The organism is Embleya sp. NPDC005971, from assembly GCF_040629175.1.
GTDB lineage: Bacteria > Actinomycetota > Actinomycetes > Streptomycetales > Streptomycetaceae > Embleya.
On the sequence record NZ_JBEXUX010000001.1, the window covers coordinates 172,053 to 228,583 of the forward strand.

The window sequence follows — 56,531 nt, forward strand, 5'->3', positions numbered from 1 at the left end:
TACGCGGGGTCGACGAACTTCGAGGTGTTCCTGGCCTCGTTGAACGGATACGCGCTGACCGCGAGCGTGGCGGGCTGGTTGGACGCGAAGCCGTGCGTGCCGGTCCACAGGGCCGGCATCGTCTGCGCGATCAACCGGGCCTGGAACTTGGCCGGATCCAGCGGTTCGAGGGTGGTCTGGACACCGACCCGGGCCAGATCGAACTGCACCATCTGGGCCACCGCCGGAGCCGTGCTCAAGAACGCCATCGGCAGGTCGAGGCCGCCGCCGTGGCCCGCCTCGGCCAACAGCGCCTTGGCCCGGGCCGGGTCGTGCGGGTAACGATTCGCGTCCGCGTCGGTGTATACCGGCGAGGACTTGGGCCACGGCGCGGCCGAGGCGAGCCCGTAGCCGCCCAGCGCCTGCTTGACGATCCGGTCCCGGTCGACCGCGAAGGACAGTGCCTGGCGCACCCGCTGGTCGTCCAGCGGGGCGACCGAGGTGTTCACCCCGAGGTAGATGTTGCCCGAACCCTGGTCGTATTCGCGCAGATCGAGCGCCTTGTCGTCGCGCAACGGCACGATGTCGCGCCCACCGAGGCCGGCGGCCAGATGGCTCTGGCCGCTGCGCAGCGAGGCGATCAGCGCGTCCGGCTGCGGGACCACCCGGATCTCCACCGCGTCCAGGTAGGGCCGCTCGGGCACCCAATACCTCGGATTGCGGTCCAGCACCAGCGAGGTGCCCGGAGTCCAGGTCTTCCACACGAAGGGGCCGGTGCCGACCACGTTCCGGCCCAGCACCGCGTCCTCGACCGACTCCTTGGCGGAGATCACCATGAACTCGAACAGGTCGAAGATGTTGGCCACGGGATGGGCCAGCCGCAGCGTGATGCGATGCGGCGAGGCGATGTCGAAGCCGGTGACCGCCAGCGCGGTGGCCCGCAACTGGGCGCTGCGCTGCGGGTTCTGCAGGTTCTGCACCGCGAACACCACGTCCTCGGCGGTGAACGGGCGCCCGTTGTGGAAGACGACGTCCTCGCGCAGGGTAAGCGTGATCGCCTTGCCATCCGGCGCGATCTGCCATCCGGTGGCCAGTTCGGGTTGTGGATCGAGCCCGCCGGGGGCGTAGTGGGTCAGGGTGTTGAAGACCAGCCGATGAATGCTGAACATCGGGCCCTGGGTGAACAACAGGGCCGGGGTCAGATCGGCGAGGGTGGCCACTCTGAGTGTGCCGCCGCGCCTGGGTCTGCCCGCCGCCCCGGCCGGCGCGGTCTTGTCCCGGTCCACCGCCGAGCGGCAGCCGGCGAGGCCCAGCAGGGCGGCGCCCGTACCGATTCCCTGGACGAGCCGGCGACGGCTCAACATGTCAACGAAGGTGGGTGAAACGGACATTCTGACTCCTGGAAGGCAGGTTTGCGCGCACGCCGAATCGCGGCCGGTTCGCACGCGAACGGCATCGGGGCGTGGCGAGGGAGACCGTCGGCGGACCCGGGCAGGGGTCGGCCGCACGCGGTCGGGTGCGACGCACGGTCGGGGGAGAGCCGGGAAAAGTGCCCGCGCGGTGCCGAGCGGGATCAGGTGCGCGTGGGCGCGCCGATCGTGGGGGTCACGCGCGGTTCGGGGGTGGTCCTACCGGGAGTGTGGAACTCCGGTCAGCGGACGGGCCGGACGGCACAGATCGCGCTGGCCTGTCGACGAAGGTCGACATGGCGGCGCGTCACGAGGCCGACGTCACGGTGGTTCACGAAATGGAGAGTTGCAGCCGGCTGCTGCGGTGGTCAACGAACAATCCGCCCGCGTCTCACATCTCGGACGGTGCTGTCACGAAATCGATCAATTCCTCCACCTTTCCCAGCAGCGCCGGCTCCAGGTCGCGGTACGAATCCACCGCCGCGAGGATCCGACGCCAGGCCCGCGGCGGGTCCACCGGCCAGCCGAGCGCCGTGCAGACCCCTTCCTTCCAGGGCACTTCGCGCGGTACGTCCGGCCAGGCCGCGATGCCCACCGACGCCGGCCGGACCGCCTGCCACACGTCGATATAGGGGTGTCCCACCACGAGCACCTGATCGCCGGTCACCCGCGCGGCGATCCGGCTCTCCTTCGAACCGGGCACCAGGTGGTCCACCAACACGCCCAGCCGCCGACCCGGGCCCGGCGCGAACTCGCGCACCACCGCCGGGAGATCGTCGATGCCTTCCAGATACTCCACGACCACGCCCTCGATCCGCAGGTCGTCGCCCCACACCCGCTCGACCAACTCGGCGTCGTGCCGACCCTCCACATAGATCCGACCGGCCCGCGCCACCCTGGCCCGAGCGCCACGCACCGCCACCGAACCGGACGCGGTCCGCCCGGGGGGGCGCGCCGGGCCCGGCGCCCGCGGGCGGACCAGGGTGACCACCTCGCCGTCGATCAGGAAGGCGCGCGGATCCAGCGGGAAGACCCGGAGCCGGCCGTGCCGATCCTCCAGCGTGACGGTGAACCCCTCGGGCGTCTTCTCCACCCGGACCACCGCGCCGCAAAAGCCGGTCGAGGCCTCCTCCACCACCAGATCGCGTTCGGCCTCGACCTCGGGGACGGGCTTGTCCTTCTTCCATCCCGGGATCAGCGACTCGGGTCCATAGCTGCGCATGGCAGTGACGCTAGTCGGGTGACGGTACGTCAGTCCGGTACGACGCGCCCGGCGGCGACCTCGGCCAGCCAACGGTTCTGCCGAACCACGAACTCCTCGTCCACCACCGCACCGTGTCCGGGCAGCCAGACACTCGCGTCCAGCGCACGCACCCGGGCCAGCGAATCGCTCCACTCGGCGGCGAACGCGTCCGAGCCGAACAGCGGCGGCCCGCTCTCCTCCACCATGTCGCCGGCGATCAGCACCCCGCAGTCGGGCACGTGGACGACCACATCGTGGTCGGTGTGTCCACGGCCCGGCGCGTACAAGACCACCTCACGCCCGCCCAGGTCCACCGTGACCGGCTGCTCCCGGGCCACCAGGCGGGTCGGCGGCACGATCCGCGCGGCATTCATCAGGCCAGGGTCGAAGCCGTACGAGATGCCGCTCGCGCGACCGGCGTCGCCGCGCCGCTCCAGATACTCCGGCAGCTCCGCGTGGCCCCAGATCTCGGCGTCCGGGAAGGTCCGCAGCACCTCGTCGTTGCCGAAGCAGTGATCGAAGTGACCGTGTGTGTTCACCACCGCGACCACCCGGTCGGGCAGCCCGTGCGTGGGCAGCTCCCGGGCGAGTGAGGCCAACAGCTCTGCCGCCTCGCGGTCGTGCGATCCGGTGTCCACGAGCAGGATCCCGTCCCGGCCCGTGACGACCGCCACATTCAGTTCCAGGCCGGGCAGCCGGCGGCGCAGGACGCCCGGTGCGATCGGCTCCCAGGTGGCGTGTTTCGGCTGTTCGGCGCGTAGCATGCGTCAACCTTGGCACGGACGCAGGGGTACGGTCCGGATCGGGTGACCCGTACACTGGCACTCGGCGGGACGGAGTGCCAACCAGCACGACGAATCGCCGCAGACGGGACACGGCAACGGGTGGAAGAACCGGTCAGGGAGGTGCGCACCATGCTCGACGATCGTAAGCAGGACGTGCTGCGCGCCATCGTGCAGGACTATGTGGCGACCCAGGAACCGGTGGGTTCCAAGGCGCTCGCGGACCGACACAACCTCGGGGTCTCCCCGGCCACCATTCGCAACGACATGGCCGCGCTGGAGGAGGAGGGCTACATCACGCAGCCCCACACCAGCGCCGGTCGCGTGCCCACGGACAAGGGCTACCGGCTGTTCGTCGACCGCCTCGCGGGTGTCAAGCCGCTGTCGGGCGCCGAGCGTCGGGCGATCCAGACCTTCCTGGCCGGCGCGGTGGACCTGGACGACGTGGTGGGCCGGACGGTGCGGCTGCTGGCGCAGCTCACCCATCAGGTCGCCGTCGTGCAGTACCCCTCGCTGACCCGCTCGACGATCCGGCACGTCGAACTGCTCACCCTCGCGCCCACCCGGGTGATGCTCGTGCTGATCACCAGCACGGGTCGGGTCGAGCAGCGGGTGATGGACACACCGGGCCCGGTCGGCGAGAACCTGCTCGCCGACGTCCGGGCGCGGCTGAACAGCCGGATCACCGGCAAGCGGTTCGCCGATGTGCCGTTGCTGATCCAGGATCTCGCCGAGCCGTTCACCGCCGAGGAACGGCCGATCGTGGCGGGCATCCTGGCCACCCTGCTCGACACCCTGGTCGAGCACAAGGAAGAGAAGGTCGTCCTGGCCGGGACGGCCAACCTGACCCGTTTCGGCATGGACTTCCCGAACACGATCCGCCCGGTCCTCGAAGCACTGGAGGAACACGTCGTGCTGCTGCGCCTGTTGGGCGAGGCGACCGACCCGGGCATGGTCGTGCGGATCGGACACGAGAACATGCACGAAGGACTGGCCGCGACCTCGGTGGTCGCCGTCGGATACGGCAGTGGGCAGGAAACGCTGGCGAAGCTCGGGGTGCTCGGGCCGACCCGGATGGACTACCCCGGAACGATGGGAGCGGTGCGCGCCGTGGCTCGGTACGTCGGACAGATTCTCGCGGAGTCGTAGAGTTGGCTACCGATTACTACGAGGTCCTCGGGGTACGGCGGGACGCCACCCCGGAGGAAATCAAGAAGGCCTTCCGCCGGCTTGCTCGGGAGCTGCACCCGGACGTCAATCCGGACCCGAAGACGCAGGACCGGTTCAAGGAGATCAACAACGCCTACGAGGTCCTCTCGGACCCGCAGAAGCGACAGATGTACGACCTCGGCGGCGACCCGCTGTCCTCCGGGGGCGGCGGGGGCGGCGGCTTCGGCCAGGCCGGCTTCGGCTTCAGCGACATCATGGACGCGTTCTTCGGCCAGGCCAGCCAGCGCGGACCGCGCTCGCGTACGCGCCGCGGCCAGGACGCGATGATCCGGATCGAGATCACCCTCGAAGAGGCCGCGTTCGGCACCACCCGGGAGATCCAGGTGGACACCGCCGTCACGTGCAACACGTGCAACGGCGAGGGCGCCGCCCCGGGTACCTCGGCACAGACCTGCGACATGTGTCGCGGGCGCGGCGAGGTCAGCCAGGTCACCAAGTCCTTCCTGGGCCAGGTCATGACGTCGCGGCCGTGTCCGCAGTGTCAGGGCTTCGGCACCGTGGTCCCGCACCCGTGCCCCGAGTGCGCGGGCGACGGCCGGATCCGCGCGCGGCGCACGCTCACCGTCAAGATCCCGGCGGGCGTGGACAGCGGCACCCGGATCCAGCTCGCGGGCGAGGGCGAGGTCGGCCCCGGCGGCGGCCCGGCCGGCGACCTCTACGTGGAGATCGTCGAGGTCCCGCACACCACCTTCCAGCGGCGCGGCGACGACCTGCACTGCACGGTCACCATCCCGATGACGGCGGCGTCGCTGGGCACCAAGGTGCCGTTGCAGACGCTGGACGGCACCGAGGAGATCGACATCCGCCCGGGCACCCAGTCGGGCCAGTCGATCCCGCTGCACGGACGCGGCATCACCCACCTGCGCGGCGGCGGTCGGGGCGACCTGATCGTGCACGTCGAGGTGCAGACGCCGAACAAGCTCGACCCCGAGCAGGAGGAGCTGCTGCGGCGGCTCGCCAAGCTGCGCGGCGAGGAACGGCCCTCCGGCCAGTTCACGCCGGGCCAGCAGGGCCTGTTCTCCCGGCTCAAGGACGCGTTCAACGGCCGATGAGGCCGGCTGCGGCGCGCGCGGGTGTTCTACGCGCGCGCCGCGTCGTCGTAGCGCGCCGGACGGGCCGAAATCGCCCGATCCGGCGCTCGGTCGCGCATCCGCCCCGGACGGTGGCGCGAGTTCGGGTCGAGGACACGCCCTAGGCTTGGTCGGGTGACGCGAGCCGAGCCGTCCTTGAGCGAACGGGGAGCATGATGCCGACGACCACCGACCCGACCCGGCTGACCGCGCTGCCGATCGTGCAGGCGCCGATGGCGGGGGCGGCCGGATCCGCGCTCGCGGCCGAGGTCGCGCGCGCGGGCGGGCTCGGCTTCCTGGCCGCCGGGTATCGCTCGGCCGACGCGCTGGCCGCCGAGATCGGGGAACTGCGCGCGTTGATCGGCGACGCGCCGTTCGGGGTGAACGCGTTCATGCCGCACCCCGCGCCCACCCGGGCCCAGGACGAGCGCACCCGGCGCTACGCGACCTCGCTGGCCCGGGCCGCCGCACACTACGGAGGCACCGTCGGCACGCCCGCCCCCGGCTCGGAGCGGGACGACTGGGACGCCAAGCTCGCGCTGCTGCTCGCCCACCCCGTCCCGGTGGTGAGCTTCACCTTCGGCCTGCCCGACCTCGACGCGATCGGCGCGTTGCGCGCCGCCGGCACGTCGACCGTGGCCACCGTGACCACGCCCGAGGAGGCCCGCCTCGCGAGCGCCGCCGGGGTCGACGCGCTGTGCGTGCAGGGCATCGAGGCCGGCGGCCACCAGGGCGGCTTCGCCAACCCGGACGCCCCCGCCCCGTACGGCCTGCTCACGCTGCTCACCCTGATCGCCGCCGAGACCGAGCTGCCGCTGATCGCCGCCGGCGGCCTGATGACCGGCCGCCAGATCGAGGCGGTGCGGCTCGCCGGCGCGAGTGCCGCCCAACTGGGCACCGCCTTCCTGCGCTGCCCGGAAGCCGTCGCGCCCGCCGCGCACAAGGCCGCGCTGGCCGACCCGGCCTTCGATCGCAGCGTGCTCACCCGCGCCTTCTCCGGCCGCTGGGCCAGGGGACTGCACAACGGCTTCGTGGCCCGCCACGAGGCCGAGGCCCCCGGCGTCTACCCCTACGTCCATCACCTGGTCTCGCCGATCCGCAAGGCCGCCGCCGCCCGGGGCGAGGCCGACGGCCTGGCCCTGTGGGCCGGTCAGGGCTGGCGCCTCGCCCGCGAGGAGCCGGCCGCCGAAGTGATCGGCCGGCTCGTCGACGAGATGGCCGCCACCCGAAAGGCAGCCGCTTGAGCGCCCCCGTCTTCCTCGCCCCCGGCGACGCCATCCGGCACGGCCGGCAGGTCGTCCTGGACGGTGTCGAGGGCCGGCACGCCGTCACGGTGCGCCGCCTCGTCGCCGGTGAGCCGATCGTCCTGGCCGACGGCGCCGGACTGGCCGTGCACGGCACGGTCAACCGCACCGAGGGCAAGGACACGCTGTACGTCGACGTCGACTCGCGCACCGAGGAACCCGCCCCCACCCCCCGGATCGTGGTGGTCCAGGCACTGCCCAAGGGCGACCGCGGCGAACTCGCGGTGGAGACGATGACCGAGGTCGGCGTCGATGTGATCGTGCCCTGGGCCGCCGCCCGCTGCATCACCCAGTGGAAGGGCGAACGCGGCGCGAAGGCACTGGCCAAGTGGCGCTCGACCGCCCGCGAGGCGGGCAAGCAGGCCCGCCGGCTGCACCTGCCCGAGGTGACCGAGCCGATGAGCACGCGTGGGGTGGCCGCCCTGCTGGGCGAGGCCGCGTTCGCGGGCGTCCTGCACGAGGACGCCGAGGCGCCGATCGCGACCGCCGGCACGCCGACCGAGGGCGACCTGGTCCTGGTGGTCGGCCCCGAGGGCGGGGTGTCCCCGGACGAACTGGCCGCGTTCGCCGCCGCCGGCGCGAGCGCGTACCGCCTGGGCCCGACCGTGTTGCGTACTTCCACGGCCGGCGTCTCGGCCGCGTCCGTGTTGTTGGCCCGCTCCGGCCGCTGGGGCTGAAGCGGCGGACGGGACACCTGACTACGATCGGGGGCGACCGCCGTGATCGACTCGGACCCGATGGAGGCACCCATGGCTGCGGGGGAACCCCAGGCCGACTGCCTGTTCTGCAAGATCCTCGCCGGCGACGTCCCGGCCACGATCGTCCGCGAGACCAAGGACGTGGTGGCCTTTCGGGACATCAACCCGCAGGCGCCCACCCACGTCCTGGTCATCCCGCGTGCGCACTACGCCAACGCGGGCGAACTGGGCGCCCAGGCACCCGAATTGGCAGGCACCCTGCTCGCCGAGGCGGCGGCCGTCGCGGCCGCCGAGGACCTTGCCGAGGCGGGCTACCGGATAGTCTTCAACACCGGCGCCGGCGCCGGCCAGACCGTCTTCCACGTGCACGCGCATCTGCTCGGCGGTCGTGGGCTGAGCTGGCCTCCCGGTTAGTCGTCGAGTGTCCACCAGGGAATTCGTCGTTCTCGGCACCGCGAGCCAGGCCCCGACACGACAGCGCAACCACAACGGCTACCTGCTGCGTTGGGACGGCGAAGGGCTGCTGTTCGACCCCGGGGAGGGCACCCAACGGCAGATGGCGCACGCCGGGGTGGCCGCGCACGACATCACCCGGATCTGCGTGACGCACTTCCACGGTGACCACTGCCTCGGCCTCCCCGGCGTGATCCAACGCATGTCGCTGGACCGGATCACGCACCCGGTGACCGCGCACTACCCGGCGAGCGGACAACACTGGTTCGACCGACTGCACCACGCGACCGCGTTCCACGAGAGCGCCGTGCTGATCGAGCACCCGCTGGCGGGCGAGCACGTCGAACTGCCCGCCGGGCCCTTCACGCTGGAGGCCCGCCGGCTCTCCCATCCGGTCGAGTCGTACGGCTACCGCGTGGTCGAGCCGGACGGCCGCCGGATGGTGCCCGAGCGGCTTGCCGCGCACGGCATATCCGGCCCGGACGTCGGTCGGATCCAGCGCGAGGGCCGCGTCGGCGAGGTCACCCTCGAACAGGTCAGCGTGCCGCGCCCGGGCCAGCGGTTCGCCTTCGTGATGGACACCCGGATGTGTGCGGGCGCGGTCGAGCTGGCGCGCGACGCGGACCTGCTCGTGTGCGAGTCCACCTTCGCCGACGCCGATGCCGAGCTCGCCCGCGAGGTCGGCCACCTCACCGCGCGCGACGCGGCGGTCATCGCCGCCGAGGCGGGGGCGCGTCGGCTGGTGCTGACCCACTTCTCGCAGCGCTACTCCGACGTGACGCCGCTCCTGGAGCAGGCCCGGGAGGTTTTTCCGGACACCGTCGCGGCGCACGACCTGGACCGGATCGACGTGCCCAGGCGGCGGCAGCCGGCGGAATAAACCCCGGGGTCCGCCGGGACCGGAGAGCTACCATTGAGCAACATCGAACCGCTTCCCGAGCACGGAAATGAGGCGTGATCAGGCCGCCAAGGCCGCCCATGGCTCCCACGACGAACGCGCGAGGCGCGAGCTCCGAGAACACCGCGCGCGAGAGCACGCGCGAAACTCCGACCGCGCAGGCCCAGGCGAAGATCACGATCCCCGCCAAGCACCCCATGGTGGCGCTCCTCGGGTCCGGCGACTCGTTCCTGCGAGTGGTCGAGCAGGGGTTCCCCGCCGCGGACATCCATGTCCGCGGCAACGAGGTCACCGTCTCCGGCACCGAGGCCGACGTGGCCCTGATCCGCCGGCTCTTCGACGAACTGCTGGTCATCGTGCGCACCGGCCAGCCGCTCAACGAGGAGGCGGTCGAGCGCTCGGTGGCGATGGTCCGCTCCGGCGACGGGCACGGCCCCGCCGAGGTGATGACCCTCAACATCCTGTCCAACCGCGGCCGCACGATCCGTCCCAAGACGCTCAACCAGAAGAGCTACGTGGACGCGATCGACGAACACACCATCGTGTTCGGCCTGGGCCCGGCGGGCACCGGCAAGACCTACCTGGCGATGGCCAAGGCGGTCCAGGCCCTGCAGTCCAAGCAGGTCACCCGGATCATCCTGACCCGCCCGGCGGTCGAGGCCGGCGAGCGCCTCGGCTTCCTGCCCGGCACCCTCTACGAGAAGATCGACCCCTACCTGCGCCCGCTCTACGACGCGCTGCACGACATGATCGACCCCGACTCGATCCCCCGCCTGATGGCGGCCGGCACCATCGAGGTCGCCCCCCTCGCGTACATGCGTGGAAGGACGCTCAACGACGCCTTCATCATCCTGGACGAGGCGCAGAACACCTCGGCCGAGCAGATGAAGATGTTCCTGACCCGACTCGGGTTCGGATCGCGGATCGTGGTGACCGGCGACACCACGCAGGTGGACCTGCCCGGGGGCACCCAGTCCGGGTTGCGCGTGGTGCAGGAGATCCTGCGTGGCGTGGACGACATCGCGTTCTGCCACCTCACCAGCGAGGATGTGGTGCGACACAAGCTGGTCGGCCGGATCGTGGACGCGTACGCGCGCTACGACATCCGGGTCGAGGCGGACGGCCGTGCGAACGGCAGCGGCGCCAAGGGTGACCTGCCCGCGACGCGTGGTCGGCGACCGGGCGATCGCAACGGGCGGGGCAAGCACACAGTGAACATGCAAACAGTGGAACGGGAAGTGAACTGAAGGCCATGTCCATCGACATCGCCAACGAGTCCGGCACGGGGGTGGACGAACACGCGATCGTGGACGTCGCCCGGTGGACGCTGGACCGTATGCGCATCCATCCACTGGCGGAACTGTCCGTGGTCATCGTGGACGAACCCGCGATGGAACAACTGCACATCCAATGGATGGACCTGCCCGGTCCGACCGACGTGATGTCCTTCCCGATGGACGAACTGCGTCCCGGCAAGGCCGACGAGGATCCCCCGCAGGGGCTGCTCGGCGACGTCGTGCTGTGTCCGACCGTCGCACAGCGCCAGGGCGCGGCGGCCGGCCACTCCATGGACGACGAACTGCACCTGCTGACCGTGCACGGCGTGTTGCACCTGCTCGGCTACGACCACGCCGAGCCGGACGAGGAGCGCGAGATGTTCGCGCTCCAGAAGGAGTTGCTCGAATCCTGGCGGGAGGCCCGTCGCGCCGCGGGAGACCGCGGATGATCCCGCCATCGGATCCATCCGCCCCGAGCCGGACCCGGCCTTGGGGCGGCAGTGCCCGCTGACAGCGTGCTGCAACTCGTGGTCGGCGCGATCGTCCTGGTGGTGGTGGCCGGCCTCTTCGCCTGTCTGGAGACCGCCCTCGCGCGGATCTCCCGGGTCCGCGCCGAGGAACTGGTTCGCGAGGAACGCCGGGGCGCCAAGCGCCTGTTGACGGTGGTTCAGGATCCCGCCCGCTATCTCAACCTGGCTCTGCTGGTGCGGGTCGCGTGCGAGCTGTCGGCGGCCGTCCTGGTCACCGTCGTATGCATGGACGACTTCGCCGAGACCTGGCAGGCGGTGCTGGCCACCATCGGCATCATGGTCGTGGTGTCCTACGTCGCGGTCGGGGTGTCCCCGCGCACCGTCGGCCGCCAGCACCCGGTCACCGTGGCGACCATCGGCGCACCCGTGCTGTTCGGACTCGCCCGCGTGCTCGGACCGCTGCCCAGGCTGCTGATCCTGCTCGGCAACGCGCTCACGCCCGGCAAGGGCTTTCGGGAGGGCCCGTTCGCGTCCGAGGCCGAACTGCGCGCGTTCGTGGACCTGGCCGAGAAGGACTCGTTGATCGAGGACGACGAGCGCGAGATGTTGCACTCGGTGCTGCAACTGGGCGACACCATCGTGCGCGAGGTGATGGTGCCCCGCCCGGACATGGTCTTCATCGAACGACACAAGACGTTGCGCCAGGCGATGTCGCTGGCGCTGCGCAGCGGTTACTCGCGGATCCCGGTGATCGGCGAGAACGAGGACGACGTGGTGGGCATCGTCTTCCTCAAGGACCTGGCCCGGCGCAGCACGATGGGCGATCCCGGCTGGGCCAAGGAGAGCGTCGACTCGATCATGCGCGCCGCGACCTTCGTGCCGGACAGCAAGCCGGCCGACGACCTGCTCCGCGAGATGCAGGCCGACCGCACGCACATGGTCGTGGTGGTCGACGAGTACGGCGGCACCGCCGGGCTGGTCACCATCGAGGACATCCTGGAGGAGATCGTCGGCGAGATCACCGACGAGTACGACACCGAGACCGCGCCGGTGGAGCAACTCGCCGACGGCACCTTCCGGGTCACCGCCCGGCTGCCCGTGGACGAGCTGGGCGAGTTGTTCGGCCTCGAACTCGACGACGAGGACGTGGAGACCGTCGGCGGTCTGCTCGCCAAGGCACTGGGCCGGGTGCCCATTCCGGGCGCGACCGCCGTGGTCGAGGGCCTGCGGCTGAGCGCGGAGAGCCCGTCGGGCCGGCGCAACCGGGTCGGCACGATCGTGGTCGGCCGGGTCGAGTCGGAGCACGACGAGCGATCGAGCGCCGCGGACACCCGCTCGGGGGCCGAGCGCAATCGATGACGGGCCGTCGGGTGGGCCGCCGCCTCGGGCGCGGCCCCGGACCGGCGGCGAGTTAGGGTGTGCGGCACCCGTACCGCGCCGAACAGGAGAGCCCCCGTGAGCGCCGAGACGCCCGAGTTCGCCGTCGACCCCGAGGACGCCAAGCTGGTCACCCTGGCCCGGGCCACCCGGGCCCGCAACGGGGCGAGCGAGGGCGCCGCCGTGCGCGACGAGACCGGGCGCACCTACACCGCGTCCACGGTCGCGCTGCCGTCGCTGGAGTTGTCGGCGCTGCGCACGGCCGTCGCGATGGCGGTCGCGGGCGGGGCACGTGGTCTGGAGGCGGCGGCGATCGTCGGGGCCGAGGCCGCGGTGACCGAGGCCGACCGGGCCGCGGTGCGCGATCTCGGCGGCGCCGGTACGCCGATCCTGTCGGCCGGTCCGGACGCGGTCGTGCGCGCCGTCGCGAGCGTCTGAGGCCCGATACCGACCGCCTCGGGGCGGCGGCCGCACCCGCGACGCAAGGAACGCTCGCTTCTTGAGCGACAATGTCACCCATGAGTGATCGCCCTAACCCCTCCGCGCCCGTCCACCGCTCGGGCTTCGCGTGCTTCGTGGGCCGCCCCAACGCCGGCAAGTCCACCCTGACGAACGCGCTGGTGGGCACGAAGGTGGCGATCACGTCGGGCCGCCCCCAGACCACCCGCCACACGGTGCGCGGCATCGTGCACCGCCCCGACGGCCAGCTCGTCCTGGTGGACACCCCCGGCCTGCACAAGCCGCGCACGCTGCTCGGCCAGCGGCTGAACGACCTGGTCCGGGCCACCTGGGCGGAGGTCGACGTGATCGGCTTCTGTATCCCGGCCGACCAGAAGGTCGGCCCCGGCGACCGGTTCATCGCGGCCGAGCTGGCCGAGGCCAAGCGCACGCCCAAGGTCGCGATCGTGACCAAGACCGACCTGGTGGACCAGCAGACCCTGGTCCAGCAGTTGCTCGCGGTGCAGAAGATGGGCGAGGACGTCGGCATCGAGTGGGCCGAGATCATCCCGGTCTCCGCCGTCGGCGACAGCCAGGTGACCCTGGTCGCCGACCTGCTGATGCCGCTGCTGCCGGCGGGCCCGTCGTTGTACCCGGACGGCGAGCTCACCGACGAGCCGGAGATGGTGATGGCCGCCGAGCTGATCCGCGAGGCCGCGTTGGAGGGTGTCCGGGACGAACTCCCGCACTCGCTCGCGGTGGTCATCGAGGAGATGATCCCGCGCGAGGACCGCCCGGCGGACAAGCCGCTGCTCGACGTGCACGCGAATCTCTACGTGGAGCGGCCGAGCCAGAAGGCGATCGTGATCGGGCACAAGGGCGCGCGGCTCAAGGACGTGGGCACGCGCGCCCGCAAGCAGATCGAGGCGCTGCTTGGGACGCCCGTCTACCTGGACCTTCACGTGAAGGTGGCCAAGGACTGGCAGCGCGACCCCAAGCAGCTCCGCAAGCTCGGTTTCTGAGGTCGGTCGAGGGGTCAGCGGCCGTACGGGCCGGACTGGTTGGCGTTCGCCTTCACCAGCACGAACACGGCGGCGCCGATGGTGATCACGGCGCCGACCAGCACCATCCACAGCCCGTACTCGGCCGTGAGGTCGACCTTCTCCAGGATCTTCTTGGCCCGGTCGACCTGGGAGTCGGGCAGGTCCGCGTCCTGGATCGGCAGCCGGGTCTTGTCGGCGATGTTCCAGATCGCGAAGCCCAGGGCCACGACGCCGGCGACCCCGGCGCCTGCGGCGACCTGTGCCTTGCGCAGCGCGATGCCGATGCCGAACAGGACGACGGCGATCAGACTCGCGGTCAGGGTCCACTTGCCGTCGCCCTGGAGGCCCTTGATCGGGTGGTCCTCGCCCTTGGCGCCGATCCAGGCCAGGCACGAGCCGACCGCCGCGATCGCCGCAGCGACCACGCCGGCGATCGCCGCCGGCGCGAACGCCGCCGCTCCGCCACCCATGCCGCCTCCGCTCGGCGTGGGCGGCGGGTAGCCACCGGGCTGCTGCCCGTAGCCCGGCTGCTGTCCGTACTGCTGCGGGGGCTGCTGCCCGTATCCGGGCGGCGGCTGTTGGCCGTACTGCTGCGGCGGCTGCTGTCCGTATTGCGGGGGAGGCTGCTGCCCGTAGCCGCCCTGTTGCGGCTGTCCGTAGCCCGGCCCGCCCTGCTGGGGGTATCCGCCGGGCTGGCCCTGACCCGGCTGTGGTCCGTATGGGCCCTGGTTGTCGTAGCTCATGGTCAGTGAGCGTAGGAGGAACCCGGCCGGCGGGGGAGGGGCTGGGCCGAAAAGATCACATGTGTTCGTATGCCGGATGCCGGCTCGACCGCTGCGAGCGTTCGGGTATGGTTGCGAAATCATGCGTCAGTGGCTGCTTCTCCTTAGCCGCCGCGCCGGGGGCTCATCCCTCTGACAGAGGTCAGACCGGCTCCCCCGTCGCGGGGATAGAGGCATGTCCGCACGTCGGAGCCTCCGGGATGTCGTTTCCTCCCGTCGCCGGCCTACCTGCCGTTGCAGCCCCGTTCCTCGCGTACAGGAGACCAGCCGCATGCCTTCCGTGAATCGCCCCACGCCGATCACCGCCTCGTCCGTGACGCAGCAGCCGTCCGGAATGCCGATTCACAAGTACCAGCCGTTTCGGGGCGTCGACCTGCCGGACCGCACCTGGCCGTCGAAGACGATCACGGTCGCACCGCGCTGGCTGTCCACCGACCTGCGGGACGGCAATCAGGCGCTGATCGACCCGATGAGCCCGGCCCGCAAGCGGACCATGTTCGACCTGCTGGTGCGGATGGGTTACAAGGAGATCGAGGTCGGTTTCCCGGCCGCGTCGCAGACCGACTTCGACTTCATCCGCTCGATCATCGAAGAGGGCGCGGTACCGGACGACGTCACCATCTCGGTGCTGACCCAGGCCCGTGAGGAACTGATCGGGCGCACCGTCGAGTCGCTGATCGGTGCGCCCAAGGCCACGGTCCACCTCTACAACGCGACCGCGCCCGCCTTCCGCCGGGTCGTCTTCAACGTCGACCGCGAGCAGTGCAAGGCGATCGCGGTGTCCGGCACCGAGCACGTGATGCGCTTCGCGGACAAGCACCTGGGTGCGGAGACCGCGTTCGGCTACGAGTACTCGCCGGAGATCTTCATCGACACCGAGCCGGACTTCGCGCTGGAGGTCTGCGAGGCGGTGATGGACGTATGGCAGCCCGAGGCCGGTCGCGAGATCGTGCTGAACCTGCCCGCGACCATCGAGCGCTCGACGCCGAACGTGTACGCGGACCAGATCGAGTGGATGAGCCGCAACCTGACCCGCCGCGAGTTCATCGCGCTGTCGGTGCACCCGCACAACGACCGGGGCGCCGCGGTGGCGGCGTCCGAGCTGGCCGTGATGGCCGGCGCCGACCGGGTCGAGGGTTGCCTGTTCGGGCACGGCGAGCGCACCGGCAACGTGGACCTGGTCACGCTGGGGATGAACCTGTTCAGCCAGGGCGTAGACCCGATGATCGACTTCTCCGAGATCGACGAGATCCGGCGCACGGTCGAGTACTGCACCCAACTGCCGGTGCACCCGCGCCACCCGTACGCGGGCGACCTGGTGTACACCGCGTTCTCCGGCTCGCACCAGGACGCGATCAAGAAGGGTCTGGAGGCCCTGGACCGGGACGCGGCCGAGGCGGGCAAGCCGGTCGAGGAACTGGACTGGGCGGTGCCGTACCTGCCGATCGACCCCAAGGACGTGGGCCGCACCTACGAAGCGGTGATCCGGGTCAACAGCCAGTCCGGCAAGGGCGGCGTGGCCTACGTGCTCAAGGCCGACCACAAGATGGACCTGCCGCGGCGTGCGCAGATCGAGTTCTCCCGGATCATCCAGACCAAGACCGACGCCGAGGGCGGCGAGGTCACGCCGGCGCAGATCTGGGCCACCTTCCGGGACGAGTACCTGCCCACCCCGGACGCCCGCTGGGGTCGGCTGGAGCTGCGCGGTCACCGCACGGTCTCCGGCGCGGACGGCAAGGACGTGCTGACCGTCGAGATGAGCGTGGACGGCGCGGTGCAGACGCTGGAGGCGATCGGCAACGGCCCGATCGACGCGTTCGTGCGGGCGCTGGGCGGCCTGGGCTTCGACGCGCGGGTGCTGGACTACACCGAGCACGCGATGAGCGGCGGCGAGGACGCGCGCGCCGCGGCCTACGTCGAGTGCGCCGTGGACGGCCGGGTGCTGTGGGGCGTGGGCGTGGACGAGAACATCGTGCGCGCGTCGCTCCAGGCGGTGGTGAGCGCGGTCAACCGCGCCGCGCGCGGCTGACCGGGAAGCTTTCGCGAACGGCGGTTCCCGGCACGACGGGGACCGCCGTTCGCATGCTCGCGAATCCGCCCTTTTCGACGGCCCGACGCTCCGCCCCCGGCAAACAAAAGTAACCATCTGTCCGCTTTCGATGACGCTTCGTGAAAATCGTGGCAGCATCGGAGCAGGCGGAAATACTGCATTCCGTCGCGTGGGACGCAGGGGGCTGCACCATGTTCTTCGTCGTGGGCATCCGGACCATTCGATCGGCGATCGGGGACGGCGAATTCCACTGTCCGGCGTGTGGGGGCGATCGGCGCTTCCGCAAGGGCGGCGGTCGGCGTCGACTCGTGGTGTTCGGCGTCGCGCTCATCCCGCTCGGGCGAGCCGGCTCCGGCATCGAGTGCGCGGTGTGCTGCACGCGGCACGACGCCTCGGTGTTGGAGACGCCGACCGCCCGTGCGCTCACGCTGCTGCTGCGCGAGGCGGTGCGTGCCCTCGTGGTGGCCGTCGTGGCGGCCGTGGACGACGAGCCGCACGCGGCGGAGGCGGTGCGCGCGGCCGCGGTGCAGACGGTTCGGGCCGCGGGCATGCCGAGCTACGACGCGTGCACGCTCGCCGCCGACGTCGGGGCGCATGTGGCGCAGGACACCGCGTGGGCGCTCGCCGAGATCGCGCCGCATCTGGCGGTCGCCGGGCGCGAGCACCTGGTCGGTGTCGCGGCCCGGGTCGTGCTGGCCGGTGGGGCGTACGACCCGGCACATCGGGTGATCCTCTACCACGCCGGCGACCGACTCGGGCTCGGCCGGGCCCGCATCGATCATGTGCTCGCAGGTCCGTGAGCCGTGAGCCGGGCCCGCCGGTGGTGAGCGCCGCCCCGGCGCGTCGGCCGAGCGCGGCACAATGGGAGCATGAGCCTCCTCCGTGACGAGGGTGTCGTCCTGCGCGCCCAGAAGTTGGGTGAGGCCGATCGCATCATCACCCTCCTGACCCGCGACCACGGCATCGTGCGCGCCGTCGCCCGCGGGGTGCGCAAGACCAAGTCGAAGTTCGGCGCCCGGGTCGAGCCGTTCGCGCACGTGGACATCCAATTCTTCACCCGGGGCAGCGACTTCCCCGGTCGCGGCCTGCCGATCATTACGCAGGCGGAGACCCTGGGCGCGTACGGCGGTCGCCTCGCGCTGGACTACCCGGCGTACACCGCCGGGACGGCGATCCTGGAGACCGCCGAGCGGCTGACCGACCACGAGCGCGGCCAGCCGGCGCTCCAGCAGTACCTGCTGCTGATCGGTGCCCTGCGCACCCTCGCGATGGGCAGCCACGAGCCCGGCCTGGTGCTGGACGCGTTCCTGCTCCGTTCGCTCGCGGTGGCGGGTTACGCGCCCAGTTTCGTCGACTGCGCGCGCTGCGGCCTGGACGGACCGAACCGGTTCTTCTCCGTGCAGGGCGGTGGGACGGTGTGCGGCGACTGCCGTCCGGCCGGATCCGTCGTACCCTCACCCGAGACCCTTTCCCTGCTCGGTGCGTTGTTGACCGGCGACTGGGGCCGAGCCGACGCGAGCGAGCCGCGGCACCGGCGCGAGGGCAGCGGCCTGGTGGCCGCGTATCTGCAATGGCATCTGGAGCGGGGCATCCGCTCGTTGAGATTGGTGGAGAGATCGTGAGTCAGTCGCGTGGCCGCTTCGGCCTGTTCCCCCGCCGCCGGCGGGCCGAGTCGGCGCCCGCCCGGGCGGCTCGCGAGCAGCGGCACTACCGCGACCCGAAGCCGCACGCCGAGGGGGCGCTGCCCCCGGAGATCCCGGCCGACCTGGTGCCCCGGCACGTGGCGCTGGTGATGGACGGCAACGGTCGCTGGGCCAAGGAGCGCGGTCTGGCCCGCACCGACGGGCACACCGCGGGCGAGGCGTCGTTGTTCGACGTGGTCGAGGGCGCCGCGCAGATCGGCGTCAAATACGTCTCCGCGTATGCCTTTTCCACCGAGAACTGGAAGCGTTCGCCCGAGGAGGTGCGCTTCCTGATGGGCTTCAACATCGACACGATCCACCGGCGCATCGACGAGATGGACGAGCTCGGCGTGCGGATCCGCTGGTGCGGTCGGCGGCCCCGGTTGTGGGCGAGCGTGATCCGGGAGCTGGAGATCGCCGAGGAGCGGACCAAGGACAACACCAACCTCACCCTGGCGATGTGCATCAACTACGGCGGCCGGGCCGAGATCGCGGACGCCGCCGCGCTGATCGCCCAGGACGTCAAGGCGGGCCGGCTCGACCCGAAGAAGGTCGACGAGAAGTTGTTCGCCAAGTATCTGGACGAGCCGGACATGCCCGATGTGGACCTGTTCATTCGGTCCTCCGGTGAGCAGCGCACGTCCAATTTCCTGCTGTGGCAGTCCGCGTACGCCGAGATGGTCTTCCTCGACGTGTTGTGGCCGGACTTCGACCGGCGGCACATGTGGCAGGCGTGCGAGACGTACGCGTCGCGCGATCGCCGCTACGGCGGCGCGCTGCCGAACGCGGTCGCCGCCGCGGAGTCGGCGGCGGAGCCGGAGCCGGTCTCCTCGGGGTCCTCGGCCGCGTCGAAAGCCTGATCACCCCCGGCGGACCGCTCCCGACCGGCACCGCTCGTCCGAGTGGGCGACGATCGGCGGGTGAAAGGTTCGTAAAGCGGGGTGTGCGCTCGGCGGCAGCCGCTCGATCAATGCGAACATGACCATCATGTTCGAAAAGAGCGCGCCGCCGCGCCCCGCTGCCGCCGCCCGGACGGCGCCACCACCACCGCGCAGCGCCGAGTCGTCCGCGACCGTCGGGTCCGCCTCGCACGGTCGCCCACCCGCCGAGCGGTGGCGGCCGGGCCAACTCGAATTCTTCGTCCTCGCGCTGGTCGTGCTGCTGTTCGCCCAGCCGTGGATCGTGGATCGACTCGGCGCGCCCGCGGTGCAGACCTGGGCCACCGTGTTCGTCGCGATCTCCGTGCAGGCGCTGCCGTTCCTGGTGCTCGGCACGCTGCTGTCGGCGGCGATCACCGCGTTCGTGCCGCCGTCGGTGTTCACCAAGGTGTTGCCCAGACGGCAGTCCCTGGCGGTGCCGGTCGCGGGCGCGGCCGGGGCGATCCTGCCCGGTTGCGAGTGCGCGTCCGTGCCGGTGGCCAGTGGGCTGATGGCGCGCGGGGTGGCGCCCGCCGCGGCGTTGGCGTTCCTGTTGTCCTCGCCCGCGATCAACCCGATCGTGCTGACCGCGACCGCGGTGGCCTTTCCCAAGCAGCCCGAGATGGTGCTCGCCCGGTTCGTGGCCTCGCTCGGCACGGCGGTGCTGATGGGCTGGTTGTGGGCACGATTCGGTCGGCCCGAGTGGATCAAGGTGATGCGCCGCCCGCACGATCACGGCGGCAACGGCAAGTGGGAGAACTTCCGGCTCGCGCTGCAGCACGACTTCCTGCACGCGGGCGGCTTCCTGGTGATCGGCGCGCTTACCGCCGCGACGCTGAACGTCACGGTGCCCAAGCACGTGATCGACGCGGTCTCCGGTTCGCCGTGGTTCGCGGTGCTCGCGCTGGCCTTTCTCGCGGTGGTGCTCGCGGTCTGCTCGGAGGCGGACGCGTTCGTGGCGGCGAGTCTGATCGGTTTCTCGCCGACCGCGAAACTGGCCTTCATGGTGGTCGGCCCGATGGTGGACGTGAAGTTGATCGCGCTCCAGTCGGGCACCTTCGGGCGCGGCTTCGCGGCCCGGTTCTCCTCGGCCACGTTCGTGGTCGCGATCGTGGCGAGCTACGGCGTCGGATGGTGGTTGTTGTGAGGCGGGACGTCCAGGCGGTGTTGTTGATCCTGATCGGCGGTGCGCTGCTGCGGATCTCGCTGACCGACATGTACCTGCGCTACGTCAAGGACGGGCTGCGTCCCGCGTTGCTCGCGGCGGGCGTGATCCTGCTCGTGGTCGGCCTGATCTCCGTGGTGCGGGACGGGATCCAGCGGCGGGCCGAGGAGCCGGCCGCGGCGCACGCGTCCGCGGAGGCGACCGGGCCCGCCGAGGGGCACGTCGCCGAACCGGCGGACGAGGGCGGGCACGGCCACGACCACTCGGCCGGCCCGCGCGCGGCCTGGTTGTTGTGCCTGCCGGTGCTCGCGCTGTTCCTGATCGCGCCGCCCGCGCTCGGTTCGTACACCGCCTCGCGCTCGGACAACGTGGTGGCCAAGCCGGCCGCCGCCTCGAACGACGCGGGCTTCCCGGCGCTGCCGCCGGGGGATCCGTTGCCGATGACCCTGGCGGACTTCCTGATCCGCTCGGTCTGGGACACCACCGCGCCGCTCAAGGACCGCAACGTCCAGCTCACCGGCTTCGTCACGCCCGGCAAGGCGCCCGGCACGTGGTACGTCACTCGGATGGTGATCAGTTGCTGCGCCGCCGACGCGTTCGCCCGCAAGATCGAGGTGCACGGCGTCGCGGCGCCCCCCACCGACTCGTGGGTGAGCGTCACCGGCCGCTGGCTGCCCAACGGCCAGATCCAGGCGGACGACGCGATGCCCGCGCTGACCGCGACGCGGGTCGATCACATCCCGACGCCGCGGGAGCCGTACGAGTAGATCCGCTGTCACGATGTCACGGTCGCGTCACCGCCGCGTTCGCGTCCTGCGAGCGCGGCGGCGGCGCGACGCCCCCGCTCCTACCGTGAGTTCGCGGACGGATCGCCTGGGGAGGACGATCCGCCGGACAACCGGGGGGAATTGCCATGGGTCGGGGAATGCGTCGTGCCGTCGTCGCGGCGATCATCGTGGGTGTCATGGGGTCGGGCGCGACCGCGTGTCAAAAGAACAAGGGCGGTTCGGACGCCGACCGCAAGCAGGGCACGACCGGCGAGGCGCCGAAGGTCTCGGACCAGGACGGCAGGGCCGGCGACGGTGATCTGCGGGTCGAGGGCGTGTTCCTGAGCGTCACGCCCGGCACGCTGGCCGGCGTCCGGTGCAAGAGCGCGTTCATGGAGACCTTCATCGGCACGATCAGCTTCGCCGACGGGCACAAGGGCGGGCGGATCACCATCAGCTACGGCGGATCCTCCGGCGGCATGAAGCAGGAGAAGATCGAGGTGCCCGCCGGCAAGACGTCGATCACCAAGACGTTCGCCTACTCGGAGTTCCTCTACGGCGCTTCGATCGCGGCCGGGCAGCTCAACGTGCTGGAGCCCAACCGGGTCGGGTCGGCCACCGTGCGGCCCACCGGGACGTGCACCGAGGGCGGGACCTGGGGTGGCACGACGGCCGGTACGACCGGGGGTGGCACCTGGTAGCCGATCGGGCCGGGTTCAGTCGGCGGCGTTCGCGCACTGTGCGCAGGTGCCGAAGATCTCCAACTCGTGCGAGACGTCGCCGAAGCCGTGTTCGGCGGCGATCCGGTTGGCCCAGCGCTCGACCGCCGGGCCCTCGACCTCGACGGTGCGGCCACAGGAGCGGCAGACGAGGTGGTGGTGGTGGCCGCGGCTGCACCGACGGTAGACCGACTCGCCGTCCTGGGTGCGCAGCACGTCCACCTCGTCCGCGTCCGCCAGCGCCTGGAGGGTGCGGTAGACGGTGGTCAGCCCGACCGCCTCGCCGCGCTGCTTGAGCAGGTCGTGCAGGTCCTGCGCGCTGCGGAAGTCCTCGATCTCGTCGAGGAGGGCCGATACGGCGGCACGCTGCCGGGTGGACCGACCCCGAACCGGGCTCGCGCCGTGGGCGGTGGTCACCTGGGTGCCTCCTCGATCACTACGGGCCGGACGGCGCGCTGTTCTCGTGCCGGCGCGGTGTGTCCATGTCTAGGTCGCCATTGTGCCGGCGCCGGGCACCTCCGCGTCCACCTGTACGTCGTCGACCCGAGCCGGGCCGGCCTCGGCCGCGGCGGCCTCCGCGCGCCGGGCCCGGCGCCGGTTCAGCGGTGTCGCGAGCAGACCCACCAGGACGAACAACGCGATGGCGAGCAGCACGATGGTGGCCCCGGGCGGCGCGTCGACGTAGTAGGTCAGTGCCGTACCGGAGACCGAGACCAGCACGCCGACCACGATCGAGAGCGCGGCGGTCATCGAGAACGTGCGCGAGAGTTGCTGGGCGACCGCGACCGGGACCACCATCAGCGCACTCACCAGGAGCAGCCCCACCACCCGCATGGCGACCGTCACGGTGACCGCCGCGGTGACCGCGAGCAGCAGGTTCAGCGCGCGCACCGGCAGTCCGGTCACCCGGGCGAAGTCCTCGTCCTGGCACACCGTGAACAACGCGCGGCGCAGGCCCAGGGTGACCACGAGCACCGCGACGGCCAGGATCGTGATGATCCGGATGTCCTCCGGCGAGACGGAGGTCAGCGAACCGAACAGGTACGACTGGAGGTTGGCGTTGGAGCCCTCCGGGGCGAGGTTGATCAGCATCACGCCGCCCGCGATGCCGCCGTAGAAGAGCACGGACAGCGCGACGTCGCCGCTGACCCGGTTGCGTTCGCGGATCAGCTCGATCAGCACCGCACCCGCGGACGCGGTGAGCACCGCGGTCCACACCGGGGAGGTGCTGAGCAGGAAGCCCAGGCCCACGCCGGTCAGGGCGACGTGTCCGATGCCGTCGCCCATGAACGCCTGCCGGCGCTGGACCAGGTAGACGCCGACGGCGGGCGCGGCCATGCCCACGAGCAGGGCCGCGAGCAGCGCGCGCTGCATGAAGGGGAAGTCCAGGATCGTCACGAGAGCAGTCCCATCCCGGCGTGGTGCACGGTGTGATCGTCGTGCGGGTGTACGTGGTCGTGGCCCGGCAGCGCGTGTTGGCCGACCGCCCTGGGCGGCGGGCCGTCGTGGCACACGCAGCCCTCGCGCAGCACCACCGCGCGGTCGATCAGCGGCTCCAGCGGGCCGAGTTCGTGCAGGACGAGCAGGACCGCCCGGCCCTGCTCCTGCTGGGCGCGCAGGGTGCCCGCGAGTACCTCCTGGCTGCGCAGGTCCACGCCCGCCATCGGCTCGTCCATGATCAGCAGGTCGGGGCGGCGGGCCAGGGCGCGGGCGATCAGCACCCGCTGCTGCTGGCCGCCGGACAGGTGCGCGATGCCGTCGCGGGCGCGGTCGAGCATGCCGACCGCGGCCAGCGCCTCGTCCACGGCGGCCCGACCCCGGCGACCCGGGCCCAGCACGCGGCGGCCGTCGAGCAGGCCGGAGGTGACCACTTCGCGCACGCTGGCCGGGACACCCGCGGCGGCGGTGGTGCGCTGCGGCACGTAGCCGATCCGGGACCAGTCGCGGAAGCGGGCGAACGGCGTGTCGAACAGTTCGATCGTGCCGCCGGTCAACGGGACCAGGCCGATCAGGGTGCGGACCAGGGTGGACTTGCCCGAGCCGTTGGCGCCGAGCAGGGCGACCACCTCGCCGGGGTGCACGCTCAGGTCCACTCCGCGCAGTACCGGCCGGCCGCCCAGGGACGCGGTGCCGCCGATCAGTCGGGCGACCGGTGCCTGAAGTCGTGTCATGAGCAGCCGAGTCCCTTCCGCAGCGCGTCCAGGTTGGCGCGCATCACCGAGAAGTAATCGTTCTCGGCCTCGTTTTTTATGCCCTCCAGCGGATCCAGGACGGCGGTTTCGATGTTCAGGTCCCGGGCGAGGACCTTGGCGGTCTTGGGCTCGGCCAGGGTTTCGAAGTAGATCGTGGTCACCCCGCGTTCGCGGGCCAGCTTCTGGATGTCGGCGCGGCGGGCGGGGGAGGGCTCGGATTCCGGGTTGACGCCGTTCACCCCGATCTGGTTCAGGTGGTAACGCTCCGCGAGGTAGCCGAAGGCGGCGTGGGCGGTCACGAAGTCCCGGCGGGCGCACGTGGTCAGCCCGGCGGTGAACTCGCCGTCGAGGGTGTTCAGGCGCGTGGTCAGGTCGGCGGCGCGGGCGCGGTAGTCCGCCGCGTTGGCCGGGTCCGCGGCGGCGAGCGATTCGCCCACGCCGCCGGCGATCGCGGCGAGCCGGGTCGGGTCCAGCCACACGTGCGGATCGCCGTGCTCGGCGTCCGCGTGGTCGTGGCCCTCGTGCCCGCCCTCCTCGGCGCCGTGCACCTCGGTGCCGTGCTCCTCCAGCGGCGCGAATTTGCCGGCCTCGACGGTGTGCTTGGGTTTGTTCTGCGAGATCGCCTTGTCCACCGCGGGCTGCAGGCCCTTGAGGTAGACCACCAGATCGGCCTGCGAGACCGCGCCGACCTGCTTGGGGGTCAGCTCCAGATCGTGCGGCTCGGCGCCGGCCTTGGTCAGGTTCGTCACCTTCACGTGCGGCCCGCCGACCTGCTGGGCAATGAATTTCATCGGATAGAACGCCGCGATCACCCGCAGCTTCGCGCCCGCGCCGGTGTCCGCCTTCGCGTCGTCGGTGCCGGCGCATCCGGAGAGCAACAAGGCGGACGCGGCGGCGGCCGCAAGCAGGGCAGCCGGGGCGGTGCGGCGTATCTTCATGACAATGATTCTCAACTAGAATGACAATCGTTGTCAATAATAGCGGAATGGGCCAACCGTGGCGGAGTCGGTCGCGGGCATAAGGATTTACCGGGGCGACCGGCGCGCCGGTAGCCTGTGCCGACACTGTCACTGCCCGCATCGTCGCACCGAAGAGAGCATTGTGGCCGCCGACAAAATCGACACCATCGTCAGCCTGAGCAAGCGCCGAGGCTTCGTTTACCCCTGTAGTGAGATCTACGGCGGCCAGAGGGCCGCCTGGGACTACGGTCCCCTCGGCGTGGAGCTCAAGGAGAACATCAAGCGCCAGTGGTGGCGCACGATGGTCACCTCGCGTGACGACATCGTCGGTCTGGACTCCTCCGTCATCCTGGCCCGCGAGGTGTGGGAGGCGTCCGGTCACGTCGAGGCGTTCGTCGACCCGCTGACCGAGTGCACCTCGTGCCACAAGCGCTACCGCGCCGACCACCTCGAAGAGGCGTACGAGGCCAAGCGCGGCAAGCTGCCGGAGAACGGCCTCGCCGACATCACCTGTCCCAACTGCGGGAACAAGGGCACCTTCACCGAGCCCAAGATGTTCAACGGGCTGCTCCAGACCTTCCTCGGCCCCACCCAGGACGAGTCCGGCCGCGCGTTCCTGCGCCCGGAGACCGCCCAGGGCATCTTCGTCAACTACAAGGCCGTCGAGCAGACCTCGCGCAAGAAGCCGCCGTTCGGCATCGCCCAGACCGGCAAGAGCTTCCGCAACGAGATCACCCCCGGCAACTTCATCTTCCGCACGCGCGAGTTCGAGCAGATGGAGATGGAGTTCTTCGTCAAGCCGGGGGAGGACGAGACCTGGCAGGAATACTGGATGCAGCAGCGCTGGGACTGGTACGTCGGTCTCGGCCTCAGCCCCGACAACATGCGCTTCTTCGAGCACCCGAAGGAGAAGTTGTCGCACTACTCCAAGCGCACGGTCGACATCGAGTACCGCTTCAACTTCGGTGGCACCGAGTTCTCCGAGCTGGAGGGCATCGCCAACCGCACGGACTACGACCTGCGCACGCACTCGGAGAAGTCCGGCACCGACCTGTCGTACTTCGACCAGGACGCGGGCGAGCGCTGGTTCCCGTACGTCATCGAGCCCGCCGCGGGCCTGAACCGGGCGATGCTCGCGTTCCTGCTCGACGCGTACTTCGAGGACGAGGCGCCCAACGCCAAGGGCAAGCTGGAAAAGCGCACCGTGCTGCGCCTTGACCCGCGCCTGGCGCCGGTCAAGGCCGCCATCCTGCCGCTGTCGCGCAACACCGACCTGTCGCCCAAGGCCCGCGGGCTGGCCGCGGACCTGCGTCAGTACTGGAACTGCGACTTCGACGACGCCGGTGCGATCGGCCGCCGCTACCGTCGCCAGGACGAGATCGGCACGCCGTTCTGCATCACCGTCGACTTCGACACGCTCGAGGACGACGCGGTGACCGTGCGCTCGCGCGACACCATGCAGCAGGAGCGGGTGTCGCTCGACCAGGTCGTGGGCTATCTCGCGGCGCGGCTGCCGGGCTGCTGACCCGGAGCCGGCCGTAGGCCGGGCAACGAACGTGAGGGGCGCCGTCCACGACGGCGCCCCTCACGTGCATCGCGGCCCGGCCCGGGGCCGTCGCGCGGATCCCGCCCGACCACGCCTAGCCCATCTTGAAGATGCCCGCCACGATCCGGTCCGTCATCCGGTAGTTCAGGTCGCCGAAGACGGCGCTCGCCGCCTTGGAGACCGCCTCGCCCTGGCCCTTGAGCGGCGCGCCGTCGGCCCGGCCGATGTCGATCACCAACACGTAGTGCCCGGTCGTGGTGGAGACCGCGATGTGCTCGGAGCCGTCCTTGAAGGTGATCCCGCTCGACGCGGGAGGTGTGAGCCACGCGGTCGGCGACGTCGCGAACGGAATCGCGTCCAGCGCCTTGCGCAGCTCCTGCGCCTTGGGCTTGTCCGGTACCGAGATCACCGACAGCGTCGCCACGAACTTGCCGGCGGAGTCCTTGTACGACCCGCGCAACACGCCCAGGCAGTCGTTCCGGGTCAGCGCCGAGCCGGTCGCGGTGACCGCCTTCGAGCAGTCCTTGGCCGCCGAGCCGTCGACGGCCAACTGCCGGTACTTGGCGCCGCTGCGCCCGTCGAACTCGCCGGCTTCCTTGAAGAAGTAGTCCGTGGTGAAGGACAACTTGTCGGTGGAGACCGCGTCGATGTCGCTCGTGTTCGGCGGCGGCGCGGACTGGAACCCCTTGGGCTCGTCCGCGGGGGCGGGGGTCGAGCCCTGCGGTGCGGGCAGCGAGCCGCCGTTGTTCACCGGCTTCGGCGAGGAGTTCGCGGCCGGCTTCTTGTCGTCGCCGTCGTCGCCGGAGACGAGGAGGAAGGCCCCGCCGCCGATCACCGCGAGCGCCGCCACCGCGGCCACCGGCACCAGCCACTTCGGCCGCCTCGGCGGCGCGGGCGGCGGCGGCCCGCCGTACCCCTGGCCGTACTGCTGCGGGTACGGCTGACCGTACGGCTGTTGTCCGTGCGTGGGTTGCCCGTAGGGCTGCTGCTGCCCATAGGGCTGCGGACCGTTGTTCGGCTGTCCGTACGGCTGTTGCCCGTGGCCGTAGCCGGGCCCATTCGGGGGCTGCGGGGGCGGGAAGGCACTCATGGTGCGGAGATTAGTTCATCGGGGCGACCCGGCCGGGGCGGATCCACCGGCCCGGCCGGTCGCCGCGACCAGTCGGGCCCGGGTCTCCATCAGTGCGAATCCCAGCAGATTCGACCCGCGCCACAGCTCGGGATCGCCGGCCCGCTCGTCGTCCGCGGCCAGCCCGATGCCCCAGATGCGATCCACCGGGCTGGCCTCGACCAGCACCCGCCGCCCGGTGCCCAGCAAGAAGGCGCCCATCGCCGGGTGTTGCCCGAACTTGGCCACATTGCCGCGCACGATCAACTCGAACCGCTCGTCCAGCCAGCGCCGCTCGTCGAAACCGCGCACCTGCCGACCGATCGCCTTGGCGGCCTTGGGGTGCGCCGCGGCCAACACCCGCCGTTCCGCGTCCGCGTCGTCGAACATCCGCGCCTTGCCCGCCATCATCCAGTGCTCGGCCGTGCGATAGGTCACGTCGTCCACCGTGAACGGCGACGGATACCACTGACTCAGGCAGCTCGAGTCGACGCCGTCGAGCGGCTCCCGATGACCCCAGAAGAAGACGTACTTCACCCGCGGTGTGCGCCGGGCCCGCAGGATCAGCGACGCGACGTCGCGGGGCTCGGCCGTCGGCGCGGCATCCGGCTCGTCGGTCGTCGTCCCGGAATCGGGGGAATCGGTGGTCATGCCCGCGATGGTGTCAGGACCGGCGGACACCCGGCATCCGCTTATTCCCCGAAGGCGTGCCTCCCCGGTGGGCGACAATGGATCGATTCCGTTTCCCGCACCCTTCTGGAGCACCGTCCATGGCACCCGCCGACGCACCCATCCCCGACGCGACCGGCAGCCCGTGGGCGCCGCTGCGCCTGGGCGCCGCGGGCGGTGCGCAGATCTGGCCACCGGTGGTGCTGGCCCCGATGGCCGGAATCACCAACGCGCCGTTCCGCACGTTGTGCCAGGAACAGGCCGAGGCGGCCACCACCGCACGTCCCGCCGGGTTGTACGTCAGCGAGATGATCACCACCCGCGCTTTGGTCGAGCGGGACGCCAAGACGCTGCGCCTGATCCGCTTCGCCGACACCGAGCGCCCGCGCAGCATCCAGCTCTACGGCGTCGACCCGGACATCGTCGGCCGCGCGGTGGCGATGATCGTGGACGAGGACCTGGCCGACCACATCGACCTCAACTTCGGCTGCCCGGTGCCCAAGGTCACCCGCAAGGGCGGCGGCTCGGCGCTGCCCTACAAGCGCAACCTGCTGCGCGACATCCTGCGCTCGGCGGTCAAGAACGCCCGCGGCGTGCCGGTCACCATCAAGATGCGCAAGGGCATCGACGACGACCACCTGACCTACCTCGACGCGGGCCGGATCGCCGTGGACGAGGGCGTCACCTGGGTGGCCCTGCACGGCCGCACCGCCGAGCAGCACTACGGCGGCACCGCCGACTGGTCGGCCATCGCCCGGCTCAAGGAGGTCGTCACCGACATCCCGGTGCTCGGCAACGGCGACATCTGGGACGCCGAGGACGCGTTGCGGATGATGCGCGAGACCGGCTGCGACGGCGTCGTGGTGGGCCGCGGCTGTCTGGGTCGCCCGTGGTTGTTCCGCGACCTGGTCTCCGCGTTCGAGGGCAGCGCCGACCGGGCCCGCCCGACCCTGGGCGAGGCCACCGCGATCATGCGCCGGCACGCGGTGCTGCTCGCCGAGTGGATCGGCGACGAGGCGCACGGCGTGACCGACCTGCGCAAGCACGTCGCGTGGTACATGAAGGGCTTCTCGGTCGGCGGCACCATCCGCCGCGGCCTGGCCACCGCGAGCAGCCTGGCCGAACTCGACGACTGGTTCGGCCGGCTCGACCTGGACCAGCCCTGGCCGATCGGCGCCGACGGGCCGCGCGGACGCACCGCCGGCGGCAAGCGGGTCGTGCTGCCCGAGGGCTGGCTGGACGACCCCGAGTGCGCGCTGCCCCCGGTCGACGCGGAGCTGGACCACTCCGGCGGCTGACCCAGGCCCGGGCGGCGGAGAATTCCACAAGGTCCCGTTTGCCACCCACAGTGACGTCGTACAGTGAGTGGATGCCCAAGATTCGAGCGTCCTCCGTCGCCGAACACCGCGCGATGCAGCACGCCGCGCTGCTCGACGCCGCGCGGAGCCTGCTCGACGAGGGCGGTTTCGCCGCACTGACCTTCCCCGCGCTGGCCGAACGCACCGGGCTGGCCCGCTCCTCGCTCTACGAATACTTCGCCTCGCGCGCGGCCGTGGTCGAGGAACTGTGCGCGGTGGACCTGCCCGCGTGGGTGGCCGAGGTCGAGGACGCGATGGGCGCGACCGAGGACCCGGCGCAAAAGATCGCGGCCTACGTGGCTCGCCAGTTGGAACTGGTCGGTGATCGCCGTCATCGGGTGGTGGTCGCGATCTCCACCGGCGAACTGGACGCGAACGCGCGCGAACGCATCCGGGCCGCCCACGGGCGCATCGTCGAACTCGTGGTGGACGCACTGGCCGCACTGGGCCACCGGGACCCGATGCTGGTGGCGACCCTGGTCCAGGGCATGGTCGACGCGGCGGTCCGGCGGATCGAGTGCGGCGCCGACCCCGGCGCGGTCGAGGCGGCCACGCTGGCCCTGGTGCTCGGCGGCGTCGCCCGGGTCGGATAGCTCGCGCCGTTCGGATACAGCCGCACCCGCACCCGGCGCAGCAACGTGAGCGGATCCCGATACTCGGGCACCAGCAATCCCCAGTGCAGGCACGGCTCGCCCAGATGGAACGGCCCCGGAGCCAACTCCCCGAGCGGCTCGCCCGCCGCGATCGCCCGCCCGGCCGACACCGACGCGAGCACCGGCTCGTAGGTCGTGCGCACGGCGCCGTGCCGCACGCTGACCACACCCCGCCCGGCCACCGATCCGGCGAACACCACCACCCCCGCGCCCGCCGACCGCACCGGTTGCCCGACCCGGGCCGCGAGATCGACCCCACGATGCCCGGCCGACCAGGCCGTTTTCGGCGCCTCGTATCCGCGCAGCAGCACAGGGCGCGGATCCAGCGGCCACACCCACCGCCGGGGCGGCGCCGCCGCGCGCACCGCCCCGGGCGCGGCCGGCGGCCCGGCCGTCGCCAACACGGCGGTGAGCAACAACAGCACCGGCACGATCGAACCTCGGCCCCGCATCGATACGTTCATGCCCTCAGGTTGACCATCCACGACCGGGCGCGGACCAACGCGCGCTCGGCTGTGGATAAATGGCCATCTATCGCGTGTGGACAACTTTTTCCATACCAAGGGTCAAAAAATGCCGGCCGGAAGGCGAGTCGCTCGGCCGCGCGCGGTTCCCGTACACTTCCCGGAGCGGCCCGGCCTTCCGGGTCGACTTCGCGCGCCCACCTTCGAGCCGCCGACGTCCCGCATGGCGAGACGCCACCGAGCGGGACTCGATGGGGACACCTCTCGGTCCGGGAATCCGCAAGGACCTCGGCGTGGTGTCGCGGGCGTCAGGCGTGGCGGCGACCCGTCGTCACGGCACAACCGAGAGTCCCGGGCACGATCGCCGGGACGAGAGCCCAAGGAGCGTACGGCCATGGCCGTCGTCACGATGCGGGAGCTGCTGGAAAGCGGCGTCCACTTCGGTCACCAGACCCGCCGCTGGAACCCGAAGATGAAGCGCTTCATCTTCACGGAGCGCAACGGCATCTACATCATCGACCTGCTCCAGTCGCTGTCGTACATCGACCGCGCCTACGAGTTCGTCAAGGAGACCGTCGCCCACGGTGGCACGATCCTCTTCGTCGGCACCAAGAAGCAGGCGCAGGAAGCGATCGCCGAGCAGGCGACGCGCGTGGGCATGCCCTACGTCAACCAGCGCTGGCTCGGCGGCATGCTGACCAACTTCTCGACGGTCTACAAGCGCCTCCAGCGCCTGAAGGAACTCGAGCAGCTCGACTTCGACGACGTGGCCGGCTCGGGCATGACGAAGAAGGAACTGCTCGTCCTCAAGCGCGAGAAGGACAAGCTGGCGAAGACCCTCGGCGGCATCCGCGACATGCAGCGCGTGCCTTCGGCCGTGTGGATCGTGGACACCAAGAAGGAGCACATCGGCGTCGGCGAGGCCCGGAAGCTGCACATCCCGGTCGTCGCGATCCTCGACACCAACTGTGACCCCGACGAGGTCGACTACAAGATCCCGGGCAACGACGACGCGATCCGCTCGGTCACGCTGCTCACCCGCGTGATCGCCGACGCCGTCGCCGACGGTCTCATGTCGCGTGCCGGTGGCGCCGCCGCCGACACCAAGGCCACCGCCGGCGAGCCCCTCGCCGACTGGGAGCGCGAGCTGCTCGAGGCCGGCAAGAAGGAAGAGGCCGCTCCGGCCGAGGCCGCCCCCGCCGCCGACGAGGTCGTCGAGTCCGGCTCGGTCACCGAGGCCGATGTCGTGGCCGAGGCCGAGACCGGCGAAGCCGCTCCGGCCGCCGAGGCTGCGACCACCGAGGCGCCGGCCGCCGAGGCCGACCCGCAGGTCTGACCCTGGAACGAGGGGTACGACGGCCCGGCCGACGTACCCCTCGCCCTGTGCCGGGCCCCGATCACGGTGCGTGCGTATTCCGTACGTCCCCGTATGTGTCGGAATACCGCACAGCCCCTTGACCTTCATCGGGTGGGACGACAGCCTCACCCGCAGTCGCTCGGTGCAACCGGGCCGCTGACCCGAGAGACGAGAGAATCAGGACATGGCGAACTTCTCCGCCGCGGACGTGAAGAAGCTCCGTGAGCTCACCGCCGCAGGCATGATGGACTGCAAGAAGGCCCTCGAAGAGGCCGAAGGTGACGTCGACAAGGCTGTCGAGATCCTTCGCGTCAAGGGCCAGAAGGGCGTCACCAAGCGCGAGGGCCGCTCGGCCTCCAACGGTGCGGTCGTCGCGCTGCTCGACGGCACCGCCTCCGGTGTCCTGGTCGAGCTCAAGTGCGAGACCGACTTCGTGGCCAAGAGCCCGAAGTTCATCGAGGCCGCCAACGCGATCGCCGCGCATGTCGCCAAGTCCTCGCCCGCCGACCTCGCCGCGCTGCTCGCGAGCGAGATCGAGGCCGGCAAGACCGTCCAGCAGTACGTGGACGACGCCAACGTCGCGCTCGGCGAGAAGATCGTGCTGGACCGCTTCGTGCAGTACGCCGACGGCTTCGTCGCCGCGTACCTGCACAAGACCAGCCCCGACCTGCCCGCGCAGATCGGTGTCCTGATCGAGCTGGACGGCGCCGACGCCGAGGTCGCCAAGGACGTCGCGCAGCACATCGCCGCGTTCTCGCCCACCGTGCTCACCCGCGAGGACGTCCCGGCCGAGACGGTCGAGACCGAGCGTCGCGTGGCCGAGGCCACCGCGCGCGAGGAGGGCAAGCCCGAGGCCGCCCTGGCCCGGATCGTCGAGGGCCGGGTGACCGGTTACTTCAAGGACAACGTGCTGCTCGACCAGGCGTTCGCCAAGGACAGCAAGAAGTCCGTGGGCAAGGTCCTGGACGAGGCCGGCGTCAAGGTCAAGCGCTTCACCCGGTTCAAGGTCGGCGTCTGATCGCCCCTCGCACCACCTCGCCCCGCCTTGGAAACCACCGCGGTCGGGGCATGCAATAGGTATGAACGCAGTGAACAGCAGTATGGCGAGGAGGCCGCAAGGCGTGGAGGGAACCGTGCAGGAAACCGAAACGAAAGCGGCCTCCTCGTCGTCCGCCGAGGGCGACGAGCCGAACCCCTACGCGCGCCGGGTGCTGCTCAAGCTCTCCGGTGAGGCGTTCGCGGGCGGCGGCGCCCTGGGCGTCGACCCCGACACCGTGCAGACCATCGCGCTCCAGATCGCCGATGTGGTCCGCCGCGGCACGCAGGTCGCCATCGTCATCGGCGGCGGCAACTTCTTCCGCGGCGCCGAGTTGCAGATCCGCGGCATGGACCGCGCCCGCTCGGACTACATGGGCATGCTCGGCACCGTGATGAACTGCCTCGCGCTCCAGGACTTCCTGGAGAAGCAGGGCATCGACACCCGCGTGCAGACCGCCATCACGATGGGCCAGGTCGCCGAGCCGTACATCCCGCGCCGCGCCGTGCGACACCTGGAAAAGGGTCGCGTGGTCATCTTCGGCGCGGGCATGGGCATGCCCTACTTCTCCACCGACACCACGGCCGCCCAGCGTGCCCTCGAGATCGACGCGGTCGCGTTGCTCATGGCCAAGGGTGTCGACGGCGTATACGACTGCGACCCGAAGTCCAACCCGGACGCGGTCATGTTCGATCGTCTGGATCACGCCGAGGTGCTCGCCCGCGGGCTCAAGGTCGCGGACGCCACCGCGATCAGCCTGTGCATGGACAACGAACTGCCGATCGTCGTCTTCAACCTGCTCGTCGAGGGCAACATCGCCCGCGCCGTGCGGGGTGAGAAGATCGGCACCTTGGTCAGCCGTACCGACGGCTGATCGACGGCGACAGGACCGGGACAGGAGCCGACATGATCGACGAGATTCTCCTCGAGGCCGAGGAAAAGATGGAGAAGGCCGTCGTGGTCGCCAAGGACGACTTCGCGGCGATCCGTACGGGCCGGGCCACCCCGGCCATGTTCAACAAGATCCTCGTGGACTACTACGGCTCGCCCACTCCGGTGAACCAGCTCGCGTCGTTCACCACGCCCGAGCCGCGCATGGTCATCGTGACCCCGTTCGACCGCGGCTCGACCAACGCGATCGTCAAGGCGATCCGTGACTCCGACCTCGGGGTCAACCCGACCGACGACGGCAAGCTCATCCGCGTGGTCTTCCCGCAGCTCACCGAGGAACGCCGCAAGGAGTTCATCAAGCTGGCGCGGGGCAAGGGCGAGGACGCGAAGATCTCGTTGCGGGCGATCCGCCGCAAGGCGAAGGAAACGCTCGACAAGCTGGTCAAGGACGGCGAGAGCGGCGAGGACGAGGTGCGCCGCGCCGAGAAGGAACTCGACGACACGACCCACAAGTACGTCGCGCAGATCGACGAGTTGCTCAAGCACAAGGAAGCCGAGCTGCTCGAAGTCTGATGAACGACTCGACCTGGGGCGGTACGCCGCCGGCCGATCCGCCCGCGGGAGCGCACCCCGATCTGCCGCCCGGCCACGACCCGTACGGGGCGTACGGCGCGTGGCCGGAGCAGGTCCCGGACGCACCGACGGGTCAGGATCAGGCCCACTACGACGCGGTCCGGTCCGGCGGCTACGGGGACGGCGCCACTCGTGCGCAGCAGCACTTTCCCGCCGGCGTCGGGGTACGGACACAGGATGACCACACGCAGGTGCTGTCACCGATCGCGGGTCACGACCCGGGCGACGAACCGGACCTCCGCTCGGGTTCGTCCGCGCGGGAGGATTCCGCTCGTGTGGACGCGGCTCGGCTCGAGCCCCGGCGTGAGGGGCTCGTGGTGACCGAGGAGCCGCCTGCCAAACCGGTCGGCAAGGCCGGTCGCAATCTGCCCCAGGCGATCGCCGTCGGCGCCGGGCTCGGCGGGATCATCGTCGCCTCGCTGCTGACCCTGCCGGTGTTGTTCGTCGGCGTCGTGCTGCTCGCGGTCCTGGTCGGACTGTGGGAGCTGGCCGGTGCGTTCGGTCGGGCCGAGGCGGTCGCCGACGCGTCGGGTCGGACCGCACAGGGCGCCACCGTCGGGCGCGGCATCCGCATCCCGGTGATACCGCTCGCGGTCGGCACGGTGGCGATGCTCGTCGCCGCCTATGCGCGCGGCGCGGAGGGGCTCGCGATCGCCACCGCGCTGACCGCGATCGCGGTGATGCTCTGGCGGATGACCGAGGGCCCGGAAGACTTCCTGCGGGACATGACGGCCGGTGTGTTCACCGTCTTCTACCTGCCGTTCCTGGCCGGGTTCGCGGTGCTCATGCTCGCCGACGACGACGGCGCCCAACGGGTGCTGACCTTCATCATCCTGGTGGTCTGTGCGGACACCGGCGCGTACGCGGCCGGAGTCACCTCCGGCGGTCCGCACAAGATGGCGCCGAGGATCAGCCCCGGCAAGAGCTGGGAGGGCTTCGCCGGCGGAGTGTTCCTGGCCGCCGTCGCGGGCGCGGTCTGTGTGACGACCATGCTCGACGGCGAGTGGTGGCAGGGCGCCGTGGTGGGCGTCGCCGCCGCGGCGGTGTCCGCGCTCGGGGACCTGGCCGAATCGATGATCAAGCGGGACCTCAAGGTCAAGGACATGGGCAACCTGCTGCCCGGTCACGGCGGCCTGATGGACCGGCTCGACTCGTTGCTGGCCGCCGCCCCCGTGGTGTGGCTGCTGCTCGCCGCATTCGTATGACCCGGACCTGATCCGGCGAAGAACCGGACAGGCCGCGTGTGCACGAGAGCGGGGTCGATCCGGCCCCGCCCGTACACCTGCGACACTGGACGAGCCATGCCCAAACCAGGAGAACTCACCTTCACCGCGCCGCCGCGTCGTTCGAAGCCGCCGCGCCACCTTGCCGACCTCAACCCCGCCGAGCGCCGCGAGGCCGTGGCCGAGCTGGGCGAGAAGCCGTTTCGCGCGGCTCAACTGTCCAAGCACTACTTCGGTCACCTCTCGGACGACCCCGAGCAGTGGACCGACATGCCCGCCGCGTCCCGGTCCAAGCTGGCCGAGGCGTTGCTGCCCGCGCTGATGACGTCCGTGCGGGACATCTCCTGCGACGACGGCGCGACGCGCAAGTCGTTGTGGAAGCTCTTCGACGGCACGCTCGTCGAGGCCGTGCTGATGCGCTATCCCGACCGGGTCACCATGTGTGTGTCCTCGCAGGCGGGTTGCGGGATGAACTGCCCGTTCTGCGCCACCGGCCAGGCGGGTCTGACCCGCAACCTGTCCACCGGCGAGATCGTCGAGCAGGTGCTCGCCGGCGCCCGGGCACTGGCCCGCGGCGAGGTGCCCGGCGGCCCCGGCCGGGTCAGCAACATCGTCTTCATGGGCATGGGCGAGCCGCTCGCCAACTACAAGGCGGTGGTCGGCGCGGTGCGTCGGCTGACCGACCCGAGCCCGGACGGACTGGGCATCTCCGCCCGTTCGGTGACCATGTCGACGGTCGGTCTGGTGCCGGCGATGTACAAGCTCGCCGACGAACGCATCCCGGTCACCCTCGCGCTGTCCCTGCACGCGCCGGACGACGACCTGCGCAACACGCTCGTGCCGGTCAACACGCGCTGGGACGTACGCGAGGTGCTGGACGCCGCGTGGCACTACGAAGGCGTCACCGGTCGACGGGTGTCCATCGAGTACGCGCTGATCAAGGACATCAACGACCACGGCTGGCGGGCCGACCTGCTCGGGCGCCGGCTCAAGAACCACAACGCGCACGTCAACCTGATCCCGCTCAACCCCACCCCGGGGTCGAAGTGGACCGCGTCGACGGCCGAACGCCAGGAGGAGTTCGTCCGCCTGCTGACCAAGCACGGCGTGCCGGTCACCGTCCGGGACACCCGGGGCCGGGACATCGACGGGGCGTGCGGCCAGCTCGCCGCCGCCGAGGTCTGAGCACCGGCCGGCAAGTCGGACATCCGGGACAGGTCACGGGTGCGCGGCGCGGCGATATAGAACGGGTAACGAATCCTTATCGGATCCTTAGGCGCCCCAGGGCAGACTGATCTCAGTGCCAAGCCGCCGGATCCTTTGATCCCCCCGTTCGAATGATCCGGCGGTGGCACGCCCAAGCCGCCGGTCGAAGGGACACGATCCGGCGCACGGCTCGGGGTCGCGTGGCCCCCGAGACGATAAGCACTTCGAGCCCGTCGCGGAAGGGGACGCCGCGCCGGGCTCGAAGTGTTTTCCCATGTCCGCACCGATGCGGCGGAGCTTTTCGCCCGGTCCGTTCGCGCGCTTCCCGACCTCGGCTCAGGCTCCCCGGCGCAGGCCGGGCCGTTCGTCCCGCAGGGTCACCACCACCGCCGCGATCAGCGCGAGGGTGAGCAGACCGACCGTCCACACCATGCCCAGCAGGGCCGCGTGGGCGGGGATGGTGGGGAACGAATTCCCCTCGCCGCGCGCCGGCCAGGCCGTCAGCGCGCCGACCGCGATCGCGATCGGCACGCACACCAGCACCGGTACCACCAGCGCGGCCAGGGCCGCGCGGCGATCGATCCGCTCGCCGGCGCCGATCGAGTGCAACGTGTGCGAGGTCTCGCGGCGCGCGGGGCCATGCTCGACGACCACCGTGAAGAGCATCGCCGCCGCACACGAGGACACCGTCGTCATGATCAGGAACAGCGGGGCGTCGGCCATTTCGGTCGGTGTGTGGTCGCCCGCGAGCCCGCTGGTGGTGATCACCGCGACCGCGACCGTGATCAGACCCAGTGGCAATGTCAGGCCGCGAGCACTCGCCTCGACCCGGCGCGCCGCGCACAACGTCCAGGCCCGACCCGCCCGCACGGCCCAACCCGAGCCCAGCCAGGTCAACAACCACGGCACGGTCAGCGCCGCCCCCAGCAGCACCGCGCCGTAGCCGGCCAGCGCCGCCGGCACCGCGCCGTGCGACAACCGCTCCGGATGGCCCGGGTCGGCGATCAGGTATTGGCCGAGCAGCCCGGCGAGCGCCACCAGCGGTCCGACGTAGGGCGGAACCGGGGGCCGGATCCGGGTCGACGGTCGCCCCGTCGCGTAGCCGGCGGCGAGCACCGCGACCAGGGGCACCGCGGCGAGCACCGCGACCACGCCCGGCCAGGGCGCCGAAGCGCCGATCAGCAGCAGGCGCCGGACCGGGGCAGGCGGTGCGGCCGGCAACGTGCGCAGCGCCAGATGCGCCTGCACCCCGGCGAACGACCCGGCCAAGGCGGTGACCGCGACCTCGGACACCACCGAGTCCCGACTCCGCCGGTTCGCGTCGGCGGCTTGCCCCGGGAGCGTCAGGCGAAGGCCGATCGTGACCAACACCGCCACCGCGCCCAGCACCGGCAGCGCCGCGAGCACCGGCCCGAGCAGGGCCGGGCCGGGCGGTTCGACCGGCAGTGCCCAGGCCAGCAGGCACAACAGCACGATCGTGGCGGCGCCGGCCACCGCCGCGCCGGCGAGCACCCGCACGGCGTCGACCCCGGAGGCGCCGTGCCACGCGTTGCGCAACCGGCCGGCGGGGGCCACGGGTCTACCACCCGTCCGCATGCGGGTCGGGGCGGCCCTCGCGCAGGGCCAGACAGTGGTCCGCGTGTGCGGCCACCCGCCGATGGGCGGTGGCCAGCACCAGCGTCATCCCGTGCGAGCGCACCGCGGAGACCAGGATCCGCATCAGGTGGTCCAACTCGGCCCCCACCAGATCGTGGGCCGGTTCGTCCGCGAACACCACGGCCGGGCGGGTGACCAGGGCCCGGGCGACCGCCGCGCGGCGCAACAACGCGGGGCCCAGGCCGGTGGGCCGGGATTCGGCGTGCTCGGTCACGTCCAGCCGATCCATCCAGTGCCGGGCGATCGCGAACGCCTCGGCCCGGCGGACCCGGTCCAGCAGCAGCGGCAGCGCCACGTTCTCCGCCACGGTCAACTCCGGCAGCAGCCGGGTACGGCCGTCGACGAGCCCGAAGTGCCGACGTCGCAACGCGGTCCGGCCCTTCTCGTCGAGCACGTGCATCGGGCCGCTGTTGAACCACACCTCGCCGCAGTCGGGGGCGACCACCCCGGACAGACAAGCGAGCAGCGCCGACTTGCCGGCGCCGGCGGGACCGGTGATCGCGAACGTCTCGTCGGCCCGGACCGCCGCGGAGACGTCCCGCAGCAGGGTGACCGGACCCTGGGTCAGGGTCAGCCCGCGGCCGCGCAGGATGTCGTTGTCGGGCGGGGTGGTCGGTACGCCGGCGACGACGGCGCGCCGCTCATGGGCTCTCGCCGGGCGGGACGACAGGGACATGGCACACCTCCCGCAGAGAAACGTTCGTTGCCACCCGTCTCCTCCAACGAGCATCCGGTCGCCGGGTTGCGGCAGGGAGGACAAACCCCTCACTCGGGGAATGCTGCCGGCGGCGGACGTTCGCGCGCACCATGATGAGGCGAACAGGTGTATCGAACGCGTTCCGAACGGGGTGCACATGAACCGCCGACTCGATCTTCCGGATCTCCTCAATGCCCGCGACGTCGGCGACCTACCGCTGATCGACGGGGGAGTCACTCGTACGGGCGTACTGATGCGGTGCGAGACCCCGGATCTGCTGACCCCCGCGGGCATCGATCGGCTGACCCACACCTACCGCGTGCGCCACGTGCTGGACCTGCGTTCGGACGGCGAAGGGCTGCCGCTCGCGCAGTGGCCGGGCGTGATCCGGCACCGGTTGCCGCTGCTGGGCCGACGTTCGGCGCTGGCCGCCGACCGGGCCGCGGTCGGCGACATCTCGGCGGGGCAGACCCAGGGCCTGGAGTTGGACGAGGACATCGACCTGGGCAGCGTGGACGAGTTCGGCGCGGGGTTGTTGTACATGCGGATGGCCGAGCGGGGCGGCGAGTCCTACGTGCGTTCGCTGGAGATCCTGGCCGGTGACGGTGGGGTGCCGGCGCTGGTGCACTGTACGGCGGGCAAGGACCGGACCGGGATCCTGGTCGCGCTGCTGTTGTCGGTCGCGGGGGTGGAGCGGGAGGCGATCATCGCCGACTACACCGAGACCGAGGTGCACCTGGTGGAGATGTTCGAGCGGATCGACCGGTTGCCCCGGCAGCCGCGGATCGACCCGTCCCATCCGGTGGCCCCGGCGATGCGCGGAGCGGCCCGCGCCTCGATCGACACGTTCCTGCGCGTGCTCGCCGAGCGGCACGGCTCGGCGGCGGATTTCCTGCTCAAGGCGGGTGCGGCGCCGGAGCATCTGGAGACCTGGCGTCGCCTCATCCGGGGGCGGTGACCCGATCGTTCCCGGGTCACGGGTCACCGCTTCGTCGGTGTGCCCGGTGGCCCGGGGCTCAGTGGCCCAGGAACCGGCCGAACGCGTGCGCGAGTCGGGATTCCTTCCCGGTGCGCTTCTCCTCGGCGTCCGCGCCCGCCATCACCCGCAGGCCGACGTTGGTGCCGATCCAGCGCAGCGGCTCCGGTTCCCACTTGGGCGAGCGGTGTCGCACCCAGGGCAGCCGGGTCAGCTCGGTGTACTCGTCGCGGATCAGGTCGGCGAGGGTGCGGCCCGCGAGGTTCGCGGTGCCCACGCCGTCGCCGACGTAGCCGCCGGCCCAGGCCAGGCGGCGGGCGCGGTCCAGGCCACAGCTCGCGTACCAGTCGCGGGCCACGCCCAGCGGTCCGCCCCAGGTGTGGGTGACCTCGGCGTCGCCGATCGCCGGGAACAGTTCGGCGATCACCCGACGCAGTTCGGCGAAGACGCCCTCGTCCCGGTCGAACTCGGGCCGCACCCTGGAGCCGAAGTGGTACGGCGCGCCGCGCCCGCCGAAGGCCAGCCGGTCGTCGGCGGTGCGCTGCCCGTAGATGATCAGGTGTCGCATGTCGCTGAAGCTCTCCCGGCGGGCCAGGCCCGCCTCGGCCCAGAACGACTTCGGCAGCGGCTCGGTGGCGATCATCAGCGAGTACACCGGGGCCAGGTCGCGATGGAAGCCGGCCAGCTCGGGGGTGTAGCCCTCGGTGGCCCGGACCACCACGTCGGCCCGGACCCGGCCGTGCGGGGTGCTCGCGACACCGTCCTCGATCGCGGTCACGGGGGTGTGCTCGTGGATGGTCACGCCCAGCCGGGTCACCGCGGCGGCCAGCCCCCGGGCCAGCTTGGCGGGGTGCACGACCGCGCAGTGCGGCGTGTAGGTGCCGCCGAGCACGTCGGTGGCGCCGACCATCGCGTGGGCCTCGGCGGCGTCCAGCAGCCGGGCGTCCAAGTCGTCGAAGCCCCACGCGTGTTCGTCCGCGACCAGTTGGCGGGCCCGGTCCAATTGCACCGGGGTGCGGGCCAGCACCACGGTGCCGCCCTTGGCGAAGTCGCAGTCGATGCCCTCTGCCGCGACCACCCGGCCGACCTCGTCCACGGTCGCGTTCATCACCCGCTGCTGGGCGATCGCCCGCTCGCGGGTGCTGCTTCGGGCCACCTTGGCCATCGACGCGGGGAACAGCGCCGAGCACCAGCCGCCGTTGCGGCCGGAGGCGCCGAATCCGGCGACCTCCCGTTCCAGGACCACGATCCGCAACGACGGGTCCGCCTGGGCCAGGTAGTACGCGGTCCACAGGCCGGTGTAGCCGGCGCCGACGATGGCCACGTCCACGTCCAGGTCGCCCGCGAGCGGCGGTCGTGGCGTGATGTCCTCGCCGAGGGTGTCGAACCACAACGACAGGTCCCGGTAGTCGGTGGTCATCGTCGCCACTTCCTCAGATAGTCCGGTGCGGGTAGATCGAAGCGCAGGTCGGGGGCGGTCACCGGCTCGCCGAACCGCTCGGTGAGCGGCACCACGCCGGCCCAGATCGGGGTGTCCAGGTCCTCGTCCGCGTCGTCCGGGGGACCGGCCGAGATCTTCACCGAGGTCTCGTCCAGGGGCAGGGCGAGCACCAGCGTCGCGGCGAGTTCCTTGGCCCGGTGCGGGCGCAACTCGCCCCGGCGGCCGGGCAGCAGCCGGTCGGTGAGCAGGTCCAGCGCGGCGACCTTCTCGTCCTCGGGCACCACGACGCACGAGCCGAGCACCATCGCGCTGCGGTAGTGCATGGACGATTCGAACGCCGAGCGGGCCAGTACCAGGCCGTCGAGCAGGGTCACGGTCAGGCAGGTCGGGGCACCCTCGGCCAGGCCGCGGAAGAGCCGGCTGCCGGTCGAGCCGTGGATCAACACCCGTTCGCCGTCCCGGGCATAGGCGACCGGGAGGACGAATGGCCGACCCTGCTCGTCGGTGATCGCGAGGTGCCCGACCAGGCCGGCGTCGAGCACGGCGTGCAGCGCGGTCCGGTCCGGCACGGCGTGGTGGGGCAGGCGGCGTATCCGGGTACGGGGGGTGGAGCCGGGCGTGGGGTGGCTCATCGGGCCTCTTCGGTGCTGCGAGCGCGGCGCGGGCCGGCGCGGGCGATTCGATGTCGTGATGTCGGTACTTCTTGGTTTTTCGGGCGATTTCATCCCGGATATGAGTCTGCCGCCGTCGCGCACTGGCGTGTGCGCGACGGCGGCAGACTCACTGAGGGTTCGTCGAATAGCCGGGGTTCACTGCTCGATCTACAGCTTGGTCCATGCCTCGGTCAGCACGCCACGCAGGATCTGCTCGATCTCGTCGAACACGCCCTGGTCCGCGGTCAGCGGCGGGGACAGCTGGATGACCGGGTCGCCGCGGTCGTCGGCGCGGCAGTACAGGCCGTTGTCGTAGAGCGCCGTGGACAGGAAGCCGCGCAGCAGACGCTCGGCCTCGTCCTCGTTGAACGTCTCCTTGGTGCCCTTGTCCTTGACCATCTCGATGCCGTAGAAGTACCCGTTGCCGCGCACGTCGCCGACGATCGGCAGGTCCTGGAGCTTCTGCAGCGTGGCCAGGAACTTGGACTCGTTGTCCAGCACGTGCTGGTTCAGGCCCTCGCGCTCGAAGATGTCGAGGTTGGCCAGCGCCACGGCCGAGGACACCGGGTGCCCGCCGAACGTGTAACCGTGCATGAAGACGTTGTCGCTGCCGTTGTAGAACGGCTCGGCGATGCGGTCCGAGACGAGCATCGCGCCGATCGGCGAGTAGCCCGAGGTCATGCCCTTGGCGCAGGTGATGATGTCCGGCACGTAGTCGAACTTGTCGCACGCGAACATCGTGCCGAGGCGGCCGAACGCGCAGATGACCTCGTCCGAGACGAGCAGCACGTCGTACTGGTCGCAGATCTCGCGCACCCGCTGGAAGTAGCCGGGCGGCGGCGGGAAGCAGCCGCCGGCGTTTTGCACCGGCTCCAGGAAGACCGCGGCGACGGTGTCGGGGCCCTCGTTGAGGATCGCCACCTCGATCTGGTCGGCGGCCCAACGGCCGAAGCCCTCGGGCGAGGAGTCGGCGAGGAACTCCGGCTTGCGGTACTGGTTGGTGTTCGGCACCCGGAAGGTGCTCGGCACCAGCGGCTCGTACGGCGCCTTGTAGTCCGGCAGGCCGGTGATCGACAGCGCGCCCTGCGGGGTGCCGTGGTAGGCGATGGCCCGCGAGATGACCTTGTGCTTGGTCGGCTTGCCGGTCAGCTTGAAGTAGTGCTTCGCCAGCTTCCACGCGGACTCGACGGCCTCGCCGCCACCGGTGGTGAAGAAGACCTTGTTCAGGTCGCCCGGGGCGTGGTTCGCCAGCCGCTCGGCCAGTTCGATCGCCTTGGGGTGGGCGTAGCTCCACACCGGGAAGAAGGCGAGCTGCTCGGCCTGCTTGCGGGCCACCTCGGCCAGCTCGGTGCGGCCGTGACCGGCCTGTACGACGAACAGGCCGGCGAGGCCGTCGATGTACTTGCGCCCGTTGGTGTCCCAGATGTAGCTGCCTTCACCGCGCACGATGGTCGGCACGGGAGCGTTCTCGTAGGACGACATGCGGGTGAAGTGCATCCACAGGTGGTCGTAGGCGCTCTTGGAGAGGGCCGCGTTGTCGTACTGCTGTGTCATCGAGTACCCCACTGGTAGGTCTGCTTCCGAAGCTTCAGGTAGACGAAGCTCTCGGTGCTCCGTACGCCCGGAATCGCTCGAATCCTCTTGTTGATGATGTCGAGCAAGTGGTCGTCGTTCTCGCATACGAGTTCCACGATGAGGTCGAAGGAACCTGCCGTGATGACGACGTAGTCCACTTCCTTCATCGTGGCCAGTATGTCCGCTACGGGATCGATGTCTCCTTCGACACGGACCCCGACCATGGCCTGGCGATGGAAGCCGACGGTCAGCGGATCGGTCACCGCGACGATCTGCATCACGCCCTGGTCGAGCAGGCGCTGAACGCGTTGACGCACGGCGGCCTCCGAGAGACCGACCGCCTTGCCGATCGCGGCGTATGAGCGGCGCCCGTCCTCCTGGAGCTGCTCGATGATCGCCTTCGACACGGCGTCGGCCGGAGCGTTCGGGTTTCTGTCTCGACCGGCCACGTGGTCACTCTGCCTCATCAAATGGGCCTTTCGCAAGGGAATCCGTTGACTTTGCTCAGTGAGACAACTGATTCAGTTGTTGGTGCGTGATGGGGATGCGGATACCGACAGCAATCCGGTTAGGCTGGGAACGCGACCCAGGCCGGGATCGACCCCCTCACCGTCCTGCCGGTGCCGCCCCGTTTTCGAAGGAGACTTGGGACATGAGCGACCTGCGTACTCTGCGCAACTACATCGACGGCACGTTCACCGACGCCGCGGACGGCGGCACGCTCGACATCGTCGACCCCGCCACCGGCGAGGTCTACGCGACGTCCCCGCTCTCTCGCGAGCGGGACGTCGACGCGGCGATGCGTGCGGCGGCGGCGGCGTTCGAGACCTGGAGCGAGACCACGCCGGCCGAGCGGCAGCTCGCGCTGCTGCGGATCGCCGACGCGGTGGAGAAGCGCGCCGACGAACTGATCGACGCCGAGTGTCTCAACACCGGCAAGCCTCGCGCGCTCACCGCGTCCGAGGAGATCCCGCCGATGGTGGACCAGATCCGCTTCTTCGCGGGCGCCGCGCGCATGCTCGAAGGCAAGTCGGCCGGCGAGTACATGGCGGGGCACACGTCCATGGTGCGCCGTGAGCCGGTCGGTGTCTGTGCCCAGGTGGCGCCGTGGAACTACCCGATGATGATGGCGGTGTGGAAGTTCGCGCCGGCCATCGCCGCGGGCAACACCGTGGTGCTCAAGCCGTCCGACACCACCCCCGCCTCCACCGTGCTGCTCGCCGAGATCATGGGCGAGATCCTGCCCGCCGGCGTGTTCAACGTGATCTGCGGCGACCGCGACACCGGCCGTTTGATGGTCGAGCACAAGACCCCGGCGATGGCCTCGATCACCGGTTCGGTACGCGCCGGCATGTCGGTCGCCGAGAGCGCGTCCAAGGACCTCAAGCGGGTGCACCTCGAACTCGGCGGCAAGGCGCCCGTCGTGGTCTTCGAGGACGCGGACATCGCCGCCGCGGCCGAGGGCATCGCCGGTGCCGGCTTCTTCAACGCCGGCCAGGACTGCACCGCCGCCACCCGGGTGCTCGTGCACTCCTCGATCCGCGACGAGTTCGTCGCCGCGCTGGCCGCGGCCGCCGCGGAGCTGGCGACCGGCCCGCAGGAGGACGCGTACTTCGGCCCGGTCAACAACGTCAATCAGCTCAAGCAGGTCAGCGGCTTCATCGAGCGCCTGCCGGCGCACGCCAAGGTCGAGACCGGCGGGCACCAGGTCGGCGAGAAGGGCTTCTTCTACGCCCCGACCGTGGTCTCCGGGCTGAAGCAGGACGACGAGATCATCCAGAACGAGGTGTTCGGCCCGGTCATCACCGTGCAGTCGTTCGAGGACGAGGCGGAGGCGCTGGGCAACGCCAACGGCGTGCAGTACGCGCTCGCCTCCTCGGTGTGGACCAAGGATCACGGCCGGGCGATGCGGATGGCCAAGCGGCTCGACTTCGGGTGCGTGTGGATCAACACGCACATCCCGCTGGTTGCCGAGATGCCGCACGGCGGCTTCAAGCACTCCGGCTACGGCAAGGACCTCTCCGGCTACGGCTTCGAGGACTACACCCGGATCAAGCACGTGATGACGAACTACGACGCCTGATCCCACCGCCGCGCCCGCGGCGTCGGCACGACCCACCCGCACCCTGTCAACTCCGCTCCGCGAGGGTTGACAGGGTGCGTGTTGCCGTCGGGGGTGGGCGGACGCCACGATGCGGTGGGCCATTTTGTACGCCACTGTGCGGTCCCCCGCCCACGGAGCAGGCCCCACCCCCGCATTCGCCAAGGAGTCGCCGATGACCCGCGCCCGCACTCGCGCCCAGTCCCCGCTGCGGATCGCCGGGCACCGGGTGGACCGGCGGATGTTCCTGCGCGGCACCGGCGCGGCGGCGGCCGCGGGCACCCTGGCCGCGTGCGGCGTGCCCTCCGCGTACGTCCAGGAGAGCAAGCGCGGCGGCCGGGACCGGTCGGAGCAGGAGAAGGTGGTGCGCTTCTCCAACTGGGCGCTCTACATCGACATCGACGAGAACGACGAGCAGAAGCACCCCACGCTCGACGCCTTCACCGACAAGACCGGGATCAAGGTCCGGTACTCGGAGGAGATCAACGACAACGACGAGTTCTTCGGGAAGATCCACCCGGCCATCCAGGCGGGCAAGGAGCCCGGACGCGACGCGATCGTCATCTCGGACTGGATGTGCACCCGCTTCGTCCGGCTCGGCTGGGTGCAGAAGCTGAACAAGGCCAACCTGCCGCAGGTGGACGCCAACCTCGCCGAATCGCTGCGCAGCCCGGGTTACGACCCCAGGCGCGAGTACACCGTGCCGTGGCAGAGCGGGATGACCGGCATCGCGTACAACAAGAAGCTGGTGGACCGCGAGATCCGGTCCGTGAACGACCTGTGGCGACCCGAACTCAAGGGGCGGGTCACCGTGTTCGCCGGCTTCATGGAGGCGGTCGCGCTGCTGATGCTCGGCGAGGGCGCGGACATCAAGACCTTCACGGACGCGGACGTGGACAAGGTGATGGAGCGCATGCAGAAGCTGGTGGACAAGGACCACATCCGCAGCTTCACCGGCAACGACTACACCTCGGGCCTGGCCAACGGCGACATCCTGGCCTGCCAGGCGTACTCCGGCGACGTCGGCCAGCTCAAGCTGGACAACCCCGACATCGAGTTCGTGGTGCCCGAGGAGGGCGCCGAGCTGTGGTCGGAGAACCTGATGGTGCCGAACAAGGCCGCGCACAAGACCAACGCCGAGAAGCTGATGGACTTCTACTACGACCCGGAGGTCGCGGCCGAGCTGGCGAACTACGTGGCGTACGTGTGTCCCGTCCCGGCCGCGCAGCAGGTGCTGGCCGAGTCCTCGGACCAGGAGATGCGCGAGTCGGCGACCAACCCGCTGATCTTCCCGGACGCCGAGATGACCGCGAAGCTGCACGGGATGCGCGAGACCACCGAGGACGAGGAACGGCGCTGGGAGAAGGCGTGGGGGAACATCATCGGCCTGTGAGCCGGCGGATCAGCGCTCCGCCAGGGCCGGGTCGGCGGTGACGGCGCCGCGATAGGCGCGCAGGCCCAGCAGCGGGAACACCAGCACCGAGACCATGCCGGCGCCGACCATCGCGGCGGCGGTGCCCGCGCGCAGTTCGCCCTCCTCCACACCGATACCGCTGATCACCACGATCAGCGGCAGACCGGCCGAGGCGAACAGGGCCAGGCCCAGCCGCACGGCCGCCCGCGAGCCGCGCTCCATCAGGTACGTCGGCACCCCGCGAACCACCAGCAACAGCGCCAGGAACAGCGGCAGCAGGGCCAGCGTGCCCGCGTCGGCGAACAGCGCCCGGCCGTCGAAGCGCACCCCGCTGATCACGAAGAAGACCGGGACGAACATCCCGAAGCCGATCGCGTCCAGCTTGCCCGCGACCGTCTCGCGCGTCTCGGCGGGCATGTCGGACAGCAGCAGCCGGATGACCAGTCCGGCGGCGAACGCGCCGAGCAGGGGGTCCAGGCCGAGTTCGCCCGCGGCCCAGACCAACAGCGCGAGCGCGAGCACGGCCAGCCGGATGGCGAGTTGGCCGCTGGAGTGCAGCGTGGCCCGGACCACCCGGTCCAGCGAGTCGGGCAACGGTCGGCGCGCGAACGCGAACACCACCACGGTCACCGCCGCGAAGCAGGCCAGCGCGATCGCCGAGGCGCCCGCGTTGCGCCCGCTCAGCAGCAGCGACACGGCCACGATCGGGCCGAACTCGCCGAGTGTGCCGATCGCCATCACCTGGGTACCGAACCGGGTCGGCAGCGCACCCGCGTCACGCAGGATCGGCAGCAGCGTGCCGAGCGCGGTGGTGGTCAGGGCGAGGCCGACCACCAGGCGGGACATCGTCGAGCCGGACCACACCAGCAGCAGCCCGAACAGCAGGCCGACCACCAGCGACAGCGCCCAGCCCAGCGTGGCCCGACGCAGCGGTCGGCCGCTGAGCCGGGTCGGATCGATCTCGAAGCCGGCCAGGAACATCAGGAACGCGAGCCCGAAGTCGGCCAGATAGGTCAGCACGGCACCCTCGTGCACCCAGTCCAGTGCGGACGGACCCGCCAGGACGCCGAGCAGGAGTTCGAACACGACCGTGGGCACCGGGATCCGGCGCCCGAGCAGATCGGCCACGAGCGGTGCGGCGAAGGCGAGGGCCAGGACGATCAGAAGTGACGCACTGTCGGGGGACACCGGCGGAGCATAATGCGCATCCGGTGCGCATTCCGGCAGACGCGCAGGTCGGCGGCCGACCTCCCGGCAAGAGCCGCCCGGACGGACGCACTAGGGTCGATATCCATGACTAGCAGCTCCCCCGAGGCCACCCCCGCGCCCGCCGTCGAACTGCCCGCCGACTCCGGTACCGACCCCGGAACCGAGCCTGTGACCTGGGATGTCGTGGTGATCGGAGCCGGCCCCGCCGGGGCGTCCGCGGCCCTGGCCGCGGCGCGCGCGGGACGTCGGGTGCTGGTGCTGGACCGGGCCGAACTGCCGCGCTACAAGACCTGCGGCGGCGGCATCATCGGCCCCTCCAAGAGCGCCCTTCCGCCCGGGTTCGAGCCGCCGGTCGAGGACCTGGTGCACGAGGTCGAATTCACCCTGCGCGGTCGCCGCCGGCGGGTGCGCTCGGCCCGGACCACGCTGATCGGCCTGGTCGACCGGGCTCGCTTCGACGAGGCGCTGACCCGGGCGGCGGTGGCCGCGGGCGCGGTGCTGCGCGAGGGCGTCGCGGTCTCCCGGATGGCCGAGCGGGACGGCCTGGTGACGCTGACCCTGCCCGGTGGCGAGTTGTTGCGGGCACACGCGGTGGTCGGCGCGGACGGCAGCGCGGGACGCAGCTCGGCCTACGTCGGGGTCACCTTCGACCAGGTCGACCTGGGCCTGGAGGCGGAGATTCCGGTGCCGCCGGAGGTCGCCGCGCACTGGCGCGGCCGGATCCTGCTCGACTGGGGGCCGCTGCCGGGCTCGTACGGTTGGGTCTTTCCCAAGGGCGACACGTTGACCGTCGGGGTGATCTGCGCCCGGGGCGAGGGCGAGGCCACCCGCGCCTACCTGCGCGACTTCATCGGCCGGCTCGGTCTGGCCGGATTCCGGCCGGCCGTCGAGTCGGGCCACCTGACTCGCTGTCGCAAGGAGAGCGCGCCGCTCTCGCGCGGCCGGGTGCTGGTGGCCGGCGACGCGGCCGGGCTGCTGGAGCCGTGGACGCGCGAGGGCATCTCGTACGCGCTGCGCTCGGGCAGGCTGGCGGGGGAGCGGGCCGCGCTGGTGGCCCAGGTGGGCACCGATGCCGAGGTGGACAAGATCGGCGCCGAGTATCACGCGGACATCGACGCGGTGCTGGGCCGCGAGATGCGCGCCGGCCGGCTCCTGCTGGGCGTGTTCGAGCGGCACCCCGGGATGTTGCACCACGCGGTGAGCACGCTGCCGCAGGGCTGGCGGGTGTTCCGCAAGGTGGTCCAGGGACGGACCACGTTCGCCGACCTGCTGGAGCGGCCCGCCGCCCGGCGGGTGCTGGCGCTGACCGGCCACTGACGAGGTCGGCCGGCCCCGGGACCGTCCTTCACGGGTCCGGGGCCGGCCTGTGCGGGCGGGTGCCGAACTCAGTCCCGAGCCGGCTCGTCGTCCCCCTCGGCCGAGCGGATCCGACGCAGGCGCGCGCCCTGGAACAGCGCGTTGCCCACCAGCATCAGGCCGAGCGCGCCGCCCGCGAGGGGCAGCGTGTCATCGTCGGGGCCGGTCTTGGGCAGCGAAGTCGGCGGTGTGGCCTGGTCGGTGCCGCCGGTGCTCGCGCCGGTGGTGGTGCCGCCGGTCGTATCACCGCCGCCGGTGCTGCCGCCTCCGGTCGTGCCACCGCCGCCGGTGCTGCCGTCGCCTCCGGTACTTCCGCCACCGGTCGTGCCGCCACCCGTCGTGCCCCCGCCGGTGGTGCCGCCGGGAATGGGTGATTCGACGGTGTAGCCGATGAAGGACGGGTCGTTGTTGTTGGGCACGTTCTTCAGGGTCAGCGGTCCGCGCCGGCCCAGGACCATCGTCGTGTCCCTGGCGTCCTGGGGGACCACCAGCACGCAGAACGTGGAGATGTCGGGCTCCGCCGCGAGCGGGAGCCGGACCTCGGCCCGAGCCGCGCGCGGCGACCGTGCCGGCGGGTATTCCACCGTTGCGGACCAGCGCCTGGTCTCGTGCGGTTCCAGGAATTCGAACGTGCACCGGAACGAACTCACCCACTGCGGACCCGGATCGGTAAGCGCCCTCGCGGGTTCACAGCCGGGCACCGAGAGGATCTTCAACTGTCCCGTGCTGTAGGCGTATACGTCCCGATGGGGATCCATTTGGCCGGTGTTGTTGGTGACGGTGAACCAGATCGTCGACCGTCCGTTCGCGTCGAAGGTGATCTGGTTGTCGGTGTCGACCCCGAACGCCGCGGTCGGCGGCTTGGTCGTCGTCGGCGGTCGAGTGCTGCTCGGTGGTGGCGTCGTGGGCGGCTTGGTCGTCGGCCGGTGGGTGCTCGGCGGCGGCGTGCTCGCCGGCTCGGTGGTGGCCGGCTTCGTGGTGGCCGGCTTCGTGGTGACCGGGGGCCTGGTGCCGGTCGGCGGTTCGGTGCTGACCGGCGGCTTGGTGGTGACCTCGCCGGTCGGGCCGTGGGTTCGGGTGTGTGCGCTGCCGGATCGCTGCGCGGGCCCGTTTCCCTCGGTGTCCGCGACCGCCAGGCCGGCGCTCAGAATCATTCCTATTCCGACCGGAACGGAAATTATCAAGGCTGCTCGTTTGACGTTTTCTGATCGAAGTTTTTTCGGTGTGAACATGCGGTATCCCCCTCCCGCTATGTGTGACGATTCGTTCTACCATGTCCGTCCTAAGCTTTCGCAGGGCCTTTCACAGGTAATCCGACGAAAGTGGCAATGGTCTGATCTTGAAAAGCACGGTCTGATCTTGAAAAGCGGCGGGACCTGGGGGAAAGCCGATGTCGGGCGGGCCTGGAGAGGATTGGGCGGGCTTCGTGGTCGGAGCCCGATACGAGTTGGTGAGCGTGCTCGGCAGCGGCGGCATGGGCACCGTGTGGCGGGCTCGGGATCGGCTGCTGGATCGACCCGTGGCGGCGAAGGTGATCACTACCGGCTGGGGGCGCAGCGCGTCCCGGTCCTTTCGCGAGCGCAGCCTGCGCGAGGCGCAGGCGACCGCACGGATCAACCACCCCAACGTCGTCCGGGTCTACGACTACGTCGAGGACGACGACCGGCTGTGGATCGTGATGGAACTGCTCGACGCCCGCTCGCTGGACACCATTTTGGAGGAGGACGGGCCGCTCACCCCGCACGCCGCCGCGGCGGTGGCCGTGCAGATCGCCCGCGCGCTCGCCGTCGTGCACGCGCAGGGCGTCATCCACCGCGACGTCAAGCCGGGCAATGTGCTGATCGCCGGGGACGGACACGCCGTGCTGACCGATTTCGGCATCGCCGCGCTGGAGGGGGTGAGCGGGCTCACCGGCACCGGGGCGATCCTGGGCTCACCCGAGTTCATGGCCCCCGAGCGGATCGAGAGCGAGCATCCCGGGCCCGCGTCGGACCTGTGGTCGCTGGGCGTCACGCTGTGCGCGGCGGTCACCGGCGCGTCGCCGTTCCGCCGATCCACCCCGGTGGCCACGATGCACGCGATCGTGATCGCCGAACCCGAGGTGCCGCAGGAGATCGGTCCGCTGGAGCCCCTCGTCCGCGACCTGTTCCGGCGCGACCCGGCGCGGCGCCCGGACTCGGCCGAGGTGGAGGCGCGGCTGGACGCGCTGCTCGCGGCCGAGGGCCGCCGGCACGCGGGCGACGTGACCCGGCCGATCCCGCCCACCACACTCGGCCGGGTGATCGAGCGCGGGCCGGACGAGCACGAGTCGGACGCGGCGAACGACGACGCGACGTCGGCGCCGACCGTGCACCCGCAACCGCCGCTGCGCGACCTGATGCCGCCCGCCCGGATCGCCCCCGACGACGACGCCCCGCTCGACCCGTTCCCGCGCGTGCCCGCCGCGCCGGCGCCGGAGCATCGGCCGCGCACACCGGCCGACCGCGCGCACTCGCCGACCTACCCGATGCCGACCCGTACCGGCCGGCCGCCCCGCTCGCGCCGCCGGCGGTGGGCCGTGTTGATGCCGCTGGTCACCCTCCTGGTGGCCGGCGCCGTCGTGGCGGCGCTACTGCTCGCCGGCGGCGACGGGGACGACGGGAAGGGCGGCGACTCGGGCCCGATCCCGCCGACGAACTCCGCGACCGGCGGCGCCGCGGCGAACCCGATCGCGGGCCTGGCGCCCTACCCGAGCACGCCCCCGGGCACCCCGCCGATCCCGGTCCGCACGGCCGACGAGGGCACCTTCACCTGGCCGATCCCACAGGAATGGACCCGCAAGGAACAGGACCAGAGCGTGGTCTACACCGATCCGGCCGGCCCGAGCGTATTGACCGGGCGTACCGCGTTCCAACAGACCACGGATTTGTTGGAGCAGTGGCGCGACGACGAACAGAACGCGCGGAGGGTTTTTCGCGACTATCGAAAGGTGATCTTCGAGGAACGCGCCATCCAGGGCCGAAAGGGCGTCGTCTGGGAATACACCTGGACCGAGTCCGGCACCGCCCGGCACGCCGTATTGGCCGCGGTGATCGTCAACGGCATCTACATCGAGGTCGACGTGTTCGGCGTCGAGCGGCAATGGGCGCGCGACGCGGCCCTGCACGGGCTCGCGGTGAGCGCCCTCGCCCTCGCGGGCAGCCGCTCCGGCGTCTGAGCCGCCCCGGGCGTCGGCGCGCCGCGCGGTCAGCGACGCAGCGCCTCCAGGCCGAGCAGTGCTACGTGCAGCGACAGACAACTCTCCACCTGGTCCAGGTCGACGCCCAGGATGCGCTCGATCCGGTGCAGCCGCTCGTAGAAGGACGGGCGGGACAGGTGCGCGGCGTCGGCCGCCGCGGACTTGTTCCGGCCGTGGTCCAGGTAGACCTGGAGCATCGCGATCAACTGGGTGCCCTGCTGCGCGTCGTAGGCGAGCAGCGGCCCGAGTTCGCGCTCGACGTAGGTCTGCAACCGTGCGTCGTCGCGCAACAGGTGCAGCAGCCCGCGCAGTCGCACGTCGGGCAGCCGGTAGAAGGCCGCCTTGCCGCCCTGGTGCAGCGCGGCGTCCGCGACCTGGGTGGCCTCCAGGAGCGAGCGGCGCGCGTCGCGCACCGCGCCCACCGAGGAGCCGACCGCGACCACGATGTCGTCCGCGAGGTCCGGGGCGAGCCGGCGGATGGCGGCGGAGAAGCCCTCCAGCGCGCCGTCCTCGGTGTCCTGCGACGCGAGCGCGACCAGCAGCCCGACGTTCTCGTCGTCGAGCCCGCCGACCAGCGCGGCCAGCCGGCGCTCGCGGACCGCCGCGGCGGCGATCTCGGTGAAGTCGCGCAGCCGGGCCTGCGATTCCAGCGCGGCCGGGGTCACGCTGCGGCGCAGCCGCAACACCACGCCGACCAGACGCCGGCCCTCCAGCGGGACACCGAGCGCCCGGGCCCGCAGGGTCACCTCGGCCACGGTGTAGGAGTGGGTCAGGATCCCGGACAGCAGCGTGCGGTGGGTCTGCCGTTCCAGGCTCTCCCGGTCGCGTACCACCAGCCGGTTCAGCGCCAGGGTGGACGCGGCCCGCTCCAGGAGCATGGTCTGCTGCGCGGGCGGAGTGCCGCCGTCGCCGACCAGCACCAGTCGGCCCCAGTCGTGGCCGCGCGCGCCGACCGTGGTCACCAGCCACCCGGTGCGCTCGTCGAAGGCGGTCCGGGCGGACAGCCGAAGTTGTCGGGAGCGGTCCTCCCAGTTCTCCAGCAGGGTTTCCGCCACTATCCCGGCCGCGTCGTAGGCGAGCACCTGGTGCGCGAGGTTCTCCAGGATCACCGGGCGCCCGGCCATCCGGGACGCCTGCCGGACGATCTCGGCGGGTTCGGCACCCTCGACCGCGAGTTCGTTGAACGCCTGATGCACCGCCTCGGAAGCCTGCAACTCGGCGAGTTGGGCGTCGATGATCAACCCGTGCACGGCCTCGGTGATGCCGATGAACCGGGTCTCGTCGCGCAGGGTGATCACCGGCAGGCCGACCTGCTCGGCCGCGGCGACCAGCGCGCGCGGCAGTTGCTCGGTGTAGCGCCGGCCCAGCTCGACCACGAGTCCGGCCGCGTCCACGTCGGCCAGATCGCGAATGTAGCGTTGCAGGCCCTCGCGCTCCTCGGGGAGCGCGATGCCGGTGGCCATCACCAGTTCGCCGCCCTTGAGCAGCCGGGTCACGTCCGGCAACTCGCTGATGTGCACCCAGCGCACCGGCCGGGCCAGGCCGCGTTCACCCGCGACCACCTGTGGGCGACCGCGCTGGACGATGTCTAGGGCCAGTACGTCGGCGACCGTGGGGAACATCCGAAAACCTCCGCGAGCTGACAACGGCCCGACCGCGACGGCGGTTGGTTCCCGAAGGAAGCGGGAATTCGCGAGCAATCTGTAAACGGCTCGGCGGGCGACGCTTTCATGGTGACAGGTCGTCGCCCGGTTCGACCCCCGACCCCGGGGTTCGGCCGAGTGATTGGCGACCTGTAAAGCCGATGCCGCGCTCCCTGTCGATGTGCCTGTTGCGGCACCCCGTGTCGAAACGGCATCGTCCTACGCTGACGCGGCTCACGCGCATAACCACCGCACGCAGCGCCCGTCGGCTCATCGAAAACCCCCTTGGAGGGCTCCCATGCCTGTGCAGGACTTCGGCAAAGGTCATCAGTACGTCGGGGGACAACTGCGGCAGGGCTCGTCCGGAGAAACCTTCGACGTCACCAACCCGGCGACCGGCGAGACGGTCGAGACGCTCACCCTCGCGGGCACCGCGGACGTGGACGCGGCGGTAGCCGCCGCCAAGGACGCCTTCCCGCAGTGGTCCGGGGCCACCCCCGGCGACCGGGCGACCGCGCTGAACCGGTTGTCGGTACTGCTGGAGGAGCGCGCCGAGGAGTTCGCCCGGGTCGAGACCGCGCAGGCGGGCAAGCCGATCCGGCTCAGCACCGAGTTCGACGTGCCCGGCACGATCGACAACACCGCGTTCTTCGCGGGTGCGGCCCGCAACCTGGAGGGCAAGGCGGCCGGCGAGTACTCGGCCGGCTCCACCTCGATGGTGCGCCGCGAGGCGATCGGCGTGGTCGGCTCGATCGCGCCGTGGAACTACCCGCTCCAGATGGCCGCGTGGAAGATCCTCCCGGCGATCGCCGCGGGCAACACCATCGTGCTCAAGCCGGCCGAGATCACCCCGCTGACCTCGCTGATGTTCGCCCAGGCGTGCGCCGACGCGGGCATCCCCGACGGCGTGGTCAACGTGATCACCGGCAAGGGGCGGACCGTCGGCGAGTACCTGATGGGCCACGCGGACGTGTCGATGGTCTCCTTCACCGGCTCCACCGGCGTCGGCAAGCGCGTCGGCGAGGTGGCCCTGCAGACCGTCAAGCGACTGCACCTCGAACTCGGTGGCAAGGCCCCGTTCGTGGTCTTCGACGACGCCGACCTGGACGCCGCGATCAACGGCGCGGTCGCCGCGTCGCTGATCAACTCGGGCCAGGACTGCACCGCCGCGACCCGCGCCTACGTGCAGCGCCCGCTCTACGACGCGTTCGTCGCGGGTGTCGCGGAGTTGTACGAGGGCGTGCGCCTGGGCGACACGATGGACCCCGCGACCGACCTCGGCCCGCTCGTCTCGCGCCGCCAGCAGGAGTCGGTGGCCGGCTTCGTCGAGCGCGCCCGCGGCTACGGCGCGACCATCGTGACCGGTGGCGAGATCCCCGGCGGCGAGCTGGCCAAGGGCGCGTTCTACCGCCCGACGCTGGTCACCGGTGTGGCCCAGGACAGCGAGATCGTGCAGGACGAGATCTTCGGGCCGGTCCTGGTCGTGCTGCCGTTCGACAGCGACGAGGAGGGCATCCGGCTCGCCAACGACACCCCGTACGGCCT

The 56,531-nt window shown here is 71.0% G+C and carries 53 protein-coding genes and 1 pseudogene (2 of these 54 cut by a window edge); 33 read left to right on the forward strand and 21 right to left on the reverse strand.

Annotated features, from left to right (window positions below; translation table 11 throughout):
- The 4 genes from ABZ374_RS00745 to ABZ374_RS00760 form a co-directional block, all read right to left on the reverse strand.
- A protein-coding gene (locus ABZ374_RS00745; RefSeq protein WP_360304606.1) for an ABC transporter substrate-binding protein crosses the window boundary here: on the reverse strand, nucleotides 1–1,343 show its 5' portion. 217 nt of this gene lie to the left of the window's left edge; 1,343 of the gene's 1,560 nt are visible here — the first part of the coding sequence; it begins with the start codon at nucleotides 1,341–1,343; its stop codon lies off the left edge, out of view.
- Nucleotides 1,344–1,630: 287 nt separating this feature from the next.
- Nucleotides 1,631–1,723 carry a putative leader peptide gene (locus ABZ374_RS00750; RefSeq protein WP_360304608.1) on the reverse strand — a complete coding sequence of 31 codons (93 nt, stop codon included), beginning with the start codon at nucleotides 1,721–1,723 and terminating at the stop codon, nucleotides 1,631–1,633.
- 56 nt (nucleotides 1,724–1,779) lie between these two features.
- Nucleotides 1,780–2,610 (reverse strand): DUF3097 domain-containing protein, encoded by an 831-nt coding sequence (locus ABZ374_RS00755; protein WP_360304610.1) that lies wholly within the window; start codon nucleotides 2,608–2,610, stop codon nucleotides 1,780–1,782.
- A 29-nt stretch (nucleotides 2,611–2,639) separates the two neighbouring features.
- Nucleotides 2,640–3,395 (reverse strand): MBL fold metallo-hydrolase, encoded by a 756-nt coding sequence (locus tag ABZ374_RS00760; protein ID WP_360304612.1) that lies wholly within the window; start codon nucleotides 3,393–3,395, stop codon nucleotides 2,640–2,642.
- Between the two features lie 150 nt (nucleotides 3,396–3,545).
- Here ABZ374_RS00760 and hrcA point away from each other — a divergent pair, with 150 nt between their 5' ends.
- From hrcA to era, 11 genes are all read left to right on the forward strand, one after another.
- Nucleotides 3,546–4,562 carry a heat-inducible transcriptional repressor HrcA gene (hrcA, locus tag ABZ374_RS00765; protein ID WP_360304614.1) on the forward strand — a complete coding sequence of 339 codons (1,017 nt, stop codon included), beginning with the start codon at nucleotides 3,546–3,548 and terminating at the stop codon, nucleotides 4,560–4,562.
- Nucleotides 4,563–4,564: 2 nt separating this feature from the next.
- A complete protein-coding gene (gene dnaJ / locus ABZ374_RS00770) occupies nucleotides 4,565–5,695 on the forward strand; it encodes a molecular chaperone DnaJ (RefSeq protein WP_360304615.1) in 1,131 nt (376 codons plus the stop codon).
- 194 nt (nucleotides 5,696–5,889) lie between these two features.
- Entirely contained in the window at nucleotides 5,890–6,957 is a 1,068-nt protein-coding gene (locus ABZ374_RS00775) for a nitronate monooxygenase (protein ID WP_360305445.1), read from the forward strand.
- A complete protein-coding gene (locus ABZ374_RS00780) occupies nucleotides 6,954–7,694 on the forward strand; it encodes a 16S rRNA (uracil(1498)-N(3))-methyltransferase (RefSeq protein WP_360304617.1) in 741 nt (246 codons plus the stop codon). Before ABZ374_RS00775 ends, ABZ374_RS00780 begins: the two co-directional genes overlap by 4 nt.
- Nucleotides 7,695–7,766: 72 nt before the next feature.
- A complete protein-coding gene (locus ABZ374_RS00785; protein ID WP_360304619.1) occupies nucleotides 7,767–8,129 on the forward strand; it encodes a histidine triad nucleotide-binding protein in 363 nt (120 codons plus the stop codon).
- A 7-nt stretch (nucleotides 8,130–8,136) separates the two neighbouring features.
- Nucleotides 8,137–9,048 carry a ribonuclease Z gene (locus ABZ374_RS00790; RefSeq protein WP_360304621.1) on the forward strand — a complete coding sequence of 304 codons (912 nt, stop codon included), beginning with the start codon at nucleotides 8,137–8,139 and terminating at the stop codon, nucleotides 9,046–9,048.
- A 215-nt stretch (nucleotides 9,049–9,263) separates the two neighbouring features.
- Nucleotides 9,264–10,313, forward strand: a complete 1,050-nt coding sequence (locus ABZ374_RS00795; RefSeq protein ID WP_360305447.1) for a PhoH family protein — start codon at nucleotides 9,264–9,266, stop codon at nucleotides 10,311–10,313.
- Nucleotides 10,314–10,318: 5 nt separating this feature from the next.
- Nucleotides 10,319–10,792, forward strand: a complete 474-nt coding sequence (gene ybeY / locus ABZ374_RS00800; RefSeq protein WP_360304623.1) for an rRNA maturation RNase YbeY — start codon at nucleotides 10,319–10,321, stop codon at nucleotides 10,790–10,792.
- Between the two features lie 51 nt (nucleotides 10,793–10,843).
- Nucleotides 10,844–12,172 carry a hemolysin family protein gene (locus tag ABZ374_RS00805; RefSeq protein ID WP_360304625.1) on the forward strand — a complete coding sequence of 443 codons (1,329 nt, stop codon included), beginning with the start codon at nucleotides 10,844–10,846 and terminating at the stop codon, nucleotides 12,170–12,172.
- Between the two features lie 96 nt (nucleotides 12,173–12,268).
- Nucleotides 12,269–12,628, forward strand: a complete 360-nt coding sequence (locus ABZ374_RS00810; RefSeq protein ID WP_360304627.1) for a cytidine deaminase — start codon at nucleotides 12,269–12,271, stop codon at nucleotides 12,626–12,628.
- Nucleotides 12,629–12,699: 71 nt separating this feature from the next.
- On the forward strand, nucleotides 12,700–13,650 hold the full coding sequence (gene era, locus ABZ374_RS00815) for a GTPase Era (protein ID WP_360304629.1): 951 nt from the start codon (nucleotides 12,700–12,702) through the stop codon (nucleotides 13,648–13,650).
- Between the two features lie 14 nt (nucleotides 13,651–13,664).
- Here the strand turns inward: era and ABZ374_RS00820 are convergent, their stop codons facing one another.
- Nucleotides 13,665–14,414: a hypothetical protein gene (locus tag ABZ374_RS00820; protein WP_360304631.1), complete on the reverse strand. Its 750-nt coding sequence runs from the start codon at nucleotides 14,412–14,414 to the stop codon at nucleotides 13,665–13,667.
- Nucleotides 14,415–14,724: 310 nt separating this feature from the next.
- Between ABZ374_RS00820 and leuA the strand changes: the two genes are divergently transcribed.
- The 7 genes from leuA (at nucleotide 14,725) to ABZ374_RS00855 (ending at nucleotide 21,735) form a co-directional block, all read left to right on the forward strand.
- Entirely contained in the window at nucleotides 14,725–16,482 is a 1,758-nt protein-coding gene (leuA, locus tag ABZ374_RS00825) for a 2-isopropylmalate synthase (RefSeq protein WP_360304633.1), read from the forward strand.
- Between the two features lie 212 nt (nucleotides 16,483–16,694).
- The gene (locus tag ABZ374_RS00830) at nucleotides 16,695–17,303 is read left to right on the forward strand and encodes a TerB family tellurite resistance protein (protein WP_360304634.1); all 609 of its coding nucleotides are present in this window, start codon (nucleotides 16,695–16,697) and stop codon (nucleotides 17,301–17,303) included.
- 69 nt (nucleotides 17,304–17,372) lie between these two features.
- Nucleotides 17,373–18,125, forward strand: a complete 753-nt coding sequence (gene recO / locus ABZ374_RS00835) for a DNA repair protein RecO (protein WP_360304635.1) — start codon at nucleotides 17,373–17,375, stop codon at nucleotides 18,123–18,125.
- Nucleotides 18,122–19,045: an isoprenyl transferase gene (locus tag ABZ374_RS00840; protein WP_360304637.1), complete on the forward strand. Its 924-nt coding sequence runs from the start codon at nucleotides 18,122–18,124 to the stop codon at nucleotides 19,043–19,045. The genes recO and ABZ374_RS00840 overlap by 4 nt, the downstream gene beginning before the upstream one ends.
- A 118-nt stretch (nucleotides 19,046–19,163) precedes the next feature.
- Nucleotides 19,164–20,249: a permease gene (locus ABZ374_RS00845; RefSeq protein WP_360304639.1), complete on the forward strand. Its 1,086-nt coding sequence runs from the start codon at nucleotides 19,164–19,166 to the stop codon at nucleotides 20,247–20,249.
- Nucleotides 20,246–21,034, forward strand: coding sequence for a TIGR03943 family protein (locus ABZ374_RS00850; RefSeq protein ID WP_360304641.1), 789 nt, complete (start codon nucleotides 20,246–20,248; stop codon nucleotides 21,032–21,034). Before ABZ374_RS00845 ends, ABZ374_RS00850 begins: the two co-directional genes overlap by 4 nt.
- Nucleotides 21,035–21,192: 158 nt before the next feature.
- Nucleotides 21,193–21,735, forward strand: a complete 543-nt coding sequence (locus tag ABZ374_RS00855) for a hypothetical protein (protein ID WP_360304643.1) — start codon at nucleotides 21,193–21,195, stop codon at nucleotides 21,733–21,735.
- A 15-nt stretch (nucleotides 21,736–21,750) separates the two neighbouring features.
- Here ABZ374_RS00855 and ABZ374_RS00860 read toward each other — a convergent pair whose 3' ends face one another.
- The 4 genes from ABZ374_RS00860 to ABZ374_RS00875 form a co-directional block, all read right to left on the reverse strand.
- The gene (locus ABZ374_RS00860; protein WP_020553159.1) at nucleotides 21,751–22,170 is read right to left on the reverse strand and encodes a Fur family transcriptional regulator; all 420 of its coding nucleotides are present in this window, start codon (nucleotides 22,168–22,170) and stop codon (nucleotides 21,751–21,753) included.
- Between the two features lie 69 nt (nucleotides 22,171–22,239).
- Entirely contained in the window at nucleotides 22,240–23,151 is a 912-nt protein-coding gene (locus tag ABZ374_RS00865) for a metal ABC transporter permease (RefSeq protein ID WP_360304645.1), read from the reverse strand.
- On the reverse strand, nucleotides 23,148–23,924 hold the full coding sequence (locus ABZ374_RS00870; protein WP_360304647.1) for an ABC transporter ATP-binding protein: 777 nt from the start codon (nucleotides 23,922–23,924) through the stop codon (nucleotides 23,148–23,150). Before ABZ374_RS00870 ends, ABZ374_RS00865 begins: the two co-directional genes overlap by 4 nt.
- Nucleotides 23,921–24,883, reverse strand: a complete 963-nt coding sequence (locus ABZ374_RS00875; protein WP_360304649.1) for a metal ABC transporter substrate-binding protein — start codon at nucleotides 24,881–24,883, stop codon at nucleotides 23,921–23,923. The genes ABZ374_RS00870 and ABZ374_RS00875 overlap by 4 nt, the downstream gene beginning before the upstream one ends.
- Nucleotides 24,884–25,046: 163 nt before the next feature.
- Between ABZ374_RS00875 and ABZ374_RS00880 the strand changes: the two genes are divergently transcribed.
- Nucleotides 25,047–26,429: a glycine--tRNA ligase gene (locus tag ABZ374_RS00880; RefSeq protein ID WP_360304650.1), complete on the forward strand. Its 1,383-nt coding sequence runs from the start codon at nucleotides 25,047–25,049 to the stop codon at nucleotides 26,427–26,429.
- A 115-nt stretch (nucleotides 26,430–26,544) separates the two neighbouring features.
- Here the strand turns inward: ABZ374_RS00880 and ABZ374_RS00885 are convergent, their stop codons facing one another.
- On the reverse strand, nucleotides 26,545–27,540 hold the full coding sequence (locus ABZ374_RS00885) for a hypothetical protein (RefSeq protein WP_360304652.1): 996 nt from the start codon (nucleotides 27,538–27,540) through the stop codon (nucleotides 26,545–26,547).
- Nucleotides 27,541–27,555: 15 nt separating this feature from the next.
- The gene (locus tag ABZ374_RS00890; protein ID WP_360304654.1) at nucleotides 27,556–28,209 is read right to left on the reverse strand and encodes an NADAR family protein; all 654 of its coding nucleotides are present in this window, start codon (nucleotides 28,207–28,209) and stop codon (nucleotides 27,556–27,558) included.
- Nucleotides 28,210–28,328: 119 nt separating this feature from the next.
- On the opposite strand from ABZ374_RS00890, the gene dusB reads away from it, so the two are divergent.
- Both dusB and ABZ374_RS00900 read left to right on the forward strand, forming a co-directional pair.
- Complete coding sequence (gene dusB, locus ABZ374_RS00895) at nucleotides 28,329–29,525, forward strand: tRNA dihydrouridine synthase DusB (RefSeq protein WP_360304656.1); 1,197 nt, start codon at nucleotides 28,329–28,331, stop codon at nucleotides 29,523–29,525.
- 71 nt (nucleotides 29,526–29,596) lie between these two features.
- A complete protein-coding gene (locus ABZ374_RS00900; protein WP_020553151.1) occupies nucleotides 29,597–30,178 on the forward strand; it encodes a TetR/AcrR family transcriptional regulator in 582 nt (193 codons plus the stop codon).
- Nucleotides 30,179–30,264: 86 nt separating this feature from the next.
- Here the strand turns inward: ABZ374_RS00900 and ABZ374_RS00905 are convergent.
- Nucleotides 30,265–30,702, reverse strand: a pseudogene (locus ABZ374_RS00905) (M23 family metallopeptidase); the annotation flags it as partial.
- A 394-nt stretch (nucleotides 30,703–31,096) separates the two neighbouring features.
- Here ABZ374_RS00905 and rpsB point away from each other — a divergent pair.
- The 6 genes from rpsB (at nucleotide 31,097) to rlmN (ending at nucleotide 37,027) form a co-directional block, all read left to right on the forward strand.
- Nucleotides 31,097–32,038 (forward strand): 30S ribosomal protein S2, encoded by a 942-nt coding sequence (gene rpsB / locus ABZ374_RS00910; protein WP_360304658.1) that lies wholly within the window; start codon nucleotides 31,097–31,099, stop codon nucleotides 32,036–32,038.
- A 205-nt stretch (nucleotides 32,039–32,243) separates the two neighbouring features.
- Nucleotides 32,244–33,077 carry a translation elongation factor Ts gene (gene tsf / locus ABZ374_RS00915; protein WP_360304660.1) on the forward strand — a complete coding sequence of 278 codons (834 nt, stop codon included), beginning with the start codon at nucleotides 32,244–32,246 and terminating at the stop codon, nucleotides 33,075–33,077.
- 190 nt (nucleotides 33,078–33,267) lie between these two features.
- Nucleotides 33,268–33,969, forward strand: coding sequence for a UMP kinase (gene pyrH / locus ABZ374_RS00920; protein WP_052173818.1), 702 nt, complete (start codon nucleotides 33,268–33,270; stop codon nucleotides 33,967–33,969).
- Between the two features lie 32 nt (nucleotides 33,970–34,001).
- Nucleotides 34,002–34,559, forward strand: coding sequence for a ribosome recycling factor (gene frr, locus ABZ374_RS00925; RefSeq protein ID WP_360304662.1), 558 nt, complete (start codon nucleotides 34,002–34,004; stop codon nucleotides 34,557–34,559).
- The gene (locus ABZ374_RS00930; protein ID WP_360304664.1) at nucleotides 34,559–35,824 is read left to right on the forward strand and encodes a phosphatidate cytidylyltransferase; all 1,266 of its coding nucleotides are present in this window, start codon (nucleotides 34,559–34,561) and stop codon (nucleotides 35,822–35,824) included. The genes frr and ABZ374_RS00930 overlap by 1 nt, the downstream gene beginning before the upstream one ends.
- A 96-nt stretch (nucleotides 35,825–35,920) precedes the next feature.
- Nucleotides 35,921–37,027, forward strand: coding sequence for a 23S rRNA (adenine(2503)-C(2))-methyltransferase RlmN (gene rlmN, locus ABZ374_RS00935; protein ID WP_360304666.1), 1,107 nt, complete (start codon nucleotides 35,921–35,923; stop codon nucleotides 37,025–37,027).
- A gap of 357 nt (nucleotides 37,028–37,384) precedes the next feature.
- On the opposite strand, the gene ABZ374_RS00940 is transcribed toward rlmN, so the two are convergent.
- Nucleotides 37,385–38,623 (reverse strand): hypothetical protein, encoded by a 1,239-nt coding sequence (locus tag ABZ374_RS00940; protein ID WP_360304668.1) that lies wholly within the window; start codon nucleotides 38,621–38,623, stop codon nucleotides 37,385–37,387.
- Nucleotides 38,624–38,627: 4 nt separating this feature from the next.
- On the reverse strand, nucleotides 38,628–39,380 hold the full coding sequence (locus tag ABZ374_RS00945) for an ATP-binding cassette domain-containing protein (RefSeq protein WP_360304670.1): 753 nt from the start codon (nucleotides 39,378–39,380) through the stop codon (nucleotides 38,628–38,630).
- A gap of 178 nt (nucleotides 39,381–39,558) precedes the next feature.
- On the opposite strand from ABZ374_RS00945, the gene ABZ374_RS00950 reads away from it, so the two are divergent.
- On the forward strand, nucleotides 39,559–40,359 hold the full coding sequence (locus tag ABZ374_RS00950; protein WP_360304672.1) for a tyrosine-protein phosphatase: 801 nt from the start codon (nucleotides 39,559–39,561) through the stop codon (nucleotides 40,357–40,359).
- 58 nt (nucleotides 40,360–40,417) lie between these two features.
- Here the strand turns inward: ABZ374_RS00950 and ABZ374_RS00955 are convergent, their stop codons facing one another.
- From ABZ374_RS00955 to ABZ374_RS00970, 4 genes are all read right to left on the reverse strand, one after another.
- The gene (locus tag ABZ374_RS00955; RefSeq protein ID WP_360304674.1) at nucleotides 40,418–41,797 is read right to left on the reverse strand and encodes an FAD-dependent oxidoreductase; all 1,380 of its coding nucleotides are present in this window, start codon (nucleotides 41,795–41,797) and stop codon (nucleotides 40,418–40,420) included.
- Nucleotides 41,794–42,450 carry a pyridoxamine 5'-phosphate oxidase family protein gene (locus tag ABZ374_RS00960; RefSeq protein ID WP_360304676.1) on the reverse strand — a complete coding sequence of 219 codons (657 nt, stop codon included), beginning with the start codon at nucleotides 42,448–42,450 and terminating at the stop codon, nucleotides 41,794–41,796. Before ABZ374_RS00960 ends, ABZ374_RS00955 begins: the two co-directional genes overlap by 4 nt.
- Before the next feature lie 189 nt (nucleotides 42,451–42,639).
- The gene (locus ABZ374_RS00965) at nucleotides 42,640–44,025 is read right to left on the reverse strand and encodes an aspartate aminotransferase family protein (protein ID WP_360304678.1); all 1,386 of its coding nucleotides are present in this window, start codon (nucleotides 44,023–44,025) and stop codon (nucleotides 42,640–42,642) included.
- Complete coding sequence (locus ABZ374_RS00970) at nucleotides 44,022–44,495, reverse strand: Lrp/AsnC ligand binding domain-containing protein (protein ID WP_026218779.1); 474 nt, start codon at nucleotides 44,493–44,495, stop codon at nucleotides 44,022–44,024. The genes ABZ374_RS00965 and ABZ374_RS00970 overlap by 4 nt, the downstream gene beginning before the upstream one ends.
- Nucleotides 44,496–44,698: 203 nt before the next feature.
- On the opposite strand from ABZ374_RS00970, the gene ABZ374_RS00975 reads away from it, so the two are divergent.
- Nucleotides 44,699–46,129: a gamma-aminobutyraldehyde dehydrogenase gene (locus ABZ374_RS00975; RefSeq protein ID WP_360304680.1), complete on the forward strand. Its 1,431-nt coding sequence runs from the start codon at nucleotides 44,699–44,701 to the stop codon at nucleotides 46,127–46,129.
- A gap of 193 nt (nucleotides 46,130–46,322) precedes the next feature.
- Complete coding sequence (locus ABZ374_RS00980) at nucleotides 46,323–47,540, forward strand: spermidine/putrescine ABC transporter substrate-binding protein (protein WP_360304682.1); 1,218 nt, start codon at nucleotides 46,323–46,325, stop codon at nucleotides 47,538–47,540.
- 9 nt (nucleotides 47,541–47,549) lie between these two features.
- On the opposite strand, the gene ABZ374_RS00985 is transcribed toward ABZ374_RS00980, so the two are convergent.
- The gene (locus ABZ374_RS00985; protein ID WP_360304684.1) at nucleotides 47,550–48,749 is read right to left on the reverse strand and encodes a cation:proton antiporter; all 1,200 of its coding nucleotides are present in this window, start codon (nucleotides 48,747–48,749) and stop codon (nucleotides 47,550–47,552) included.
- Between the two features lie 105 nt (nucleotides 48,750–48,854).
- Between ABZ374_RS00985 and ABZ374_RS00990 the strand changes: the two genes are divergently transcribed.
- Nucleotides 48,855–50,087 carry a geranylgeranyl reductase family protein gene (locus tag ABZ374_RS00990; RefSeq protein WP_360304686.1) on the forward strand — a complete coding sequence of 411 codons (1,233 nt, stop codon included), beginning with the start codon at nucleotides 48,855–48,857 and terminating at the stop codon, nucleotides 50,085–50,087.
- A gap of 68 nt (nucleotides 50,088–50,155) precedes the next feature.
- Here the strand turns inward: ABZ374_RS00990 and ABZ374_RS00995 are convergent, their stop codons facing one another.
- A complete protein-coding gene (locus ABZ374_RS00995; RefSeq protein ID WP_360304688.1) occupies nucleotides 50,156–51,280 on the reverse strand; it encodes a hypothetical protein in 1,125 nt (374 codons plus the stop codon).
- 272 nt (nucleotides 51,281–51,552) lie between these two features.
- On the opposite strand from ABZ374_RS00995, the gene ABZ374_RS01000 reads away from it, so the two are divergent.
- Nucleotides 51,553–53,322, forward strand: coding sequence for a protein kinase (locus ABZ374_RS01000; RefSeq protein ID WP_360304690.1), 1,770 nt, complete (start codon nucleotides 51,553–51,555; stop codon nucleotides 53,320–53,322).
- 29 nt (nucleotides 53,323–53,351) lie between these two features.
- On the opposite strand, the gene ABZ374_RS01005 is transcribed toward ABZ374_RS01000, so the two are convergent.
- Nucleotides 53,352–54,965, reverse strand: coding sequence for a PucR family transcriptional regulator ligand-binding domain-containing protein (locus tag ABZ374_RS01005; RefSeq protein ID WP_360304692.1), 1,614 nt, complete (start codon nucleotides 54,963–54,965; stop codon nucleotides 53,352–53,354).
- A 319-nt stretch (nucleotides 54,966–55,284) separates the two neighbouring features.
- On the opposite strand from ABZ374_RS01005, the gene ABZ374_RS01010 reads away from it, so the two are divergent.
- Nucleotides 55,285–56,531, forward strand: the 5' portion of a protein-coding gene (locus ABZ374_RS01010) for a gamma-aminobutyraldehyde dehydrogenase (protein ID WP_360304694.1). Its footprint extends 256 nt past the window's final position; 1,247 of the gene's 1,503 nt are visible here — the first part of the coding sequence; the start codon lies at nucleotides 55,285–55,287; the stop codon falls past the right edge of the window.

Bases quoted from the DNA above. Each gene is read 5' to 3' on its own strand.
- ABZ374_RS00755 (WP_360304610.1), bottom strand. From the start codon at position 2,610: ATGCGCAGCTATGGACCCGAGTCGCTGATCCCGGGATGGAAGAAGGAC.
- ABZ374_RS00760 (WP_360304612.1), bottom strand. From the start codon at position 3,395: ATGCTACGCGCCGAACAGCCGAAACACGCCACCTGGGAGCCGATCGCA.
- hrcA (WP_360304614.1), top strand. From the start codon at position 3,546: ATGCTCGACGATCGTAAGCAGGACGTGCTGCGCGCCATCGTGCAGGAC.
- ABZ374_RS00775 (WP_360305445.1), top strand. From the start codon at position 5,890: ATGCCGACGACCACCGACCCGACCCGGCTGACCGCGCTGCCGATCGTG.
- ABZ374_RS00785 (WP_360304619.1), top strand. From the start codon at position 7,767: ATGGCTGCGGGGGAACCCCAGGCCGACTGCCTGTTCTGCAAGATCCTC.
- ABZ374_RS00795 (WP_360305447.1), top strand. From the start codon at position 9,264: ATGGTGGCGCTCCTCGGGTCCGGCGACTCGTTCCTGCGAGTGGTCGAG.
- ybeY (WP_360304623.1), top strand. From the start codon at position 10,319: ATGTCCATCGACATCGCCAACGAGTCCGGCACGGGGGTGGACGAACAC.
- era (WP_360304629.1), top strand. From the start codon at position 12,700: ATGTCACCCATGAGTGATCGCCCTAACCCCTCCGCGCCCGTCCACCGC.
- ABZ374_RS00820 (WP_360304631.1), bottom strand. From the start codon at position 14,414: ATGAGCTACGACAACCAGGGCCCATACGGACCACAGCCGGGTCAGGGC.
- leuA (WP_360304633.1), top strand. From the start codon at position 14,725: ATGCCTTCCGTGAATCGCCCCACGCCGATCACCGCCTCGTCCGTGACG.
- ABZ374_RS00830 (WP_360304634.1), top strand. From the start codon at position 16,695: ATGTTCTTCGTCGTGGGCATCCGGACCATTCGATCGGCGATCGGGGAC.
- recO (WP_360304635.1), top strand. From the start codon at position 17,373: ATGAGCCTCCTCCGTGACGAGGGTGTCGTCCTGCGCGCCCAGAAGTTG.
- ABZ374_RS00845 (WP_360304639.1), top strand. From the start codon at position 19,164: ATGACCATCATGTTCGAAAAGAGCGCGCCGCCGCGCCCCGCTGCCGCC.
- ABZ374_RS00855 (WP_360304643.1), top strand. From the start codon at position 21,193: ATGCGTCGTGCCGTCGTCGCGGCGATCATCGTGGGTGTCATGGGGTCG.
- ABZ374_RS00870 (WP_360304647.1), bottom strand. From the start codon at position 23,924: ATGACACGACTTCAGGCACCGGTCGCCCGACTGATCGGCGGCACCGCG.
- ABZ374_RS00875 (WP_360304649.1), bottom strand. From the start codon at position 24,883: ATGAAGATACGCCGCACCGCCCCGGCTGCCCTGCTTGCGGCCGCCGCC.
- ABZ374_RS00885 (WP_360304652.1), bottom strand. From the start codon at position 27,540: ATGAGTGCCTTCCCGCCCCCGCAGCCCCCGAATGGGCCCGGCTACGGC.
- ABZ374_RS00890 (WP_360304654.1), bottom strand. From the start codon at position 28,209: ATGACCACCGATTCCCCCGATTCCGGGACGACGACCGACGAGCCGGAT.
- dusB (WP_360304656.1), top strand. From the start codon at position 28,329: ATGGCACCCGCCGACGCACCCATCCCCGACGCGACCGGCAGCCCGTGG.
- ABZ374_RS00900 (WP_020553151.1), top strand. From the start codon at position 29,597: ATGCCCAAGATTCGAGCGTCCTCCGTCGCCGAACACCGCGCGATGCAG.
- rpsB (WP_360304658.1), top strand. From the start codon at position 31,097: ATGGCCGTCGTCACGATGCGGGAGCTGCTGGAAAGCGGCGTCCACTTC.
- tsf (WP_360304660.1), top strand. From the start codon at position 32,244: ATGGCGAACTTCTCCGCCGCGGACGTGAAGAAGCTCCGTGAGCTCACC.
- frr (WP_360304662.1), top strand. From the start codon at position 34,002: ATGATCGACGAGATTCTCCTCGAGGCCGAGGAAAAGATGGAGAAGGCC.
- ABZ374_RS00930 (WP_360304664.1), top strand. From the start codon at position 34,559: ATGAACGACTCGACCTGGGGCGGTACGCCGCCGGCCGATCCGCCCGCG.
- rlmN (WP_360304666.1), top strand. From the start codon at position 35,921: ATGCCCAAACCAGGAGAACTCACCTTCACCGCGCCGCCGCGTCGTTCG.
- ABZ374_RS00945 (WP_360304670.1), bottom strand. From the start codon at position 39,380: ATGTCCCTGTCGTCCCGCCCGGCGAGAGCCCATGAGCGGCGCGCCGTC.
- ABZ374_RS00950 (WP_360304672.1), top strand. From the start codon at position 39,559: ATGAACCGCCGACTCGATCTTCCGGATCTCCTCAATGCCCGCGACGTC.
- ABZ374_RS00955 (WP_360304674.1), bottom strand. From the start codon at position 41,797: ATGACCACCGACTACCGGGACCTGTCGTTGTGGTTCGACACCCTCGGC.
- ABZ374_RS00960 (WP_360304676.1), bottom strand. From the start codon at position 42,450: ATGAGCCACCCCACGCCCGGCTCCACCCCCCGTACCCGGATACGCCGC.
- ABZ374_RS00965 (WP_360304678.1), bottom strand. From the start codon at position 44,025: ATGACACAGCAGTACGACAACGCGGCCCTCTCCAAGAGCGCCTACGAC.
- ABZ374_RS00975 (WP_360304680.1), top strand. From the start codon at position 44,699: ATGAGCGACCTGCGTACTCTGCGCAACTACATCGACGGCACGTTCACC.
- ABZ374_RS00980 (WP_360304682.1), top strand. From the start codon at position 46,323: ATGACCCGCGCCCGCACTCGCGCCCAGTCCCCGCTGCGGATCGCCGGG.
- ABZ374_RS00990 (WP_360304686.1), top strand. From the start codon at position 48,855: ATGACTAGCAGCTCCCCCGAGGCCACCCCCGCGCCCGCCGTCGAACTG.
- ABZ374_RS00995 (WP_360304688.1), bottom strand. From the start codon at position 51,280: ATGATTCTGAGCGCCGGCCTGGCGGTCGCGGACACCGAGGGAAACGGG.
- ABZ374_RS01005 (WP_360304692.1), bottom strand. From the start codon at position 54,965: ATGTTCCCCACGGTCGCCGACGTACTGGCCCTAGACATCGTCCAGCGC.